This is a genomic window from Gilliamella sp. B2838, from assembly GCF_026536185.1.
Lineage (GTDB): Bacteria > Pseudomonadota > Gammaproteobacteria > Enterobacterales > Orbaceae > Gilliamella.
The window spans coordinates 1-57,671 of sequence record NZ_JAFNOO010000008.1 but is presented as its reverse complement, the minus strand read 5'-3'; the positions used below and the strand labels follow the sequence as shown (position 1 = coordinate 57,671).

50 protein-coding genes and 1 pseudogene are annotated in these 57,671 nt (G+C 35.8%); 30 read left to right on the top strand and 21 right to left on the bottom strand.

Features of this window, described 5'->3' with window-relative positions:
* Window positions 1-1,091: 1,091 nt before the first annotated feature.
* Window positions 1,092-2,570 carry a ketol-acid reductoisomerase gene (gene ilvC / locus J3U63_RS09360; protein ID WP_267371370.1) on the bottom strand — a complete coding sequence of 493 codons (1,479 nt, stop codon included), beginning with the start codon at window positions 2,568-2,570 and terminating at the stop codon, window positions 1,092-1,094.
* 178 nt (window positions 2,571-2,748) lie between these two features.
* On the opposite strand from ilvC, the gene J3U63_RS13425 reads away from it, so the two are divergent.
* Genes J3U63_RS13425 through fis form a run of 5 tightly spaced genes read left to right on the top strand, consistent with a single transcriptional unit; the run spans window position 2,749 to window position 6,633 of the window.
* Window positions 2,749-2,985: a YhdT family protein gene (locus J3U63_RS13425; protein ID WP_267333437.1), complete on the top strand. Its 237-nt coding sequence runs from the start codon at window positions 2,749-2,751 to the stop codon at window positions 2,983-2,985.
* An 8-nt stretch (window positions 2,986-2,993) separates the two neighbouring features.
* Window positions 2,994-4,445 carry a sodium/pantothenate symporter gene (gene panF / locus J3U63_RS09350; protein ID WP_416379578.1) on the top strand — a complete coding sequence of 484 codons (1,452 nt, stop codon included), beginning with the start codon at window positions 2,994-2,996 and terminating at the stop codon, window positions 4,443-4,445.
* Window positions 4,420-5,286 carry a 50S ribosomal protein L11 methyltransferase gene (gene prmA / locus J3U63_RS09345; protein WP_267333435.1) on the top strand — a complete coding sequence of 289 codons (867 nt, stop codon included), beginning with the start codon at window positions 4,420-4,422 and terminating at the stop codon, window positions 5,284-5,286. Before panF ends, prmA begins: the two co-directional genes overlap by 26 nt.
* Window positions 5,287-5,321: 35 nt before the next feature.
* On the top strand, window positions 5,322-6,329 hold the full coding sequence (gene dusB / locus J3U63_RS09340) for a tRNA dihydrouridine synthase DusB (protein WP_267333434.1): 1,008 nt from the start codon (window positions 5,322-5,324) through the stop codon (window positions 6,327-6,329).
* Between the two features lie 7 nt (window positions 6,330-6,336).
* The gene (fis, locus tag J3U63_RS09335; RefSeq protein ID WP_034883623.1) at window positions 6,337-6,633 is read left to right on the top strand and encodes a DNA-binding transcriptional regulator Fis; all 297 of its coding nucleotides are present in this window, start codon (window positions 6,337-6,339) and stop codon (window positions 6,631-6,633) included.
* A gap of 125 nt (window positions 6,634-6,758) precedes the next feature.
* Here the strand turns inward: fis and rbsR are convergent, their stop codons facing one another.
* Genes rbsR through rbsD form a run of 6 tightly spaced genes read right to left on the bottom strand, consistent with a single transcriptional unit; the run spans window position 6,759 to window position 12,579 of the window.
* Window positions 6,759-7,751, bottom strand: coding sequence for a ribose operon transcriptional repressor RbsR (gene rbsR, locus J3U63_RS09330; protein WP_416379630.1), 993 nt, complete (start codon window positions 7,749-7,751; stop codon window positions 6,759-6,761).
* Window positions 7,752-7,754: 3 nt separating this feature from the next.
* Entirely contained in the window at window positions 7,755-8,696 is a 942-nt protein-coding gene (gene rbsK / locus J3U63_RS09325) for a ribokinase (RefSeq protein ID WP_267333432.1), read from the bottom strand.
* A 55-nt stretch (window positions 8,697-8,751) separates the two neighbouring features.
* The gene (gene rbsB / locus J3U63_RS09320) at window positions 8,752-9,639 is read right to left on the bottom strand and encodes a ribose ABC transporter substrate-binding protein RbsB (protein WP_267333431.1); all 888 of its coding nucleotides are present in this window, start codon (window positions 9,637-9,639) and stop codon (window positions 8,752-8,754) included.
* A 36-nt stretch (window positions 9,640-9,675) separates the two neighbouring features.
* The gene (rbsC, locus tag J3U63_RS09315) at window positions 9,676-10,626 is read right to left on the bottom strand and encodes a ribose ABC transporter permease (protein ID WP_267333430.1); all 951 of its coding nucleotides are present in this window, start codon (window positions 10,624-10,626) and stop codon (window positions 9,676-9,678) included.
* Entirely contained in the window at window positions 10,613-12,127 is a 1,515-nt protein-coding gene (gene rbsA, locus J3U63_RS09310) for a ribose ABC transporter ATP-binding protein RbsA (protein WP_267367570.1), read from the bottom strand. Before rbsA ends, rbsC begins: the two co-directional genes overlap by 14 nt.
* A 32-nt stretch (window positions 12,128-12,159) precedes the next feature.
* Complete coding sequence (gene rbsD / locus J3U63_RS09305) at window positions 12,160-12,579, bottom strand: D-ribose pyranase (RefSeq protein ID WP_267333428.1); 420 nt, start codon at window positions 12,577-12,579, stop codon at window positions 12,160-12,162.
* A 341-nt stretch (window positions 12,580-12,920) separates the two neighbouring features.
* Here rbsD and J3U63_RS09300 point away from each other — a divergent pair, with 341 nt between their 5' ends.
* The gene (locus J3U63_RS09300) at window positions 12,921-13,664 is read left to right on the top strand and encodes a YebC/PmpR family DNA-binding transcriptional regulator (protein ID WP_267333427.1); all 744 of its coding nucleotides are present in this window, start codon (window positions 12,921-12,923) and stop codon (window positions 13,662-13,664) included.
* Window positions 13,664-14,152 (top strand): crossover junction endodeoxyribonuclease RuvC, encoded by a 489-nt coding sequence (ruvC, locus tag J3U63_RS09295; protein WP_267371369.1) that lies wholly within the window; start codon window positions 13,664-13,666, stop codon window positions 14,150-14,152. The genes J3U63_RS09300 and ruvC overlap by 1 nt, the downstream gene beginning before the upstream one ends.
* Window positions 14,153-14,420: 268 nt before the next feature.
* Here ruvC and J3U63_RS09290 read toward each other — a convergent pair whose 3' ends face one another.
* Window positions 14,421-17,624 carry an efflux RND transporter permease subunit gene (locus tag J3U63_RS09290; RefSeq protein ID WP_267371367.1) on the bottom strand — a complete coding sequence of 1,068 codons (3,204 nt, stop codon included), beginning with the start codon at window positions 17,622-17,624 and terminating at the stop codon, window positions 14,421-14,423.
* Between the two features lie 19 nt (window positions 17,625-17,643).
* Window positions 17,644-18,840 carry an efflux RND transporter periplasmic adaptor subunit gene (locus J3U63_RS09285; RefSeq protein ID WP_267371366.1) on the bottom strand — a complete coding sequence of 399 codons (1,197 nt, stop codon included), beginning with the start codon at window positions 18,838-18,840 and terminating at the stop codon, window positions 17,644-17,646.
* A 418-nt stretch (window positions 18,841-19,258) separates the two neighbouring features.
* Between J3U63_RS09285 and zipA the strand changes: the two genes are divergently transcribed.
* The 4 genes from zipA (at window position 19,259) to J3U63_RS09265 (ending at window position 23,235) form a co-directional block, all read left to right on the top strand.
* Window positions 19,259-20,182, top strand: a complete 924-nt coding sequence (zipA, locus tag J3U63_RS09280; RefSeq protein WP_416379740.1) for a cell division protein ZipA — start codon at window positions 19,259-19,261, stop codon at window positions 20,180-20,182.
* A gap of 188 nt (window positions 20,183-20,370) precedes the next feature.
* Window positions 20,371-22,449 (top strand): NAD-dependent DNA ligase LigA, encoded by a 2,079-nt coding sequence (ligA, locus tag J3U63_RS09275; protein ID WP_267371364.1) that lies wholly within the window; start codon window positions 20,371-20,373, stop codon window positions 22,447-22,449.
* A 72-nt stretch (window positions 22,450-22,521) separates the two neighbouring features.
* A complete protein-coding gene (gene luxS / locus J3U63_RS09270; protein ID WP_267333421.1) occupies window positions 22,522-23,037 on the top strand; it encodes an S-ribosylhomocysteine lyase in 516 nt (171 codons plus the stop codon).
* Between the two features lie 9 nt (window positions 23,038-23,046).
* Window positions 23,047-23,235, top strand: coding sequence for a 2-hydroxymuconate tautomerase (locus tag J3U63_RS09265; protein ID WP_065634899.1), 189 nt, complete (start codon window positions 23,047-23,049; stop codon window positions 23,233-23,235).
* A gap of 169 nt (window positions 23,236-23,404) precedes the next feature.
* Here J3U63_RS09265 and ribA read toward each other — a convergent pair whose 3' ends face one another.
* Window positions 23,405-24,007, bottom strand: a complete 603-nt coding sequence (gene ribA / locus J3U63_RS09260) for a GTP cyclohydrolase II (RefSeq protein ID WP_267333465.1) — start codon at window positions 24,005-24,007, stop codon at window positions 23,405-23,407.
* 346 nt (window positions 24,008-24,353) lie between these two features.
* On the opposite strand from ribA, the gene J3U63_RS09255 reads away from it, so the two are divergent.
* The 6 genes from J3U63_RS09255 to J3U63_RS09230 all read left to right on the top strand — a co-directional run bounded on the left by J3U63_RS09255 (window position 24,354) and on the right by J3U63_RS09230 (window position 29,833).
* The gene (locus J3U63_RS09255) at window positions 24,354-24,824 is read left to right on the top strand and encodes a phosphatase PAP2 family protein (protein WP_267367576.1); all 471 of its coding nucleotides are present in this window, start codon (window positions 24,354-24,356) and stop codon (window positions 24,822-24,824) included.
* Between the two features lie 83 nt (window positions 24,825-24,907).
* Window positions 24,908-25,219: a LapA family protein gene (locus J3U63_RS09250; protein ID WP_267333419.1), complete on the top strand. Its 312-nt coding sequence runs from the start codon at window positions 24,908-24,910 to the stop codon at window positions 25,217-25,219.
* Window positions 25,220-25,225: 6 nt separating this feature from the next.
* Window positions 25,226-26,404, top strand: coding sequence for a lipopolysaccharide assembly protein LapB (gene lapB / locus J3U63_RS09245; RefSeq protein WP_267371361.1), 1,179 nt, complete (start codon window positions 25,226-25,228; stop codon window positions 26,402-26,404).
* A gap of 10 nt (window positions 26,405-26,414) precedes the next feature.
* Window positions 26,415-27,200 (top strand): YchF/TatD family DNA exonuclease, encoded by a 786-nt coding sequence (locus J3U63_RS09240; RefSeq protein WP_267371360.1) that lies wholly within the window; start codon window positions 26,415-26,417, stop codon window positions 27,198-27,200.
* Window positions 27,190-28,302: a cupin domain-containing protein gene (locus J3U63_RS09235; protein ID WP_267333416.1), complete on the top strand. Its 1,113-nt coding sequence runs from the start codon at window positions 27,190-27,192 to the stop codon at window positions 28,300-28,302. The genes J3U63_RS09240 and J3U63_RS09235 overlap by 11 nt, the downstream gene beginning before the upstream one ends.
* Window positions 28,303-28,591: 289 nt before the next feature.
* Entirely contained in the window at window positions 28,592-29,833 is a 1,242-nt protein-coding gene (locus J3U63_RS09230; RefSeq protein WP_267371359.1) for an MFS transporter, read from the top strand.
* A gap of 59 nt (window positions 29,834-29,892) precedes the next feature.
* Here J3U63_RS09230 and J3U63_RS09225 read toward each other — a convergent pair whose 3' ends face one another.
* From J3U63_RS09225 to J3U63_RS09210, 4 genes are all read right to left on the bottom strand, one after another.
* The gene (locus J3U63_RS09225; RefSeq protein ID WP_267333414.1) at window positions 29,893-30,315 is read right to left on the bottom strand and encodes a hypothetical protein; all 423 of its coding nucleotides are present in this window, start codon (window positions 30,313-30,315) and stop codon (window positions 29,893-29,895) included.
* 401 nt (window positions 30,316-30,716) lie between these two features.
* The gene (locus J3U63_RS09220) at window positions 30,717-31,244 is read right to left on the bottom strand and encodes a hypothetical protein (RefSeq protein WP_267333413.1); all 528 of its coding nucleotides are present in this window, start codon (window positions 31,242-31,244) and stop codon (window positions 30,717-30,719) included.
* A 151-nt stretch (window positions 31,245-31,395) separates the two neighbouring features.
* Window positions 31,396-32,283, bottom strand: coding sequence for an SDR family oxidoreductase (locus J3U63_RS09215; protein WP_267371357.1), 888 nt, complete (start codon window positions 32,281-32,283; stop codon window positions 31,396-31,398).
* 424 nt (window positions 32,284-32,707) lie between these two features.
* Window positions 32,708-33,157, bottom strand: coding sequence for a hypothetical protein (locus J3U63_RS09210; protein ID WP_267333411.1), 450 nt, complete (start codon window positions 33,155-33,157; stop codon window positions 32,708-32,710).
* A 715-nt stretch (window positions 33,158-33,872) separates the two neighbouring features.
* On the opposite strand from J3U63_RS09210, the gene ilvG reads away from it, so the two are divergent.
* The 8 genes from ilvG to J3U63_RS09170 all read left to right on the top strand — a co-directional run bounded on the left by ilvG (window position 33,873) and on the right by J3U63_RS09170 (window position 44,933).
* On the top strand, window positions 33,873-35,552 hold the full coding sequence (gene ilvG / locus J3U63_RS09205; protein ID WP_267348949.1) for an acetolactate synthase 2 catalytic subunit: 1,680 nt from the start codon (window positions 33,873-33,875) through the stop codon (window positions 35,550-35,552).
* Window positions 35,549-35,785, top strand: a complete 237-nt coding sequence (ilvM, locus tag J3U63_RS09200; protein ID WP_267333409.1) for an acetolactate synthase 2 small subunit — start codon at window positions 35,549-35,551, stop codon at window positions 35,783-35,785. The genes ilvG and ilvM overlap by 4 nt, the downstream gene beginning before the upstream one ends.
* A 160-nt stretch (window positions 35,786-35,945) precedes the next feature.
* The gene (locus J3U63_RS09195) at window positions 35,946-36,875 is read left to right on the top strand and encodes a branched-chain amino acid transaminase (RefSeq protein WP_267333408.1); all 930 of its coding nucleotides are present in this window, start codon (window positions 35,946-35,948) and stop codon (window positions 36,873-36,875) included.
* Between the two features lie 114 nt (window positions 36,876-36,989).
* Window positions 36,990-38,840, top strand: a complete 1,851-nt coding sequence (gene ilvD, locus J3U63_RS09190) for a dihydroxy-acid dehydratase (RefSeq protein ID WP_267333407.1) — start codon at window positions 36,990-36,992, stop codon at window positions 38,838-38,840.
* Between the two features lies 1 nt (window position 38,841).
* On the top strand, window positions 38,842-40,383 hold the full coding sequence (gene ilvA / locus J3U63_RS09185) for a threonine ammonia-lyase, biosynthetic (RefSeq protein WP_267333406.1): 1,542 nt from the start codon (window positions 38,842-38,844) through the stop codon (window positions 40,381-40,383).
* A gap of 389 nt (window positions 40,384-40,772) precedes the next feature.
* Entirely contained in the window at window positions 40,773-43,142 is a 2,370-nt protein-coding gene (locus J3U63_RS09180) for a membrane-bound PQQ-dependent dehydrogenase, glucose/quinate/shikimate family (protein ID WP_065634917.1), read from the top strand.
* 415 nt (window positions 43,143-43,557) lie between these two features.
* On the top strand, window positions 43,558-44,430 hold the full coding sequence (locus J3U63_RS09175; protein WP_267348950.1) for a hypothetical protein: 873 nt from the start codon (window positions 43,558-43,560) through the stop codon (window positions 44,428-44,430).
* A 2-nt stretch (window positions 44,431-44,432) separates the two neighbouring features.
* Window positions 44,433-44,933 carry a CbrC family protein gene (locus tag J3U63_RS09170; protein ID WP_267371355.1) on the top strand — a complete coding sequence of 167 codons (501 nt, stop codon included), beginning with the start codon at window positions 44,433-44,435 and terminating at the stop codon, window positions 44,931-44,933.
* Between the two features lie 170 nt (window positions 44,934-45,103).
* On the opposite strand, the gene J3U63_RS09165 is transcribed toward J3U63_RS09170, so the two are convergent.
* On the bottom strand, window positions 45,104-46,024 hold the full coding sequence (locus tag J3U63_RS09165) for an L-lactate dehydrogenase (protein WP_267371354.1): 921 nt from the start codon (window positions 46,022-46,024) through the stop codon (window positions 45,104-45,106).
* A gap of 190 nt (window positions 46,025-46,214) precedes the next feature.
* Between J3U63_RS09165 and J3U63_RS09160 the strand changes: the two genes are divergently transcribed.
* The 5 genes from J3U63_RS09160 (at window position 46,215) to J3U63_RS09140 (ending at window position 52,147) form a co-directional block, all read left to right on the top strand.
* Complete coding sequence (locus J3U63_RS09160; protein WP_267371353.1) at window positions 46,215-48,248, top strand: autotransporter outer membrane beta-barrel domain-containing protein; 2,034 nt, start codon at window positions 46,215-46,217, stop codon at window positions 48,246-48,248.
* Between the two features lie 379 nt (window positions 48,249-48,627).
* Window positions 48,628-49,551, top strand: a complete 924-nt coding sequence (locus J3U63_RS09155; RefSeq protein WP_267343507.1) for a metal ABC transporter substrate-binding protein — start codon at window positions 48,628-48,630, stop codon at window positions 49,549-49,551.
* On the top strand, window positions 49,551-50,447 hold the full coding sequence (locus J3U63_RS09150) for a manganese/iron ABC transporter ATP-binding protein (RefSeq protein WP_267348953.1): 897 nt from the start codon (window positions 49,551-49,553) through the stop codon (window positions 50,445-50,447). The genes J3U63_RS09155 and J3U63_RS09150 overlap by 1 nt, the downstream gene beginning before the upstream one ends.
* Window positions 50,448-51,314, top strand: a complete 867-nt coding sequence (locus J3U63_RS09145) for a metal ABC transporter permease (protein ID WP_267333397.1) — start codon at window positions 50,448-50,450, stop codon at window positions 51,312-51,314.
* Window positions 51,311-52,147 carry a metal ABC transporter permease gene (locus J3U63_RS09140; protein WP_267366481.1) on the top strand — a complete coding sequence of 279 codons (837 nt, stop codon included), beginning with the start codon at window positions 51,311-51,313 and terminating at the stop codon, window positions 52,145-52,147. Before J3U63_RS09145 ends, J3U63_RS09140 begins: the two co-directional genes overlap by 4 nt.
* A 63-nt stretch (window positions 52,148-52,210) precedes the next feature.
* Here J3U63_RS09140 and dnaB read toward each other — a convergent pair whose 3' ends face one another.
* The 6 genes and pseudogenes from dnaB to J3U63_RS09110 all read right to left on the bottom strand — a co-directional run.
* Entirely contained in the window at window positions 52,211-53,635 is a 1,425-nt protein-coding gene (gene dnaB / locus J3U63_RS09135) for a replicative DNA helicase (protein ID WP_065798771.1), read from the bottom strand.
* A 47-nt stretch (window positions 53,636-53,682) separates the two neighbouring features.
* Window positions 53,683-54,474 (bottom strand): tRNA pseudouridine(38-40) synthase TruA, encoded by a 792-nt coding sequence (gene truA, locus J3U63_RS09130; RefSeq protein WP_267371351.1) that lies wholly within the window; start codon window positions 54,472-54,474, stop codon window positions 53,683-53,685.
* Window positions 54,461-55,483: an aspartate-semialdehyde dehydrogenase gene (locus tag J3U63_RS09125; RefSeq protein ID WP_267366477.1), complete on the bottom strand. Its 1,023-nt coding sequence runs from the start codon at window positions 55,481-55,483 to the stop codon at window positions 54,461-54,463. Before J3U63_RS09125 ends, truA begins: the two co-directional genes overlap by 14 nt.
* A 429-nt stretch (window positions 55,484-55,912) precedes the next feature.
* Complete coding sequence (locus J3U63_RS09120; protein WP_267371348.1) at window positions 55,913-56,875, bottom strand: putative type VI secretion system effector; 963 nt, start codon at window positions 56,873-56,875, stop codon at window positions 55,913-55,915.
* A gap of 25 nt (window positions 56,876-56,900) precedes the next feature.
* Complete coding sequence (locus J3U63_RS09115; RefSeq protein WP_267371346.1) at window positions 56,901-57,395, bottom strand: hypothetical protein; 495 nt, start codon at window positions 57,393-57,395, stop codon at window positions 56,901-56,903.
* A gap of 20 nt (window positions 57,396-57,415) precedes the next feature.
* Window positions 57,416-57,671 (bottom strand): annotated as a pseudogene (locus J3U63_RS09110) (hypothetical protein); the annotation flags it as partial.

Sequence of the window (57,671 nt, the reverse complement as noted above, 5' to 3'; positions counted from 1 at the left end):
GATAAAGGTAAATGATATTTTTACTTTTAAAAACCCTTTTTTTGTAGCTATTTTTAATCTATTGATTTTATTAGTTTTTAAAATAAGCTAAAAAAAAGGGTTAAAACAAGGGTAATTTTTTGGTTTATTTATTCAGCTGTAATAAAGCTAAAATTTATTTATAACCTTATAACCCTTAGCAGCAAATTAATCAATTAATCAGGTTACAGTAAGAAAATAAAATTAATAATATCAATATATTGCCGATAACTTGTGACTAACGTAATAAATAATTTTCACTTTTTAACATTGAATTTATTCACACTCAAGATAGGACAATTCATTAAAACCAAGTAATTTTTACTATTAGTCAGTATTTTTATTCACTACTCTGTAGGGGGCAAAAAAGAAGCGGAGGAGCTTAGTTGTAGATTAACGTGTATAGGTAGTTTAGAAAGATTCGACGATTGGGATTTGCTAACCAAGTTCACTGCCGTATAGGTAGTTTATAAAGCCTGTAAATAGCGCCGAGCCTTTGCCATCGAGTTCACTAACATATATAGTGTAGATAAATATAGCTCAGTTGAGTAAAAATAGTTTGAATTCACAACGATGTCAGCAGTTATGGGTAACGCGATCAATGCATTGTTTAACTGTAGGGCGGGGTGTTGATAAAATCATTATGCTTTTTTATTTGCATAGCGTTCGACAAACTTTTAAATAGCTTTCTAACTCACTACAGCGTCTTGCAAAAACTTAAACGTTTTTTTAAATAAAAAGAGTATTAAGACTCAGATTTCAGTAAGAAATGCGCTATGCCATAGCGTTATTAACTGCCAAAAAATTCTAAAACATGCCTATAACCAAGTAAGTTAAGTCACTATTATCCAATCAAATGTTACCGCATATTAACGAGCGTTTGTTAAAGTTGAAGTTAGTTGTAAGTAAAAATTCGTATTACTTATTACTGTTATCATCAATCCTGTAACAGGATTTTGATATACACGATTAATATTAGTCGATATAACGACGTTTATTCAAACAATAGAGGATACTTACTTCAAAATAATAAAAGGTGTCATCAGACACCTTCTATTAGTTGGGATAGCTAATTAACTTGCTACATTTATACGCTTCATGTCAGTCATATAGCTACGTAATTTACGACCAATAATTTCAATTGGATGATTACGAATTTCTTCGTTTACATCACGTAATTGTGCATTGTCAACACTACCTTCTGGAATAGCTTTGCCAAGATCGCCCGATTGTAACATTGGCATAAATTTTTCTTTTAATAAAGGTATTGCGGCATTAGCAAATAAGTAGTTACCATATTCTGCTGTATCTGAAATAACCACATTCATTTCATACAGGCGTTTACGCGCAATAGTATTAGCTATAAGTGGTAATTCGTGCAATGACTCATAATAAGCTGATTCAGCTAAAATACCTGATTCGAGCATGGTTTCAAATGCAAGTTCAACGCCTGCTTTGACCATTGCAATCATGACAACACCTTGATCAAAGTAAGCCTGTTCATCAATCTTTCCTTGATATTCAGCCGCTTTTTCAAATGCTGTTTCGCCGGTTTCTTTACGCCATTTTAATAAGTTAGCATCATCATTTGCCCAGTCTTTCATCATCGTTGCAGAAAATTCACCAGAAATAATATCATCCATGTGTTTACGATAAAGATCAGTCATGATAGCTTTTAACTCTTTTGCTAGAGCATTAGCGCGTAATTTAGCTGGGTTAGATAAACGATCCATCATTAACGTTATGCCACCTTGTTTTAACGCTTCTGTAATGGTTTCCCAACCGAATTGCAATAATTTACAAGCATAAGCAGGATCAACGCCATCAGCAACAAGTTTATCAAAGCAAAGTAGTGATCCCGTTTGTAACATACCACAAAGAATTGTTTGTTCACCCATTAAGTCTGATTTTACTTCGGCTACAAATGAAGATTGTAAAACACCAGCACGATGACCACCAGTTGCAGCAGCCCACGCTTTAGCAATGGCTAAACCTTCACCTTTTGGATCGTTTTCTGGATGAACAGCGATAAGCGTTGGCACGCCAAAGCCACGTTTATACTCTTCACGTACTTCGGTACCTGGGCATTTAGGGGCAACCATAACAACAGTAATATCCGAACGAATCTTTTCGCCCACTTCAACAATGTTAAACCCATGAGAATAACCCAGTGCAGCGCCTTGTTTCATCAGTGGTTGCACAGCTTTGACAACAGCTGAATGTTGTTTGTCTGGCGTTAAATTAATAACAAGATCAGCTGTCGGAATTAAGTCTTCGTAAGTGCCGACTTTAAAACCATTTTCAGTCGCTTTTTTCCAAGATGCGCGTTTTTCAGCAATCGCCTCTTTACGAAGAGCGTAGGCAATATCTAAACCAGAATCGCGCATATTAAGACCTTGGTTAAGACCTTGCGCACCACAACCAACTATAACAATTTTTTTACCTTTCAAAAAATTGGCTTCAGATGCAAACTCGTCACGCGCCATAAAGCGACATTGACCAAGTTGATGTAACTTTTCACGTAAATTTAGAGTATTGAAGTAATTTGACATTGTTCTCTCCATGAGTTGAGTAATTCATAATTGATATGCCCTACACTATATAGTAAATTTTTTATTGCTAAAATTGATATATTTAAAATATTATATTGCATAAATTGCAATATACTTGCTAAGTTTTACGGTTTCTTTTACTCTAAGCCACCTTTTATTTATCGGCAATTTGTATAATATGGATACTCGCTTTAAGCAAGCTAAAAAAGAAGCTAAGTTATCATTGCTGTTAACGGCTATTTACCTCATTGCTTGGATTATTTGCGCTTATTGCGTGGGCAACAAAATAGGCTTTTGGGGTTTACCATTGTGGTTTGAACTATCTTGCATAATGACACCTTTAGCTTTTCTTTTGTTATGTATTATTGTTGTAAAATCTCAATTCAAAGATATCTCTTTAGAACAGACTAAGTGATTCAAACCATGCATTTCGATATTATTTTACCACTGGTTATCTACCTGATTTTTGTATTTGCATTATCGCTTTATGCTTATATAAAGCGAAAAAAGGTCAATCAATTTACCGATTATTTTATTGGTAATCGAACGATGGGTGGCTTTTTACTCGCCATGACACTTGCAGCAACTTATATTAGCGCAAGTTCGTTTATTGGTGGACCTGGCGCTGCTTATAAATATGGTTTAGGTTGGGTGTTGTTATCCATGATTCAAGTTCCTACCGTATTGTTATCATTAGGAATATTAGGTAAAAAATTTGCTATTTTAGCACGTCAATATAATGCTATTACCTTAAGCGATATGCTTTATGCACATTACAAAAGTAAAACCATCGTTTGGTTTGCAAGTATCGCGTTAATAGTGGCTTTTATTGGTGCTATGACTGTCCAATTTGTTGGCGGCGCTCGTCTGCTTGAATCATCAGTAGGTATTCCCTACCATAGCGGATTACTAATATTTGGTATTGGTACCGTTATTTATACGGCTTTTGGTGGTTTTAGAGCGAGTATATTAAATGATGCATTCCAAGGTTTAGTTATGATCATTGGTGCCGTTTTATTGCTTGGCGCGATTATCTATGCTGGTGGCGGCATGACAACCATTATTCATCGACTACAAGAAATCGATCCAGCACTGCTTACACCACAAGGCCCAAACCATTTTATGGATTTTCCGTTTATGGCTTCATTTTGGGTGTTAGTCTGTTTTGGCGTGGTGGGGTTACCTCATACCGCGGTGCGTTGCATGGCGTATAAAGATAGTAAAGCAGTGCATCAGGGAATTATTATTGGTACAATTGTTGTCACAATCATAATGTTAACGATGCACTTATCTGGTAGCTTGGGCCGAGCAATCATTGATGATTTAACAATACCAGATCAAATTGTACCAACATTAATTATTAATGTATTACCGCCTTTTGCTGCGGGGATCTTTTTAGCTGCACCATTAGCTGCGATCATGTCAACAATCAATGCGCAGTTATTGCAAGTATCATCCGTTCTGATTAAAGATCTTTTTTTAAGTATTAAAAGCAATAGCAATTTAAGTGATAAATTATTAACGCGTATTTCAGTTACCATTACCTTTATTTTTGGTGGTTTACTCATTTTTGCCGCTTGGAATCCACCTAATATGATAATTTGGCTAAATTTACTTGCTTTTGGTGGGCTTGAAGCGGTGTTTTTATGGCCTTTAGTACTCGGATTATATTGGAAAAAAGCCAATGCCACAGGGGCACTTTGCTCAATGCTGGCTGGTGCAATAAGTTATACACTATTAGCCAGTTATGATATTAAGTTATTGTCATTCCACCCAATTGTGCCTTCTTTAATTATTGGATTAGTGGTTTTTATTATAGCCAATATGTTTGGCAACAAAGGAAAAAATTATGCCTTGGATTCAACTCAGAATTAATACGACTAATGAATTAGCTGAACAAATCAGCGAACAACTAGAAGAATCGGGAGCTGTATCAGTCACTTTTCAAGATACTTATGACAATCCTGTTTTTGAACCTTTACCTGGTGAAACTAAACTTTGGGGAAACACCGATGTAATCGGGCTTTATGATGCTCAAACAGAGATTAATGAGTTAAAATCGATACTAAATTTAGACCAATATTCTTATAAAATTGAACAATTAGAAGACAAAGATTGGGAACGAGAATGGATGGATAACTTTCATCCTATGCAGTTTGGAAAAAGACTTTGGATCTGCCCAAGTTGGCGAGACGTGCCCGATCCTAATGCGGTTAATGTGATGTTAGATCCCGGTCTAGCATTTGGAACCGGAACCCACCCAACTACAGCATTATGCTTAACTTGGTTAGACGGTCTAGATCTCAACAATAAAATTGTGATTGATTACGGTTGTGGTTCTGGTATTTTGGCCATTGCCGCATTAAAATTAGGCGCAAAACAGGTTATTGGTATCGATATCGATCCACAAGCTATCGAAGCTAGTCGTGACAATGCTGAGCGTAATAATGTTAGCAATAATTTACAGCTTTATCTTGCCAACGATATACCCAATAATTTACAGGCAGATGTTATTGTTGCCAATATTTTAGCCGGACCATTAAAAGAACTCGAACCAAACATAAATAAGCTGGTTAAACCAAGTGGACTATTGGGATTATCCGGTATTTTGGCATCGCAGGCACAAAGTGTTTGCTTAGCTTATCAAGCACATTTTGAGTTAGATCCAGTTATTGAGCAAGATGAATGGTGCCGTATAACTGGCAAAAAAAAGTAAAAATTTGACATTACCCCTTTTAACTTCGAGAAAAAATGCGTAATATAGCCGGCCTCAATTTGCTTAGCATTGGTGAGGTCAAATTAAAAAACAATTTAATTGCTGCACCAATGGCTGGAATTAGCGATAAACCATTTCGTCATCTATGCTATCAATATGGCGCTGGAATGACAGTATCAGAAATGTTCTTAGCAAATTCAGATGTTTGGCATACAGATAAATCGGCATTACGTATGGTGTCAACAGATGATATTGGTGTGCGAGCTGTTCAAATCGTGGGGTCAGATCCCGACGAAATGGCAAAAGCAGCCGAATTTAATGTCAAACATGGCGCTGAGTTAATCGATATTAATATGGGGTGTCCAGCAAAAAAAGTGAATAAAAAATTAGCGGGATCGGCTTTAATGCAGCATCCGGAGCTAATTAGAAAGATTTTGCAAAAAGTTGTTGGTGCTGTTGATGTACCAGTAACTTTGAAAACGCGGACTGGATGGGATAAAAATCATAGAAATTGCATTGAAATCGCACAAATTGCACAGGATTGTGGTATTAAGGCAATAACCATACACGGAAGAACACGTGCTTGCTTATTCAAAGGTGAAGCTGAATATGAGTCGATTAGAGCAGTAAAACAAAATGTGACAATTCCTGTCATTGCTAATGGCGATATTTGTACACCGGAACAAGCAAAAGATGTTTTTCAATATACGCAAGCTGATGCTATAATGATCGGCCGAGCGGCACAAGGGCAACCTTGGATATTTGAAGAAATTGCATTCTATTTAACACATGGACAGTTAAAAAAAAGAAAAACAATTGATGAAGTGGAGCAAATCGTGTTAACACACCTTGATGACCTTTATCAATTTTATGGAGAATACAAAGGATTACGGATTGCCAGAAAGCATGTAAATTGGTATACCAACTATTATGCTGATAGCGATCAATTTAGGCGCTTATTTAGTGTACTTAGCAATACAAGTGAGCAAGTTAAAACACTAAAAGCATTTTTTAGTCAAATTAGAAACAACCAAAAGAGTTAAAAATACTATGTCAGAACAACGCGTTACAGCTGCAGCACTTAAATTTACAACTGTAAACTCACAAGACCAAATAACACAAAAACCATTGCGAGATTCAGTAAAGCAGGCTTTAAAAAACTATTTATCACAACTAAATGGTGAAGATCCTACTGATTTATATGAATTAGTGTTAGCTGAAGTTGAACACCCATTCCTTGATATGGTTATGCAATACACCCGTGGCAATCAAACCAGAGCTGCCAATATGCTTGGTATTAATCGTGGTACTTTACGCAAAAAATTAAAACAATATGGAATGAGTTAATCAACTCTTTATTGATATCTTGTTTTACAATCCAAAAGCGCCGAATTAGGCGCTTTTTTACTATCATGTATCAATCATGATTCAATTGAACTTAACGTTTTTAGAACAACTCGCTTAAATAAAAATTAGGCAGATAAACGCTTAACTAACGTTGGTGTTAACGTTAAAGTATGCAGTTTATCATTAGGATGATGTAATCGATTTAATAAAGTTTCAACTGCTAATTGTCCTAACTCTTCTTTGGGTTGATGGATTGTTGTCAACGGTGGGGCAATATATTGTGCAATTTCTATATCATCATAACCCATAATAGCAATATCTTCTCCCACCTTTAAACCATTACGATATAGAGCCTGATAAGCACCAATAGCCATAGCATCATTAGAGCAAAAAACCGCTTGTGGCGGAATTGGCAACTGTAATAAATGCTGCATTGCCACAATGCCGGAAGCGAATCGAAAATCGCCCTGCGCTTCGTAATCTGGCAAAATGGTTAATTGCGCGTCCTGCATCGTTTGACGATACCCTTGAAGGCGCGATTGCGCCTGAGTATTGTTCAATGGTCCAGTAATACAAGCAATACGTTGATAATTCTGTTCAATCAGATACTGGGTCGCTAATGTTGCGCCATAAAATGAATTATCTTGAATCGTATCACACACGCCTTTAAAAGGTGTCCAGTCCATCATGACCATAGGTAACTTAGGATAACGGTCAAAAATTTGTTCCGGAAAAGAGTACGTTTCCGTGCACATAGCTAATAGACCATCAACACGTTTTTGTAACAAATGTTCAATATTGTTGAGCATTCGTTGCTGATCGCCCTCAGTATTACATAAAATTAAATTATAACCGAGTTCATAACAGCTACGCTCGACACCTTGCACTACCTCAGCGTAAAAAGGGTTATTACTTGTGGTGACTAACATGCCAATAGTAAAGGTTTTATTACTTTTTAAACTACGTGCAATTGCTGATGGCGTGTAGTTTAGCTGTTTTATTGCAGACTCAACCTTACTGCGAATAGCTGGACTTACATAGCGATCGTTATTAATAACATGAGAAACGGTTGAAGTAGATACTTTCGCATAATTTGCGATATCTTTCATGGTAGCCAAGTGTTAATTTCTCATTGATAAATGTTGTGATTGAATAAAATTATCGACGTCTTTTCGTGTTGGTACGGATGTTTGTGCACCTGCTTTAGTCACAGATAGTGCCCCAGCTGCATGTGCATAATAAACAGCTTGTTTTAGATCTTTGCCCTCTAGCAACGCGGTAACCAACATTCCATTAAAGGTATCACCAGCACCAATTGTATCAACAGCGTTAACACGAAACCCTGGTACTATTACGCCGTTTTGTGCATGACTCACCCAAGCGCCTTTACTTCCCAAAGTGATAATCACAGTATGGATCCCTTTATCATGTAATAATTGTGCTGCTTGCTGTGCATCTTGCTCGGTAATAATTTTTATACCAGTTAAAAACTCTGCTTCTGTTTCATTTGGCGTAATGATATCAACATGGGCGAGTAATTCATCAGATAATTTTTGTGCGGGCGCAGGATTTAAAATGACTTGTGTATTATTTTGTTTAGCCAACTTGGCAGCTTGCTCAACGGTTGCTAATGGCGTTTCAAGTTGCATTAAAATTGCATCAGCTTTTGTGATATCGTCAGCAAATTGATCTAAATACTCTGGTGTGACAGCAGCATTCGCTCCAGCATATATTGCAATTTGGTTTTCACCTTCTTGATTGACCAAAATAAGCGCAACACCAGTATTTTCTTGGTCGATTACGGCAACAGAACGGGTATCAATATGATCGCTTTGTAGCTGCTTTTTAAAGTTTTTGCCTAAATCATCGTTACCAACAGCCGCAATAAATTGCACATTCGCACCGAGGCGTCCAGCGGCTACGGCTTGATTGGCTCCTTTGCCGCCATACGCGATCTTATAATGTGTACCTGTTAATGTTTCACCTGGTTTGGGAAACTCATTGACATTTAAGATATGATCGATATTGACACTACCAAGTACAATTAATTTTTTACTATTCATATATTTTGTTCCTAATCAACTAGAAATTGGACGCACTCATGCGTCCTTGATAATTTTATTGAGTTATCAGTTTTAATTCTACAGGAATTTTTGCATCAACCTTTTCACCTTTTATTACTTTATCAGCAATTTCAATACCTATTGAGCCGATTTTGTCGGGTTGCTGAGCGACAGTTGCGGCCATTTTTCCGCGTTGTACTGATTTAACACCATCATCAGTACCATCAAAACCAACTACGATAATATCATTACGACCTGCAGTTTGTATGGCGCGCACAGCACCTAATGCCATTTCGTCATTTTCTGCAAATACGGCTTGCACAGCCGGATAAGCAGTTAAAAGATTTTGCATTACGTTCATCCCTTTAGCGCGATCAAAGTCTGCCGGTTGTGCTGTTAAAATAGCCAATTGATTTGCTTGCACAGATTTGACAAAACCCTCACCTCGTTCACGAGAAGCAGATGTCCCAACAATACCTTGCAATTGTATCACTTTGGCATTAGCCCCCAATTTTTCAAAAATAAAGTCACCGGCCATTTTGCCACCAGCAACATTGTCAGAGGCAACATGACTCACTACATCGCCTTTGACTGAAGCACGATCAAGTGTAATAACCGCAATACCGGCTTTATTAGCCGCCAGTACGGCGTTACCAACCGCTTCAGAATCAGTAGGGTTAATCAAAATGATTTTAGCGCCTTTAACAATGGTGTCTTCAACGTTAGCTAGCTCTTTAGCAGGGTTATTTTGTGAATCTAAGACTACTAAGTCGTAACCCAATTCTTTCGCTTTATTTACGGCACCATCTTTTAAGGTAACAAAAAAAGGATTATTCAACGTTGAAACAACTAAAGCGATGCGCTCTTTCGCTGAGGCTTGAAAAGCAATACAAACACTTAGTGCAGAAGCAATCACAGCTGCCATCATTTTTCTAAATTTCATAACTTTCTCCCAAAATAAAATCTCGATTTAATACCCTTATTTATTGGTTTTTTTATCAACTAATACGGCTAATAAAATAACCACTCCTTTTACGATCATTTGGTAGTAGGCATCAACGCCTAGCATATTTAATCCATTATTTAAAAACCCTAAAATTAAAGCCCCCACCAAAGTACCTAAAATTTTTCCTCGTCCACCTGACATACTAGTACCACCAAGTACCACTGCTGCGATTGCATCCATTTCATAACCTGTCCCTGCTGTAGGTTGTGCTGAAGACAATCGAGCAACCTCAATAGTGCTAGCTAATGCACAAAGTAAACCACTAATTGCATAAACAAGGATTTTAACGCGATCAACATTAATACCTGATAGACGGGTTGCCGCTTCATTCCCACCTAATGCATAAATGTAACGACCCAGACGTGTGTATTTAAGTAAGTACCAAGCTACGATAAAAACAACTGCCATGATAAAAATTGGTACAGGAATCCCCAGTACACGCCCAAATGCAAACCATTCAAATAATTCCGAATTATCATTGGTACCTGTCGAAATTGGGCTACCTTTAGTATAAACTTGCGTTACACCACGTAAAATAAGCATCATAACTAAGGTTGCAATAAATGCTTGTAATTTACCTTTGGCGATAATAAATCCTGAAAAGGTTCCCAATATCCACCCTAAAACTAAGGAAGCAAAAATCGCAATAAATGGCGATATATCCGCCCCAATCAACGAAGCAGTAATGGCGCCAGATAATGCAAAGATTGACCCCACACTCAGATCAATACCCGAAGTTAAAATGACCAAGGTCATGCCCACTGCAATAATGGCATTGATTGAAGTTTGTTGTAAGATGTTAAAAAAGTTGTTTAAGGTAAAAAAGTTATCGCTTAAACAAGAAACAATAATGATTAAAACCAATAAAGTAATTAAGGATTTTTGTTCAATTAATAAATTTTTAAGTTTTTTATTTTGCAACATCAGCGCTCTCCTCTGCTTTGCCAACGGCTGCTGCCATAAGTTTTTCTTGTGTTGCCTGGTTAATTGAAAAATCCCCAGTCACTTTTCCTTCATAGATAACTAAAATACGATCACTCATGCCGAGTACTTCTGGCATATCAGATGAGACTAAAATGACACTTAACCCCTGTTGCTTAAACTGATTAATAAGTTGATAAATCTCTTTTTTAGCGCCAACATCAACGCCACGAGTGGGTTCATCTAAAATTAATATCATCGGTTTAGTCATTAATCCTTTGGCTATAGCAACTTTCTGTTGATTACCGCCCGATAAAAAACCAATGATCTGATTGATAGAAGGGGTTTTTATATTAAACAAGCCGACAAAATCCTCAACGGCTTGTTGTTCTTCGGCTAACTGTAGCTTTCTGAACTTATTGGTAAAATAATTGAGTGCGTTCAGTGACATATTATCTTTAACTGACATGCCTAAAATCAGGCCATCTTTTTTGCGATCTTCCGAAATATAGACAATTCCCTGATTCAAACCATCACGCGGGGAAGCAATTTTTACCGATTTTCCTTGTAATAGTATTTTTCCTGATTCGGCCGGATTAGCACCATAAATCATTTTCATTAATTCTGTTCGTCCCGCCCCCATTAAACCTGAAATTCCCAGTATTTCACCTTCGTGAAGAGCAAAGCTGACATCATTAACGCCTGGACCAATCAAGTTTTTTACTTCTAAAGTAACATTACCTTTAGCGACATTGATTCTGGGATATTGCTCTTCAAGCTTACGACCGACCATCATCTCAATGAGTGTATCTTCATTTAATTCATCTATTTTTTTTTCACCAACAAATTGACCATCACGTAAAACAGTTACTTCATCACAAATTTCAAAAATTTCTTGTAAACGATGTGAGATATAAACAACACCACAATTTTGTTGCTTAAGTTTTTTGATTACGGTAAAAAGAGAAGTTGTTTCGGTATCGGTTAAAGCATCGGTTGGTTCATCCATAATAATGACTTTAGAATTAAAACTTAGCACTTTAGCAATCTCTACCATTTGCTGTTCACCAATGGATAGATCACTAATTAACCGTCGACTATCATAATCAAGATGAAGTTCGGCTAATAACTTGTCAGCTTCGCTATACGTTTTATGCCAATCTATGCAACCCAATTTATTAGTAAATTCACGACCTAAAAATATATTTTCGGCGATACTCAGTTGTGGTATTAAATTCAATTCTTGGTGAACAATTCCTATGCCCGCTTCTTGTGAGGATTTTGGTCCATGAAAGTTTACTTTGCTACCTAAATAAATAATTTCGCCTTCATCTTTTTGGTATATACCCGTCAACACTTTCATTAAAGTAGATTTACCCGCACCATTTTCTCCAATCAATGCCATGACTTGACCTGCACGCACATTTAAATTAACGCCAGCAAGTGCTTTTACGCCTGGGAAGGATTTATGGATGTTGATAAGCTGTAAAAGATTTTCATTCATAAATTACTCTTTTGTTTGTTTTACAAACGAAGTTAAAAAATCACGCCTGACTGTAAAATGATATTGGCAAAAGGTGTACATTCACCTGTTCGAATAACAGCTTTACAATGATGAGTTTGTTGTTTTAACTGCGCATGACTGACATATAAAATGTCGATACAGTTATGTTGAACCTGCTCTATTTCTTTTATTTGTTCGATGATTTGTTGATGGATGTGGGGATTATGAGCAAGGATTTCTTCCGCTAATATCACCCTTTCGATTTGCATATCATGTGAAACGGTTTGAAAAACTTGCATAAACGTTGGCACACCATAAGTCAATGCTAAATCAATGCGTGGGGTTTCATTAGCAATTGGCAAGCCTGCATCACCTATTGCAATTTGATCGGTATGCCCCATTCTAGCTAAAATTTTAACAATTTCAGAATTAAATAATTGACCTTTACGCATAGTTAAATCCCTGTATTAGTTTAATTATGACGACTATCGAAACGTTTCGATAATGCATCATCTACTTAATAAATGCTGCTGGCAATAGCTAAAATGCAAAGTTGTGATCTTGATCAATGTGAAATGATTCAGCTTTTAATATAGTTTTTTAAATAGTTATAAAAAAGGGAGGAATATGGCCACTTTAACAATAATGGGTTTTGCACTTCATCGAATAGCTTTTTCACTCTTACAATAATAAATCCAACACAGGACAAAACTTATCAATATATAGGTAATGAATTTTTGATAAAAGTTTGCTAGAATAGTGCGATTTTTAAATTATTAATCTGGAGAATTTTATGGCAGGTCATAGTAAATGGGCCAATACCAAACACCGTAAAGCAGCGCAAGATGCGAAACGCGGAAAAATCTTTACCAAAATTATTCGTGAACTCGTAACAGCAGCAAAACTTGGTGGTGGCGATCCAGCGTCTAACCCACGTCTACGTGCTGCTATGGACAAAGCATTATCGAATAATATGACACGTGATACCATGAACAGAGCAATTGCCCGTGGTGTTGGTGGTGAAGATGATACTAATATGGAAACTATCATCTATGAAGGTTATGGGCCTGCTGGTACTGCGGTAATGGTAGAATGCTTAAGTGATAATCGTAACCGTACTGTATCAGAAGTTCGCCACGCTTTTACTAAAACTGGCGGCAACCTAGGTACTGATGGTTCAGTTTCTTACTTATTTACCAAAAAAGGCGTAATTTCATACCCGACTGGAACTGATGAAGATCAAGTCATGGATGCCGCACTTGAAGCGGGTGCTGATGATGTGGTGACTTATGATGATGGTGCAATTGATGTATTTACAACACCTGAATCATTTGGTGAAGTTAAAGATGCACTTGATGCGGCTGGCTTAGTTGCCGAATCGGCTGAAGTTTCAATGATTCCAGCGACAAAAGTTGATCTTGATATTGAATCTGCACCTAAATTATTACGCCTTATCGATATGCTTGAAGATTGCGACGATGTGCAAGAAGTTTATCATAATGGTGAAGTTTCTGACGAGGTTGCAGCAACACTCTAATGGCCATCATTCTTGGCATCGATCCTGGTTCTCGTTTGACGGGTTACGGCGTAATCCAACAAACGGGACGCCAATTAACCTATCTTGGTAGCGGTTGTATTCGAACAGCAGTTGAAGATTTACCTACTCGTCTAAAACGTATTTATGCTGGCGTGAGTGAAATCATACTGCAATTTCAACCTGATATGTTTGCAATAGAACAGGTTTTTATGGCTCGTAACGCCGATTCTGCTTTAAAATTAGGCCAAGCAAGAGGTGCCGCTATTGTTGCGGCTGTTAATAATGATTTACCCGTTTTTGAATACGCTGCGCGTTTAGTTAAACAAAGTGTCGTTGGGACTGGTGCAGCCGACAAAAAACAAGTTCAACATATGGTGAAGTTATTATTAAAGTTACCTGCCAGCCCGCAAGCTGATGCTGCCGATGCGTTAGCTATTGCAATCACGCATGCTCATATAACCAGATACGCACCACAATGCAAAAAGTAATTGTAGCCCATTTATCACTACCTTAAATCTAACCATTATTTTATAGATCTTATTATTTATTATTACATTAAATCATTCAATGAATCTTAACTAAACTTTATTTGATTGGACAAATGTTATCTTTAAAACAATTGCTAGCTTATCAATAAAATGAATGATTATTTACCATTCATCATTGAATATCTAAATCGTAATAATTATAAATTGAAGACAAAAAAGCGCCGATAGTAATTCGACGCTTTTTCATGACTAGTAATAATAATCATTATTATGATTTAACTGAATTAGCTTTCCATTTAGCTACTTTAGCTTTGGCAAATTCTACTATTTTAGTCAAATATAGGAAGAAAAATGGTATATAAAAGACTGCTAAAAATGTTGCTGTCAACATACCGCCTATTACTCCGGTACCTACTGCATTTTGACTAGCCGAACCAGCACCGGTATTTTTAGCTAGTGGCAATACGCCAAGAATAAAGGCAAAAGATGTCATCAAAATAGGGCGTAAACGCAAGCGACATGCTTCAAGCGTTGCATCTATCAATGATTTTCCTTCTTTCTCTATAGCATCTTTTGCAAATTCAACAATCAAAATTGCATTTTTGGCTGACAGCCCCATAGTGGTTAAGAGACCAACGACAAAGTAAATATCATTATCTAAACCTCTAAACATGGTTGCAAATACAGTACCAATAATACCAAGCGGAATAACAAATAAAATAGAAATTGGGATTGTCCAACTCTCATACAAAGCAGCCAATGATAGGAAAACCACAATAATTGAAATTATGCAGAGCGTCATAACTTGTGATCCAGTTTGACGTTCTTGATAAGAAATAGCTGTCCAATCGAAAGTAAAGCCTTTCGGGAGATTTTTAGACAGCTCTTCCATTGTCGCCATCGCTTGTCCAGAGCTTTGTCCCGATGCTGGAGTACCACTAATCTCAAGAGCAGCCACACCATCATAACGAACAAGTGATGGTGAACCATAACTTTTAGTGGTAGTGGCAATAGCATCATATGGCACCATTTCGCCCTTCTGGTTTTTTACATGCCAGTAACTGAAATTATCCGGTAACATCCGATAAGGTGCATCTGATTGCAAATATACTTTTTTCACTCGGTTATTGTAGACAAAGTCGTCAATATAAGCTGAACCTAACGCGGTGGATAAAACAGTATTAACACTACCAATTGAAACTCCTAAAGCTTGTGCAGTTTCAAAATCGACATTAATTTTGTATTGTGGTACATCAAGCATACTACCAGGATGAACTTGCTGTAAAGTTGGATTTTGAGAAGCTTGACGTAATAATCCAAAGAAAGCTTGCATTAAGGCACCATGCCCTTGTGCAGCTGAATCTTTTAGTACGTAAGAGAAACCATTTGTCATACCTAAAGCTGACACAGCAGGTAAATTGGTTACAATAACACGCCCTTCAGTGATTGTTTTAGCAAATTCATTAGCACTGTCAGCTAAAGCTTTGACCTTTTGATCTGAACGCGTTCGTTCATCCCAATCTTTTAATCGAATAAAACCCAGCCCCATATTTTGACCACGGCCAATCATGCTGAAGCCTGAAATAGTAAACACCTCTTTTACTGAATCTGCTTTTTTCGTCGTGAAGTAATCAGTGGTTTTGTTCAGAACACCCATAGTTTGGTCTAAGGTCGCCCCAGGTGGTAATTCCACCATAACAATTAGCACACCTTGGTCTTCACTTGGTAAAAATCCTGTCGGCAAACGAACAAATCCCATAACTAATGCAACTACAATTAAGATATAGCCTCCAATAGATATCAATGGATAGCGAATAAATTTAATTACCCCTTTTTCATAAATACGCAAATTTTTATTGTAGAAATTATTAAAAATATAGAAAAACTTCTCTACCATTGAGGCATACCAACTAAACGCAGGTATTTTTACCAGTTTTTCTCCAAAAGATGTTTTAGTATTTTGATTTTTATGTGGTTCTTTTAAAATTTGCACGCAAAGTGCTGGTGTTAACACAATTGCCATCAAAACAGATAAGCCCATTGCAGTAACAATAGTAATTGAGAATTGTCGATAAATTCCCCCTGCTGCTCCACCATAGAATGCCATTGGCACAAATACTGCCGAAAGTACTACGGCAATCCCCACTAACGCTGAGGTTATTTGTTCCATTGACTTGACTGTTGCTTGATAAGGCGACAACCCTTCGTCATGCATAATACGCTCAACATTTTCAATAACCACGATAGCATCGTCGACCAATAGACCGATTGCCAATACCATCGCGAACATTGATAAAGTATTGATAGTAAAGCCACATATATATAACACCGCAAAGGTACCCAATAATACAACCGGTACGGTAATTGTCGGAATTAGAGTTGAACGAAGATTTTGTAAAAACACATACATTACGATAACGACTAAAACGATCGCTTCAATTAAAGTATCAACAACATTATTAATCGACAATTTGACAAATGGTGTTGTATCGTAAGGATAAGCAAATTTGATATCTTCGGGAAAAATTTTAGATAATTCCTGAATTTTTTTATCAACTTGTTCTGAAGTATTTAATTGGTTAGCACCCGTTGCTAAATAGATCCCCAAACCTGCTGATGCCTTGCCATTGTAACGAGAAATAAAATTATAATCGGCTGCACCAATTTCAACATTAGCAATATCTTTTAATAAGACATTTGAACCATCGGTATTTACGCGAACCAAGATATTCTGAAATTGCTCAGGCGTTTTTAAACGAGATTGTGCTGTAATTGTAGCGTTAAGTTCTTGGCCTTCAGTTGAAGGTAATGCACCTAATTGACCTGCGGTAACCTGAGCATTTTGTGCTTGAATTGCGGCAGTAACTTCTTCAATTGATAAGTTAAAATAGGTCAATTTATTAGGATCTAACCAAATACGCATAGCATATTCAGAACCAAACAGCTGTGTATCCCCTACACCTTGAACACGACGAATAGGATCTTGTACGGTAGAATAAACAAAGTCAGCAATATCTGCTTGTGTTTTCTGTGGGTTTGTCGAATAAAAACCAATAACCTTTAAAAAGTTAGTGTTATTTTTAGCAACTGACACCCCATTTTTTTGCACACTGTCAGGTAAGCGTGATTTAATACTTTCTACTTTGTTTAATACTTGTACTTGCGCAAAATCAGGATTTGTTCCAGGTGCAAAGGTTAATGTAGTTTGAACCACACCTTGTGCACTACTGGTTGATTTCATATAAATCAAGTTATCTAAACCTGTTAAATTTTGTTCAATCAACTGAGTTACTGTATTTTCGATTGTTTGCGCATCAGCACCTGGATAAGTTGCCGTTACTGTAACCGCAGGCGGTGCAATATCAGGATATTGTTCGACAGCTAGCAACTTTATACATAAGGCACCGCCTAACATCATCATGATAGCAATAACCCATGCAAAAACAGGTCTATCAATAAAAAACTTAGCCATAATTAAATCTACCCCTGTTTTATTTCACACTGTTTTTGATGATACTGTCTAACTGCTTTTGTGATAGAGTAGCAGCATCGCCAACTTTTTCAGCTTTCATTATTTCATCCTGTTTAACAGCAGTTAGATTAAGTAGCCCTGTAGTAATAACTTGTTCACCGGCTTCAATTCCTTTGGTTACTACCCAATAACCAGTAATACCGGTATAAACCTCAATACCTTGGCGGTATTCAACCGTATTATCTGGTTTTAAAATCTTAGCTGTGTATTGCCCTATATCGTTACTGGTTATACCTTGCTGTGGAACCAATATGGCATTTTTTATATAACCTAATGTCAATTGCGGTTTAACAAACATACCAGGTAAAATTTTGCCTTCAGTATTGGCAAATTGAGATCGCAATGTAACCGTTCCAGTCGTTTCATTAACAGTCATATCAGAAAACTTGATATTGCCAGGTAACGCATATTTAGACCCATCATTAAAGTATAATTCTACATTATCCCCTTTTGCTGGTTCATAAATAACGTTTTCTTCTTGAAGATATTTATTATATCGGGTTGCAGCTTCGGTCATATCAACATAAATCGGATCAAGCTGTTGAACTAATGCTAGCGGGTTTGCTTGCCCAGCTGACACTAACGCGCCTTCAGTTACACTTGATTTACCAATGTAACCATCAATAGGCGAATACACTTTCGTATAATCTAAATTAACTTTGGCTGTATGTTCTGCTGCTTGAGCAACTAATACACTTGCTTCCGCCTGTTTTGCATCAGCGGCAGCCTTATCATAATCTTGTTGGCTGATCGATTTGGTTGTCAATAATCCTGCATAACGTTTTAAAGTCAGCTGCGCAATATTGGCATTCGCTTTGGCACTGGCAACACTAGCAACGGCACTATCATAATTAGCCTGATAAATTGCTGGATCGATTTGATAAAGTGATTGGCCTGCTTTGACATTCGAACTTTCTTCAAATTCGCGTTTTAGCACAATACCGCCAACCTGAGGTCTAATTTCAGCAATTTGAGACGCAACCACGCGACCAGGTAAACTGATTTTTAAGGTGAAGTCCAAAGGTTCAACTTTAAAAACGGTTACTTTTGGTATTTGATTATTACCGCCCTGTGATTTGCTATTATCACAACTAGTTAATAAAAGTAGACTGCTTAATGCTACTGGTACGGTTAATAATAGTTTGTTAAATCTCATATCAAAATGACCTCAGTAAACTTAATAATTATTTTTTTTAATAACATTGAATGTAATTCAAAAGTAACCGAGGATTTTACAAAAAATATGCATAAATTGTAAGTATCTTTACAGCTTAATAGCACAGAGTTCTAAAAAATGCCAAACTAAGTGATGATAGTAAAAAAATGATATTGGTTATTATGCTTTTTTAAAGAAATAAAGTACTATGTGTTAATTGATTTTTTGTGCTATAAAATAGTTTAGATAAAATGTTATACTAATAAGTAAAACGGTAAACCTAGCTTTTCAAGTGATATTAATTTGTATTTACTAAGAATAACTAAAAAATTTACAGGTGTTATACTCCGTAATCATTTTTATTCAAAAATAGTTTTGAATAATTTGAGTCTATATTTAATTTAATTCTGAGATGGTTATTATGGATAATTTACGTATTGTTCTAATTGTTGTTGCGTCCTTGGTCATTATTGCATTATTGATTCATGGATTTTGGATCAATAAAAAGGAACGCTCTTCTTTATTTAATTCTGATAAAAGGAAGAAAAACCAGCAAAATGCTCAACAGTATGAAAATAGCTATATCGATGATATAGAAGAAGATGATGTGATATTAATCACACCTAAAAACAAAAAAAATAGTGAAAGTGTAGATAAAAACACACCGGATGAACTCGTTCAAGAAACCATGCCTAAGCAAGAGGATCTATTTGTTAACAATCATCATCAAGAACCAACAACACAAGATCCAGCTCCAAAAGAGCCAAACATAAGCATGAACCATGATCTATTTGACGATGAACCCTTAAAAACTGAAGCTAATGTATCGATAGAAAAAGCTGATGCTAAACGTGACGATAAAATTCAACCAGCTACCCAAAAAACAAAACCAGAAAAACTTAACATCAATAAAAATGATGAAGATAAAACCGAAATTATTATCTTAAACATAAAAGGCATCAACGGTAAGTTATTACAAGGCGATGTATTATTAGGCAGTATTATGCAATCAGGGTTTCAATTTGGTGATATGCGAATTTTCCATCGGCATGTTGACCCTGCCGGTAATGGCCCAATACTTTTTAGTTTGGCAAATATGGTTAATCCAGGCTATCTCGATCCTGAAACCATGCACGAATTTACAACGCCGGGCGTTTCAATTTTTATGGTTGCACCGACTCAAGGTAACAATCAACAAAACTTTAAACTGATGTTACAAACTGCCCAACGTATTGCTGATGATGTTAATGGTGTTGTGTTAGATGATGAACATCATATGCTGACACCACAAAAAATTGATAGTTACAAAGAACGCATCAAAAAAGCGTGTAACGAAATTTAACCCCAACGTCTTTTCAGTAATCATTCTTCACTACCACCGTCAATGTAATTTGATGGTGGTAATTAAAACTTCGAACAGCTTATAAAATTGGCTGTTTGGAAATAATAATTATCTTGTCTGACAAAATCAGAGTACTAGGAATGTGATAATCTTTTAACGCTCATGTATTAATTTAAGAGTCGAACACTATGCCATTATCAAATAAACCCGAAAATACTGCACACCAAACTATACCGAATGAAGACATCAAACAACAAATAGTATCATTACGTGCTTTAATTAGACATCACGAATACTGCTACTATGTTCTTGATACTCCTGAAATCCCTGATGTGGAGTATGATAAATTATTCAAACAACTTCAGTCATTGGAACAGCAATATCCTTCACTGATTACGCCTGACTCGCCTACCCAGCGAGTAGGCGGTAGTCCGTTAGCACAATTCTCAACAATTAAGCATCAAATACCAATGTTATCATTAGATAATGTATTTGATGAATCGAGTTTTCTTGCCTTCAATAAACGAATTAAAGATCGATTGAATTTACCAGAAAACCAGTCTGTTGAATATTGCTGTGAATTAAAACTTGATGGATTAGCAGTAAGTTTACTCTATGAAAAGGGTAAATTTGTACAAGCGGCAACACGCGGTGATGGTACTACAGGAGAAGATATCACAGCTAATGTTAAAACAATTAAAACGATTCCTTTAGTGTTAATTGGTGACAATATCCCTGAACGTTTAGAAGTTCGAGGTGAAGTGTTTATGACACATAAAGGATTTGAAAAACTCAATGCAGATTCGCAAAAACAGAATGAAAAACTATTTGCAAATCCTCGTAATGCCGCAGCTGGATCACTGCGACAATTAGATCCTAAAATTACCGCTAAAAGACCTTTAACCTTTTTTTGTTATGGAGTTGGTATTGTTGAAGGCGCGAGTTTACCCGATACCCATTATCAACGTTTGATGCAATTTAAGGCATGGGGATTACCGGTTAGTAATAAAGTTGAAATTCGCCAAGGTGCACAAGCCGCGCTAAATTATTTTAATCAAGTTGGTCAAGAAAGAATGTCACTTGGGTTTGACATCGATGGCGTTGTGATTAAGGTTAATAGTATTTCATTACAAAATGAGCTTGGCTTTGTAGCTAGAGCACCGCGTTGGGCAACAGCATTTAAGTTTCCGGCACAAGAAGAAGTGACGCAATTAAAAAAAGTTGACTTCCAAGTTGGAAGAACTGGTGCGATAACGCCAGTTGCAAGACTTGAACCAGTCTCGGTTGCCGGCGTTATTGTCAGTAATGCTACCCTTCACAACAACGATGAAATAATCAGATTAGACATTCGTGAAGGCGATTATGTTACAGTACGTAGAGCCGGAGATGTTATTCCCAAAATTGTCTCGGTAATACTAGATCGTAGACCAGCTGATAGTAAAGCAATTACCTTTCCAACCCATTGCCCAATTTGTGGCTCGTTAATTGTTCGAGATGAAGGACAAGCGATATCACGCTGTGCGGGTGGATTAATTTGTCCAGCTCAACGAAAAGAAGCGCTTAAACATTTTGTTTCACGCCGAGCGATGAACGTTGATGGTATGGGCGATCGACTCATTGAACAGCTTGTCGATAAAGATTATGTTAAAACACCTGTTGATCTCTATAAATTAACACTGCCAATGTTATGCTCTTTAGATAAAGTAGGCGAAAAATTGGCTAATAACTTATTAAATGCATTAGCCACATCTAAAAATACGACATTAAACCGTTTTATTTTTGCATTGGGCATTCCTAATGTGGGTGAAGTAACAGCTGAAAATTTAGTTAATCAATTAGGTGATTTAAAAGCGATTGAAAGTGCTTCACTCGAACAATTACAAACCGTCAATGATATTGGTGCAGTGATTGCCGAAAGTATTATTGATTTCTTTCAAGAACCGCATAATCGTGATGTAATAACGCAATTAACGAGCGATGAAATCGATATTCATTGGCCTGCGGTTTCCCCACAATCTCCAATTAGTAACATCAATTCACCGTTTTTAGGTAAAACTGTGGTGCTAACAGGTACATTATCGAGTTTAACCCGTGATGAAGCAAAAGATAGATTAAAACAATTAGGCGCTAAAGTGGCGGGTAGCGTCTCTAAAAATACCGATATGGTTGTTGCTGGTGAATCTGCCGGTTCAAAATTAGACAAAGCCCAACAGCTGGGTATAACAATCATTGATGAGCAAGAGTTTATCAATTTACTTAATGAATAAATAACAAATATACTGGCATCTATTTCACTATTTATTGAAAATAGTGAAATAGCGAAAACTAAGGAGAATGTCATGCCATTATTAGATAGTTTTAAAGTCGATCATACTAAAATGAACGCACCTTTTGTCCGTATTGCTAAAACAATGAAAACCCCTAAAGGTGATGATATTAGTGTATTTGATCTTCGTTTTACTGTTCCCAATAAAGAGTTATTGCCAGAAAAAGGCATTCATACATTAGAACATCTATTTGCAGGATTTATGCGCGATCATCTTAATAGTGATAAAGTCGAAATTATTGATATCTCGCCAATGGGATGTCGAACCGGATTTTACATGAGCCTGATAGGTAAACCTGAAGAATCACGAGTGGTAGATGCATGGCTACAATCTATGCAAGATGTATTAAATGTTGAATCACAAAAACAGATTCCCGAATTGAATGAATATCAGTGTGGGACTTACAAAATGCACTCACTAGATGAAGCAAAAGCAATTGCACGTAAAATTATTCAGTCAGGAATTGGAATTTGCAATAATCATGATATTGCATTAACTGAAGAACAACTCGTAACAATCAATCAATAAGGAAATAATATGCCAAACGTTGTTATTGACTTTTTAGAAGGTCGCACTATAGAACAAAAAAGAGAAATGGCAAAACGTGTAACCAATGCTATCGCCGAAACACTAAATTGTAAGCCTGAAGCAGTACAAATTATTATGCACGAAATTTCAAAAGACCAAATTGCGAATGGTGGTGTTTTGCGGTGTGATAAAGATTAATTAAACTCAAGACTCAATTTATACTCAATCAAAAAATAAAAAGCGTTTGTCATAATTTATGGCATATCATGCACATTTCATTTAAAACCTTAAAAATCATTCTGTTTTTAAGGTTTATCTATTTTAAATCTTGGGCAACGTTTGTAATATTGAACATGATATAAAATACTTAGTGATTGCAATGAAGGTGAAGTAAATGCCCCATTTTACTGACTTTGGTTGCCAAATAGTGCTCATTATTAGGATTTTCACCCACTTCTAACGGCACCCTTTCAGTAATTTTTATGCCTGCTTGTTCAAGCACTCTTATTTTTTCTGGATTATTGGTTAATAGTCTAATATCAGATACACCAAGTAATGTTAGCATGTCTGCGCAGAGCGTAAAGTCACGTTCGTCAGCAGCAAACCCCAGCTGCTCATTCGCTTCTACTGTATCTAGTCCTTGATCTTGCAGAGCGTAAGCGCGAATTTTATTAAGCAAACCAATATTGCGACCTTCTTGACGATGATAAAGTAAAATTCCCCGTCCTGCTTGTGCTATCTGTTTTAAAGCCGCCTCTAGCTGAAAACCACAATCACAACGTAAACTAAATAGCGCATCGCCAGTTAGGCACTCTGAATGAATTCTTGTTAATACCGGCTCTTTATTTGCAATATCACCCAAAACTAACGCCACATGATCCTTACCAGTTGCAATTTCTTCAAATCCCACAATAGTGAAACATTCCCATGGGGTTGGCAGTTTTGCTTGTGCAACAAGTTTTAATTGCATCATTATCTCCGTATTGAATAAAACTTAAATAGAATTTTTTAAAAAACTCTCTTCCATGCTAAAATATATAGCAATTTGTGCTTAATTGAGTTTTTAAATGGGGTTAATAATAAAAAAAACAATAGCCACGCTGGCTATTTTCTTAGTTATACCTTTAGTAATTATAGCTATAAATTGGCATTGGCAACCAGAATCATTAAATAATACATCCAAATTTTTTTTCGTCATAACAGAAACGGCAAGTTTTCCTTGGGCAATAATAACATCATTCGTTTTGTTTATCCTGTTTTGCTTATTATTAAACATTAAAACGACAAAAAAAATAGTATTAATAGGAATACTTCTTGTGGGTGCAATACTAACGGGGCAAATGATTAAAGCTGTTATCAAATCTCAAACGGCAGAATCTCGACCCTATGTATTATGGATGAATAAACAATATCAGTTAAGTGATGATAAATTCTATTCGTTGGCTAAATTAGAAAAAAAACAACTCATTGATCAGTTATTGACTAATTCCAACATGATCCCAACTTGGTTACGTCAACATTGGCAAAACGAAACAGGTTATTCATTTCCATCAGGACATACTTTATTTGCAGTAACATGGGCTTTTTTAGCAGTAACATTATTAGGCTTTAAACGCCATTATATTGTGGTCTATATGTTGATTATTTGGGCATTATTAATTGAAATTAGTCGATTATGTTTGGGTATGCACAGCCCAGTTGATCTGTTGTGTGGTGTTTTAGTTGCTTGGATCATTTCATTAATTTGCTATTTTTATGCACAAAAATATCATATAGTAGATAACTGATAATTAGCGTAAACCGTGTTGAAATAATATTTGAGAATAACGCTCATTTTAAATAACGTTAAAATAATAAAAAGGTTATTATTATGAAATTTATTATATCCATTCTATTGATAATTATTATTTTTGCCCTATCTATTTCGGTAGGCGCATTCAATGATGAAGTGGTAACATTTAACTATTTATTTGCTAAAACCGAATTAAGATTATCAGTTCTATTGGCGCTATTTTTTGGCTCTGGCTTTATTATTGGAATGATATTAACAGGAATTTTCTTTATTAAATTAAAACTACAACATTCTTCAACAAAACGTAAATTAAATAAATTACAAAAAAAATATGATGATAGTATAGCTGATCATCAAAAAGATAATTTAATTAAACCTCATCAAGAATAAAATATTATGTTTGAATTGTTATTTCTATTATTACCTATTGCTGCCGCTTACGGTTGGTATATGGGCGATAGAAATGCTAAACAAAAATATACAAATCAATCAAATCGACTATCTCGAGAATATGTAGATGGTCTTAACTTTCTTTTATCTAACCAAAAAGATAAAGCTGTCGATCTGTTCCTTGATATGCTTAAAGAAGATGAAGGCACGTTAGAAGCACATCTGACTTTAGGCAATTTATTTCGTTCTCGTGGCGAAGTAGATAGAGCGATACGAATCCATCAAGCATTAATGGAAAGTTCATCCCTCTCTTTTGAACAACGATTATTAGCCATTCAACAACTTGGACGTGATTATATGGTTGCAGGTCTTTATGACCGCGCTGAAGAGATGTTTTTACAACTCATTGATGAAGAAGATTTTCAACAACATGCGTTACAACAACTTATTTTTATTTATCAATCAACCAGTGAATGGATTAATGCAATTAATACTGCCACCAAGTTGGTTAAACTCGGCAATACAAGATACAAAACAGATATAGCTCAATTTTATTGTGAGTTAGCTTCGCTTGCTATCGCCAATGAAGACCTTGAAAAAGCGTATAGTTTATTACAAAAATCGGCAGCAGCCGATGCTAAGTGTGCTCGAACCTCACTGATGTTAGGACGCGTATTGATTGTGCAAAATAAAATTGAACAAGCAATTGAATCATTCAAACAGATACTTGAACAAGATAAAGCCTTTATCGGTGAAGCTTTACCTTTATTAAAAGAGTGTTATCTTAAATTAAATAAAGAAGACGAATTTCAGCAGTTTTTACAATTATGTGTTGATCAAGATTCAGGCAATGTCGCTGAACTCATGCTTGCCGATATCATTGAAAAAAAGAGAGGTCTTGATGCAGCCCAGAACTATATGTATCGAGAGTTATTAAAACACCCTAATTTAAAAGGGTTTTATCGTTTAATGGATTACCATGTTGCCGATGCCGAACAAGGTCGAGCAAAAGAGAGCCTATTATTGTTACGTAATATGGTAGGTGAGCAAATAAAAATAGTACCAAATTACCGTTGTCAAAAATGTGGATTTACGGTTAATTCAATTTACTGGTTATGCCCTGGTTGTCGTTCATGGTCTACAATTAAACCTGTTCGTGATTTTGAACAGCATTCTGAAAAATAAAGAGTTTTTTATGTTTTTAATCGATTCGCACTGTCATTTAGATAGTTTAGACTTTAATACTAAGTCAATTGAGCAAGTACTACAAAAAGCAACTGAAAATGATGTTAAACACTGCTTAAGCGTAGCAACAACCTTATCTGGTTATGAATCAATGAAGCGCTTACTGACACCTTACACTAATCAATGTTCTTTTTCGTGTGGTATTCATCCCCTTAATCTTGATGACGAACCTTATGACGCTGACCGCTTCGAAAATTTGGCTAAAGAAGAGAATGTTGTCGCTTTAGGTGAAACAGGACTTGATTACTATTATCAGCAAGATAATCTAGAGCTTCAACAGCATAATTTTATTGAACATATACGTCTTGGTAGAAAGCTTAGCAAGCCAATCATCGTCCATACACGAAATGCCAGACAAGATACATTAACAATCTTAAAAGAACAGCACGTCCATTCAGGTGTGTTACATTGTTTCACCGAAGATATTGATACGGCAAAAAAACTATTAGACTTAAGTTTTTATATCTCTTTTTCAGGCATTATTACCTTCAAAAATGCCGAAGCGTTAAGAGAAGTGGCAAAATTTGTGCCATTAGATCGTATTTTAATCGAAACTGATTCACCCTATTTAGCTCCAGTACCTTATCGTGGTAAAGAAAACCAACCTGCTTATGTGCGGGAAGTTGCGCAATATTTATCGGTTCTCAAAGGTATTTCTTTAGCGCAACTAGCACAGCAAACCACTTATAATTTTTGTCAATTATTCAATCTTCGAGGAAAGTTAAATGAAGTATAAATTAGCTATTGATTGGGACCATTTTCTAGCAAATTATTGGCAAAAAAAACCCGTTATTTTACGAAAAGCCTTTGCGGAGTTTGTCGATCCAATCACACCCGATGAACTTGCTGGACTCGCGATGGAAGAAGAGCTTGATAGCCGAATTGTGACGAATAAAAATGGAAAATGGGATGCTAAATTTGGTCCTTTTACGCATTACGATGATCTGGGTGAGGATCACTGGAGTTTATTAGTGCAAGCGGTAGATCATTGGCATGAACAGGCAGCAACGTTAGTTGAACCGTTTAAGTGTATTCCTCATTGGCAATTTGAAGATCTTATGATTTCTTATGCAACAAAAGGGGCTGGTGTTGGACCGCATATTGACAACTATGATGTTTTTATCATTCAAGGTATGGGATGTCGACGTTGGCAAGTTGGCGATCGTAATCCTAATTACAAACAGTTTAGTGCTCACAAAGCGCTATTACATGTAGAAGCTTATCAGCCGATTATTGATGAAGAAATCACCGCCGGTGATATTTTATATATTCCAATTGGCTTTCCACATAATGGTGTATCAATTGGCGAATCACTAAGTTATTCAGTTGGCTTTAGAACGCAAACTTCACAAGAATTATTAAGTGGTTTTGCTGATTATGTGATTGATAACTTACCAAATGGGATTTTTTATCAAGATCCAGACTTAAAATTACCAAGCGATCCTTATCGTATCGAGCCCTATGAGCTAGAAAAACTACAAGGGCAAATGATCGACCTCATCAAAAACCCAGACTTATTCAATGACTGGTTTGGTAAACACATCACAATACCTATGCATGATCTTAACATCATCCCAGCAGATCCCGCCTATGAGCTAGATGAATTTGAAGAAATTCTAAAATCTGGTGCCGAACTACATCGTGTACCGAGTATACGTATTGTAAAAATAGAGGATACGGCTTATATCAATGGTGAAAAAATACCCTTACCGATGGAAACCATCGACCTATTATGTGAAACCGATGTACTTTACTACGAACAATTACAAGATGAACAAACCCTAAATGTCATGTTAAAATTGGTCAATCTTGGTTACTGGTATTTTGACGAAGAGTAAATTTTGTTCAAAAACTATTGGCTAAAAAAAGCTACCCGAAAAAACTGCAAAATGGCGAAATTATCGGCTAATTTGTCTAAAAAATTAGATAGTTATAAAATTTAACCAAATAATTTCGCCTCAATAAAAATAAACAAAATAAAACCGACTAATTTCGGCTTTTCATTTGGATTTTTATTACTTTTAAGTATATACTTGCCCCGCTTTAAAATACCCGCCTGTTTAATGATGAATTACATCATAAATGCTTTTTATTAGTGAACGATCTTTTTAACAACTAGAGGTACACATGAATAATGAAACAATCCTAGTCAAGCAAGCCGAAAGTGAAAACCTGAAAATTACCCCATATCAAAAAAAGACGCTTTTCGCATCTACAGTTGGTTATGCTCTAGATGGTCTAGACATGATGATTTTAGGTGTTTGTTTTAGTCTCATCGCTGCGACCTATAATCTGACAAAAGCAGATCTGGGTACTTTAACCTCGGTCACGCTTTTAGGTGCGGTAATCGGTGGTATTTTATTCGGTATACTTGCTGACAAATATGGTCGGGTAAGGGTTTTTTCTTGGACTATTTTAATTTTCTCTTTATTTACTGGACTTTGTGCGCTCTCCCCTAATTACGAATGCTTTTTAATTTTTCGATTTCTAAGTGGGCTCGGTTTAGGTGGCGAATTTGGCATTGGCATGACACTTGTTTCAGAAAGTTGGCCTAAAAGCAAGCGCTCAAGAGCAACTTCTATTGTCGCATTAGGCTTTCAATTAGGTATTATTTTAGCAGCACTAACAGTCAACTTTATTGGTGAAGTTTATGGTTGGCGCTGGGCTTTTGCGATGGGAGTATTGCCTGCTTTATTTGTTGCTTGGACACGTAAAGGACTAAAGGAACCCGAAATTTGGCAAAATTTAAAAGATCAAAATAAAAATAAAATCGCAATTAACAAGTTATTTAAAACACCAAAAACGACAGCCACTACTATTGGTTTAACCATAGCCTGCGCGGTACAGAATTTTGGCTTTTATGGACTGATGGTTTGGATGCCAAACATGATTGCAACTGAATTAAAATTACCGTTCAAAAACACTATGTTTTGGACCATCTCAACAACGATTGGGATGTCATTAGGGATTTTAATCTTTGGTTGGCTATGTGACAAATTTGGTCGGCGCCCTTCTTATATTGTTTTTTTACTGGTTTCTGCTATATCGATTTGGTTTTACTTTCACCAAACAGATATGGTGATTCTTATTATATTTGGTTCTGTAATTGGCTTTTTTGTCAATGGAATGATGGGCGGTTATGGCGCATTGCTTGCTGAACACTACCCAACAGATGCAAGATCAAGTGCCGAAAACATTATTTTCAATGTTGGACGGGGAATTGCTGGCATATCGCAAGTTTTGATTGCTTATTTAGCCACTGTTTATTCCATCAGTTATGCCTTAGCGTTACTTTCGACCGCTTATTTACTGTCTGCGGCTGCATTTATCTTTTTAATCCCCGAAACAAAAGGTAAGACATTAGAATAATACAAAAAAACAGGGCTACTGCCCTGTTTAAATAACTTAGCCGATTAATCAAAAAAATATTAATTAGTGTTACATGAAGCAGGGGTTAATGTTACGCTAAATATCTTTTCATCATTAATATAATAGCTATGAACGGCACCATTAGGAAATGCACCTCTAAACTCTTTAATTTGTTGATTATCCGAACAGTAAACCTTTTTCAAACTTTCAGTTGTCATTTTTTCGGTTTCAGGGATTTGCAATGAATCCTTAGATACATTAATGATATAGCGATAATTAATTACATCATTATCTTTAAAGATATCAACTAAGCTAGTTTTTGAATCAACTTTAGCTGGGAGTACTTTTTTTGCCTCACTAATAATTAAATCTTGTAATTTAGTAAGATCAGCTTTATCAGGCGCCTTTACCTTATTACTATTATCACAACCGAACAAAACAACACACATTAAAGCTATTGAAGTGATTTTTAAGAATTTCATATAATATATTCCTTAGTTATTATTTCGTTGATTATAAATTAGATAGTTTTACAAACGTATATAGCGCATTTTTTATATTATTACCACATAAATTTATGTACAGACAATAAAGTTATAGAATATTCTTCGCCAACACATAAAACTTGTAACACATTAATTGAAAAAAGCGACAAAGAAGGCTAAAACGCTAACAAGCTTTTACTCGTGATAGTTACCCCATCGATTCATCCATAAAAAATATAACTAATTTTTTGCTCATAGCCATTTTTTTAAAAATTAAAGCGTATTTTGTGCTTTTAAGCGATTTCTTCAATTCACTATTTAAATAAAAAGGGCTTTAATTCGCCCTTTTAAAATAAAATTACCCAAAATTTTACAATGGTTGCACCCCATTGAAAGCATTATTTATTATCGCAATCGCTTGGTTTTAACGTTAACGTTAATGCTTTATCGTTATTGATGTAATAATTATGAGTCTCCCCTTGAGTAAAAGCAGTTCTTATTGCGCTAATGCCAATATCTTTACCGCAATAGAAAGTTTTTAATTTAGCTAACATTGCGTTTTGATTAGTCTGAGCTTGTAATGCATCTTTAGTGAGGTTGTTTACCGAATATTTATAACTAATCATATTATCGTCTTTCGCAACATCGACTAAAGTGACATTTTGATCAATACCTGAAGGTAATTTTTGTTTTACTGCTTTAATAATAAGATCTTGAGCAAGATTATAATTACCGTCCTTTATTTGATTGAGAATATTTTCTGTTTCTAACTTCGTTTTATCGTATAAATCTTGGGCTTTGTCACCTACGGCAGAACTCGTGTCTACCACTTGTTGTTTAATATCATCCATCTTAGATTTTGAATCATCACAATTGACTAAAAATAACCCCATTATTGATAGAACGATTACTTTGTATGTTTTCATTGTAAAACCCTTTTAAATGTGGAGAATTGTTGAATATTTCTAATGCCTGAAAATAGCGGCATCTAAATAATTTAATGTATATAAAACTCATTGATTAAAATTCAATTTTTAATGGTTGATAAATCAATCTGCTTATCATGGCAGTTATGGATTAATTAGTGTGATAACCACCTGTTACGCCATAAGTTTCGGCTGTAGTATAACTGGACTCTTCACTTGCTAAATGTACATACACGCCACACAGTTCAACAGGTTGACCAGCGCGTTGTAAAGGTGTTTGTTTACCAAATTCTGGAATCGCTTCACTTGGCTGCCCACCACAAATTTGTAATGGTGTCCAAACAGGGCCTGGGGCTACACAATTCACACGAATGCCTTTACTTGCCAATTGTTTAGCCAGTCCACGAGAAAAGGCAATAATAGCAGACTTGGTTGAAGCATAATCAAGAAGATTTCCACTCGGTTGGAATGCTTGAACTGATGATGTAGTAATGATTGTTGAGCCTGGTTTTAAATAATTTAACGCCGCTTTAACTACCCAAAATAATGAAAATACATTTATTTCAAAGGTTTTTACAATTTGCTCAGTGGTCAATTTAGCAATATCTTCAACTGCAGTTTGTTTGCCAGCAACCAATGTTAAGTTATCTAATCCACCAAGCTTATCATGCGCTTGTTTAACCAGTTTTTTACAAAAAGATTCATCACTTAAATCACCTGGAATCAATACCGCTTTGCGGCCAACAGATTCAATTACTTTAGCAACATCCTCAGCATCCTTTTGTTCAAACGAAAGATAGTTTATTGCTACATCAGCGCCCTCTTTAGCATAAGCGATTGCCGCAGCACGACCTATGCCAGAATCCCCACCGGTTACTAACATTTTTCGACCAGCTAAACGTTGGTGCCCTTGGTAACTTTTTTCACCGCAATCAGGAATGGGTTTCATATCACATTGTAGCGCGGGCGCGGTTTGTTTTTGCTTTTGAAATTTTGTGTGGTGATATTTTGTCGTTGGATTATAAATTTGTTCACTCATCGTTTTTTCTCCTAAGTTAAATACGTTTTTTACAAATCAAAATAACTTTAATAAAATCATTAAGATAAAACAAAATACTATTTCGAAAAATTATGCAGTAAATAAATTAAATATATGTGATGGTAAAACTTACTATTTGTTTTTATATCATCACCCTCATGTAGGAATGGAATATTGGGTGAATTGTTATAGATAGCTATCCTTGGCAGGTTAATAGGACCGTGAATAATATTAAACGTTGAATTATTTATTGGTGAAATATTATTCTATTTTAGTCTAGCAAATAAATTGATATTAAGCCAGATATAACCAATTACATTAGCTTGTTATTATTTGAATTCGTCAGTTTGTTAAAACTAAAAATATTGTCTATAAGCATAAATATACTATCTCTCTTTCTGTGTAGAAATTAGACGTGACCGATTTAATCTTCGTCACAGTCATCAGGTTGTAATTCAACGATGATTATTTCTTGATCATCAATATAATAATGATAATTTGCACCGTTTGGAAAAAAATGTTTTAGCTGTTTCACTTCGTCATTATCACTACAATAAGTTCTAAGTAATTTATCCCGAATCGTATCTTGAGTCGTTGGTAATAAGAGAGCATATTTAGACATATCTTTTACTTCGTATTTATAATTAATAACGTCATCTTCTTTGTAAATATCAACCAAAGTGGTAAGTGCATCAACAAATATGGGTAATTTTTTTTTAACAGGATTAATGACTAAATCATCAACCGTGTTATTTTCCTTTGGTGATGAACTAGCATTATTATTCTTATTTGAAGGTGAATTTTTTTTCTTGTTATCACAATTAATTAACAAAAAACACATTAATAGCAAAGGAATTATCTTAAAATTCGTCATAGTTGTCTTTCCCTTTAAATTACTGAATAACCGATACTTTTGTATATAAATTTTATGCAGTCTTCTTTGAAAAGATAATGAAGAACGTTAGAAAATATTGTTAATAAAACAGCAATGAAACATCGCTAAAATGGCGTATTAATATGATTAAAAAATAATTATTAGAATTACTTAGTTTTGATTCTGAAATAATGTTTAATTAAAAATAACGTTTAACACGCTATCGTTAATCGATAAAATCACTGCTTTATAATTTGTGACTAAGCTAAAAGTTAACTATAAACGACTATTATTGATGTGTGACAAAAAATTTTTTACTGTTTAAGCTAATCTTATATTAATCTATTTTTATTTCATTGAATAGAGACAACAATTCAATTAATTGATCGTACTAGCTGACGTTATTGTTACCACGTTTGAGCAGAATTTTTCATAAGCTATACGCATTGATTAAAAAAAAGTTGCACTTTTTTTAAAAACGAGTATTTTGTTAAAAATAACTTTTTGAAAATGACATAATTTTAATATATAAGCTTATGAACTTTTTACGTAAAAACGTCCTCATTAATATCCTAGTCAGCGTGGTCATTATTCCTGCGCGGGGGCGTTTTTCGATGTAAAAATATGTTCATACATAGAATTAAAACCCCCGCCCCCAAAAGCGGGGGTTTTTTTATGAATAATAAACGAGCAGAATAGAATAAGTGAGGAAGAAATGTTAGGAACACAGTGGATAGTAAAAACCTTAAAAGAAAAAGGCGTAACTACCGTTTTTGGATATCCTGGTGGACAAATTATGCCTCTTTATGACGCGCTTTATGATGGTGGTATTGAACATGTTTTATGCCGCCATGAACAAGGCGCTGCTATGGCAGCCATAGGCTATGCCAGGGCCACCGGTAAAATTGGCGTTTGTATTGCAACATCAGGACCAGGGGCAACCAATATCATTACCGGACTTGCTGATGCGTTGATTGATTCGGTACCGATTGTTGCGATAACAGGACAAGTTCCAAATAAACTAATAGGTACCGATGCATTTCAAGAAGTGGATGTTTTAGGATTATCATTAGCTTGTACTAAACACAGTTATTTAATTGATCAAGCAGAAAACTTACCCAATATTTTAGAAGAGGCTTTTTATTTAGCCAATTCAGGCAGGCCAGGACCAATACTTATTGATGTTCCTAAAGATATTCAGCTTGCAGATCTTAATTATCAAAAATATTTATCGCCAATCACAACTCATCTTAATCTTAATAATACTTCAAAATCCAATATCTCTCCTGCTGACATTGAACTCGCTAAAACCATGATATCCCAAGCTAAAAAACCTATGCTATATATTGGGGGTGGAGTTGGTTTATCTGGCGCGATTGACGAGCTTAGACAGTTTATGAATTTTACTCAAATACCGAGTGTATCAACACTTAAAGGTTTGGGCGCGGCTGATATCAATAATCCTTATTATTTAGGGTTAATTGGTATGCATGGTTCAAAAGCAGCTAATTTAGCTGTGCAAGAGTGTGATCTATTAATTGCTTTAGGCGTAAGATTTGATGACCGGGTCACGGGCAATTTAAATGAATTTGCTCGGCATGCCAAAGTGATTCATATTGATATTGATCAAGCTGAAATTAATAAATTAAAACAAACCCACTTAGGGTTACAAGGTGATATAAAAAGCGTTCTACCATCAATTCATCAAGCTGTTGCAATAGGTGACTGGCATAACAAAATCCAAGAATTGAAAAACCTATATCCCACTCGCTATGATCATCCAGGCGATCCAATTTATGCACCAGCATTATTAAAAACGCTATCTGAGCGAAAGTCGCCAACTACAATTGTAACAACTGATGTCGGTCAACACCAAATGTGGACAGCACAACATATGCAGTTTAATGATCCCAAAAATTTTATTACTTCAAGTGGACTCGGTACCATGGGATTTGGATTACCTGCGGCAATTGGCGCTCAACTAGCCAGACCTAATGACAGTGTAATTTGTATTTCTGGTGATGGTTCTATCATGATGAATATTCAAGAACTCACTACAATTAAACGCAAAAAGTTACCGATAAAAATTGTTTTAATTGATAATCAACGTTTAGGTATGGTAAGGCAATGGCAAGAGTTATTTTTTAACCAACGCTATAGTGAGACTAATTTATCTGATAATCCCGATTTTTTAATGTTAGCCAAAGCATTTGATATAACTGGTGAAAAAATAACAAAAAAATCTGAAATTGAACCAGCAATAACTAACATGCTAAATTCGCCTAATGCTTATTTATTGCATGTTTGCATTGATGAATTAGAAAACGTTTGGCCATTAGTACCACCTGGTGCATCTAATGAAAATATGTTAGATAAAAAGGGAAACAATAAATGATGAGTGAAAGAACGAAACAGCAGCTATGCATTAAAGCTTATGACAATTTAGGGGCACTAGAGCGTATTTTACGTGTCATACGTCATCGTGGTGCGCATATTGAAAACTTAACAATGCAAATTGAAGATCAACATATTTTTGCCTTAGTGTTGACATGCACCACCGAACGCAGCGTTGCAGCTTTATGCAATCAAATTAACAAATTAGTGGATGTTATTTCAGTTGAAATATGAATTTGTTTCATCGATAACTGTCGATGAAATAATAATTAAAAATAATATAGATATATTTAGAAAGTTAAACAAAGTTAATAGTATAATGCTTGACCTTTAAAAGAATAAAGATAAAGCAACATACTTGCTTAACAAAAAGTAAAATTGAGAGGAAAACAAAATGGGTACTACAGCGAAATCTGATTATATTTGGTTGAATGGTGAAATGGTTCCATGGGCTGATGCAAAAATACATGTCATGTCTCATGCTTTGCATTATGGTACCTCTGTTTTTGAAGGTGTGCGTTGCTATAACACACATAAAGGCCCAGTTATCTTTCGTCATAAAGAACATGCTCAACGATTATTAAATTCAGCCAAGATTTATCGTTTTCCTGTCCCTTATACGCTAGAAGAGATCATGGAAGCAACTCGCCAAGTCATCAAAAAAAATAATCTTGAAAGTGCATACATCCGCCCTTTAGTCTTTATTGGTGATGTTGGCATGGGCGTTATTCCACCAGCCGGCTACAAAACCGACGTGATGATCGCGGCGTTTCCATGGGGCGCTTATCTTGGTGAAGATGCCTTAGAACAAGGTATTGATGCAATGGTATCATCATGGAATCGTTTTGCACCAAATACCATCCCAGCAGCGGCTAAAGCGGGGGGTAACTACTTATCATCACTACTTATCGGATCAGAAGCTCGAGCTAATGGCTTCCAAGAAGGGATCGCGTTAGACGTAAACGGTCAGCTTTCTGAAGGTTCAGGCGAAAACTTATTTATCGTCAAAGACGGCATACTATTTACCCCATTACTATCATCATCCGCCCTACCAGGGATCACCCGTGATGCTATCATCAAACTTGCACATGATCTTGGAATTGAAGTACGTGAACAAACGCTTTCACGTGAATCACTATACCTTGCTGACGAAGTATTTATGACAGGTACCGCGGCCGAAATCACACCAGTACGTAGTGTTGATCGAATCCAAGTTGGTATTGGTCGTTGTGGCCCAATCACAAAACAAATCCAACAAACTTTCTTTGGTTTATTTAACGGTAAAACCGAAGATAAATATGGTTGGTTAGATCCAGTTAAATAAACGTCATTTTCTAATCCACTAATTCATTTTAGTGGATTGGCTTTTTAAAGTTACGATACAAAATTATCAACCGATAGGAATCGGTCGCTTACATAAAAAAATTGGGAGCAAGAAATGCCTAAATATCGTTCAGCCACCTCTATAGAAGGTCGCAACATGGCGGGTGCCCGTGCCTTATGGCGTGCAACAGGCGTAAAAAATGAAGACTTTGGTAAACCTATTATTGCGGTGGTTAACTCATTCACACAATTTGTACCGGGGCATGTTCATTTAAAAGATATAGGTCAACTGGTAGCAAAAGAAATTGAAGCATGTGGTGGCATTGCTAAAGAATTTAACACAATTGCTGTCGATGACGGTATCGCCATGGGTCATGGTGGGATGCTTTACTCACTGCCATCACGAGAATTAATTGCTGACTCTGTAGAATACATGGTTAATGCCCATTGTGCTGACGCCATGATCTGTATTTCAAACTGTGACAAAATCACACCAGGCATGTTAATGGCATCACTTCGTTTAAATATTCCAACGGTGTTTGTGTCTGGTGGTCCAATGGAAGCAGGAAAAACTAAACTTTCAGATCAAATTATTAAGTTAGATTTAGTTGATGCCATGATTCAAAGCGCAAATCCAAATGTCAGTGATGCTGATAGTAAAGCCATTGAGGAGTCTGCCTGTCCAACTTGTGGTTCATGCTCGGGCATGTTCACCGCAAATTCTATGAACTGCTTAACTGAAGCTTTAGGACTTTCATTACCGGGTAATGGATCGTTAGTTGCAACGCATAAACAGCGCGAACAGCTATTTTTAAAAGCAGCTAAACGCATAGTTGAAATCACGAAACGTTATTATGAACATGATGATGAATCTTACCTTCCGCGTTCTATTGCAACCAAATCGGCTTATGAAAATGCCATGTCTCTTGATATCGCTATGGGGGGTTCAACCAACACGGTGTTACACTTACTTGCCACTGCGCAAGAAGGTGAAATCGACTTTACTATGTCTGATATTGATAGATTATCTCGTAAAGTCCCGCATTTATGTAAGGTTGCGCCAAGTACAGCGCTGTATCATATGGAAGATGTACATAGAGCCGGCGGTGTTGTCTCTATCTTGTCTGAACTTGATAAAGCTGGATTACTAAATCGTGATGTTCACAATGTATTAGGACTCTCTTTACACGAAACCTTTGCACAATATGATATCACCCAAACCAAAGACGAATCAGTGAAAAAAATGTATCGAAGCGGCCCTGCCGGTATTCGTACAACGAAAGCATTTTCACAAGATTGCTATTGGGATAGTTTAGATGATGACCGTGTAAATGGCTGTATTCGCGACAAAGAACACGCTTATAGCCAAGATGGAGGTCTTGCCACACTTTATGGTAACCTTGCAGAAGATGGCGCAATTGTTAAAACAGCTGGCGTTGCGGCTGAAAACTTAGTATTCCGCGGCCCTGCTAAAGTTTACGAAAGCCAAGAAGATGCGGTTGATGCAATCTTGGGAGGGCGAGTTGTTGAAGGTGATGTAGTTGTAATCATCTATGAAGGACCAAAAGGTGGGCCTGGCATGCAAGAAATGCTTTATCCGACTAGCTATTTAAAATCAATGGGATTAGGCAAAAAATGTGCACTTATTACTGATGGCCGATTTTCTGGCGGTTCTTCAGGTCTATCCATTGGTCATATTTCACCTGAAGCGGCTAATGGTGGGTTAATAGGATTAGTCCGTGATGGAGACATTATCGATATTGATATTCCAAACCGTAAATTAGTGTTAGATGTTCCTGTATCTGAACTTGAAAGACGTCGAGTGGCTGAAATGGAACGTGGCGATAAAGCCTTTACGCCTCATGATCGCGATCGCTATGTATCATTTGCCCTTAAAGCCTATGCGAGTTTAGCAACAAGTGCCGACAAAGGTGCGGTTCGTGATAAAAGTAAATTAGGTGGCTAATGTGAAAAAAGAAGAGAATAAGCTCACTGGTGCAGATTATCTAAAAGCGACACTTTGTTCAGCAGTCTATGATGTTGCACAAGTGACCCCGCTTGAAAAAATGGAAAAGATTTCTTTAAGGTTACATAACCAAATTTTTGTTAAACGGGAAGATCGCCAATTAGTCCACAGTTTCAAAATTCGTGGTGCTCAAGCTATGATAGCAAGCCTGACCGAAGAACAACGTAAACGAGGTGTAATTGCAGCATCTGCTGGTAATCATGCACAAGGCGTTGCGCTATCGGCGAGTAAATTAGGGATAAATTCCCTAATTGTGATGCCATTAACTACCGCTGACATTAAGGTAGAAGCGGTAAAAGGTTTTGGTGGTGAGGTATTACTTTATGGCGCCAATTTTGATGAAGCAAAAGCCAAAGCAATAGAGCTGGTTGAAGAACAAAATCGCGTCTTTATCCCGCCTTTTGATCACCCCTTAGTGATTGCCGGACAAGGAAGTATTGCTATGGAGTTACTACAGCAAAATGCTAAACTCGATCGCATATTTGTCCCTGTTGGAGGCGGTGGACTTGCTGCGGGCATTGCAGTATTAATTAAGCAAATTATGCCTTCAATCAAAGTGATTGCGGTTGAACCAGAAGATGCCGCATGTTTAAAAGCGGCTCTTGATGCAGGTAAACCTGTTGATTTAAATCGAGTAGGCTTATTTGCTGAAGGGGTTGCCGTTAAACGAATAGGCGATGAAACATTTAGACTTTGTCAACAGTACATTGATGATATTATCACTGTCGATAGTGACGAAATTTGTGCAGCGGTAAAAGATTTATTTGACGATGTACGCGCCATTGCCGAACCGTCAGGTGCTGTGGCGCTAGCGGGATTGAAAAAGTATGTTGCCAAGCACAATATTTGTGGCGAAAACCTAGCTCATATTTTATCTGGAGCTAATTTGAACTTTCATAGTTTGCGTTATGTATCAGAGCGCTGTGAACTAGGTGAAAAACGCGAAGTCCTTTTAGCTGTGACGATTCCAGAAAAGAAAGGTAGTTTTTTGAAATTTTGCCAACTGTTAGGTGGACGTTCAGTCACTGAATTTAATTACCGTTATCATGATGAACAATCAGCATGCGTTTTTGTCGGTGTTAAAATTACCAAAAGTGACGAAAAAGATGAAATTATGCAGGAATTAATTTCTGCTGGTTATGCCGTAGTTGACTTAACCGATGATGAAATGGCTAAATTACATGTTCGATATATGATTGGCGGCAAACCATGTAAACATATTGAAGAACAAGTATACAGTTTCGAATTTCCTGAATCACAAGGCGCACTTCTTAAATTCTTGCAAACATTGGGCACAAATTGGAATATTTCAATGTTCCATTATCGCAGTCATGGCACCGATTATGGAAGAGTGCTTGCCGCTTTTGAAATCGATGAAAGTAGCTATAATCAGTTTAATCAACATTTAACCGAATTGGGTTACGATTTTCATAATGAAACGCACAACCCATCACTCAAACTTTTCCTCACAAATCAATCGTAATTTTTACTAAAAATAAGGATTACCCAAAAATTATTGGGTAATCCTATTAAGATAACATTAAAGTATATTTGCTTAAATATAACTTATTTTAACAGTAACAAATAAAAAATTTAGCCAAATTTTAATTGTCTATTTTAAAGTAAAAATATCATCTTTTGCCTATTGATTCCCCTAATTATTCAGTGCATATTAGTAGAATGTTTATACAACAATTTTTCAAGTCTAGTTGGAATGTGAATAGGGATATTTATCTTCTAATTCATTAATATTAATCAATAGGATATAACTCAATTTTGTTAATTATCATAGATGAAAATAGTTATTTTCATCTAATGTTTATGCAAAAAGATGAGTTAAAAAAGTAACACTTAACAACATAAGGATAATTCATGATAAAAATTGCAGGTGCCCGTAAATTTTATTTATGGCTAGTTGCCATTATTTTATTAGCGAGCGGTTTATTTTGTACAATTTATGGATTTAAATTGATCGCACTAGGCGGTAGCTGGTATTTTGCGATTATGGGATTAGTACAAATAATCACTTCGCTTTTATTATTTAGACAAAGTACCAAAGGGGCTTGGCTATATGGTTTAGCTTACGCATTAACCTTAATTTGGGCTTTATATGAGGTTGGCTTACAATTCTGGCCGCTCTTCTCGCGCTTAATGGTATTTACAGGTTTTGCAATGCTTATTGCATTTGCCTATCCAATGCTTGAGAAAAAAGAAACTGGCGATACGACTGCTGGTAATGGCGGTTATAAATTGGGGATATTTATTTTAGTCTTAATGGGCATTGCGCTTGGCTTTATGTTCAAAGAACACAATGTTATTACAAATCCCGTCCCTTTAGCCAATAATAAACTCGATCCGAGTGATGCGCCTATAGATTGGAAGCAATATGCTAATACGACTAAAGGCACGCGTTTTTCAGGTGCAGATCAAATCACTAAACAAAATGTTAAAGATCTCCAAGTTGCTTGGACTTATCACACAGGTTATATTCCTTCTAATAGTGGATCAGGTCCAGAAGACCAAGAGACACCTTTACAAATTGGCGATAATGTCTATTTATGTACACCAACAAATGTTGTTATCGCATTAGATGCTGATAGTGGCGAACAAAAATGGCGTTATGATCCTAAAGCGACTTCACCTAACTGGCAACGTTGTCGTGGATTAGCCTACTATGAAGACCAAAAAACGTTAGACGATGCCAGTAATAATGCAAAAGCGTGTTCGGCACGTATTATCATGAACACAATTGATGCTAGGTTGATGGCGATTGATGCAAATACCGGTAAATTGTGTGAAGATTTTGGTGAACAAGGCGTTGTTGATCTGAAAAAAGATATGGGCGATATTCCTCCGGGTTATTATGAGCCAACAGCGGCCCCTTTAGTAGCGAAAGATGTGATTGTTGTTGGTGGCCGCGTTGCTGATAACTTCTCAGTTAATGAGCCAGGTGGCGTTGTTCGTGCTTTTGATGTCCATTCAGGCAAATTAGTTTGGGCATGGGATCCAGGCAATCCAAATATTACTGATGTTCCGCCAGCTAATGAAACCTATACACGCGGCACAGTAAACGTCTGGGCGACGACAGCTTATGATCCAGAACTTGATCTTGTTTATGCACCAACAGGGAATGCAACACCTGACTTCTTCGGTGGCTATAGAACAAAATACGATGATGAATATAACTCATCAATTGTTGCGCTAGACCGTAAAACGGGACAAATTCGCTGGAAATTTAGAACAGCACATCATGATTTATGGGACTATGACTTACCATCACAACCTTTACTCTACGATATTCCTGATGGAAAAGGTGGCGTTACAAAAGTTATTGTCCAAACAACAAAATCAGGTCAGATCTTCATGTTAGATCGTCAGACCGGTAAACCTGTTGCTGAAGTTCAAGAAAAACCTGTAGCAAAAGGTGATGTAGCAGGTGAATATTACTCCCCTACTCAGCCATTCTCAGTAGGTATGCCATCAATTGGTAACGAAACCTTGACTGAATTTGATATGTGGGGTGCGACACCTTATGATCAATTACTCTGCCGAATTGACTTTGCCGGTTCTGTCTATCATGGTTTATTTACACCACCGAATATGACCAAAACGCTGCAATATCCAGGATCTTTAGGTGGCATGAACTGGGGCAGTGTCGCGGTTGATCCACAAACCAACTTAATGTTTGTTAATGATATGCGAATTGGTTTAACTAACTGGATGATCCCTCAAGATAATATCCCTAAAAATGCTAGCGGTATTGAAATGGGTATTGTGCCACAAAAAGGAACGCCATTTGGTGCGATGCGTTTAAGATTTACCTCTGCCTTAGGTGTTCCATGCCAAAAACCACCTTACGGAACCATGACAGCCATCGATCTTAAATCTCGACAAATTGTATGGCAAAAACCTTTAGGTACAGTCATGGATACAGGTATTTTAGGCATCCCAATGCATTTACCTGCGCCAATTGGCATGCCAACCATCGGTGGACCAATGGCAACTAAATCGGGTCTATTATTCTTTGCTGCAACGCAAGACTTCTATCTTCGAGCATTTGATTCTGTGACCGGGGAAGAAATTTGGAAAGCACGTTTACCCGTCGGTAGCCAAGGTACACCAATGACCTATGTATCACCTAAAACAGGTAAACAATATATTGTCATCTCAGCAAGTGGAGCAAGACAATCACCAGTTCGTGGCGATTATGTTATTGCTTATGCTTTACCTGATAAAAAATAGTTGTTAGCTAAAATAGTTTTAGCCTCATAATAACTGCCATTATATCGTATAGTTTTATCGATATAATGGCAGATAAAATAAACTATCAGCGAATTTATTAAATCTAAACAGTTTAATTCAACTATGGTATTTAACTAAAACACAGACCTTTTTTAAACTGATTGGCGAAATAGCCGCTATCACAAAATCTATTTTCGATTATTTCTATAATTTTAAACAATTCTCCTATTGCTAACTACTTCAATATCGATCAATAAAATAAATATGAATTTTTTGTTAAAAGTCATGTCCTAATTTGAATGAATAGTAATTCGAATAAATCATTGCAGAAATGATAAACTTATCACCTTATAATGACATAGTCTTTACTGCACAAATTGTGAATCTTTAGTGATAAAAATGGATTTTATAGGAAATGAAAAAAATAGTTTCAAGCTTATGTATAGCGGTATTTTGTTGTTTTACTCTGTGTAATACGCATATGGTGTTTGCCAATAATAACGCTTTAAATTATAACCAACGTGAGCATTTTGATTCCTTTGCTGACTTCTATCAAAGTTTACCGATATTATCCATGCCTATTGATAGCAAAAATATCAGCACCGGAAAATATGTTGATAGTAAATTTTTTCATTTCGATGATGATGATTATCGCTATTATGATAAACCAACTGTTCAAACCGACAATTATTTTACGCTAACAGATCTAAAAGCGATTGGTCGCTTTGAAATGGATGATATCAAATTTATACTCTATGATTTAACTTTTGATAGTATAGGCGAAGGTATCAACGAAGATATCAAATTAATTAATGCTTTTGACAAAAATGGAAAATTTCTAGATGAATTAATGATAGCGGGAAAAACTGGACATGAAGATCACTTGTTTTTCTTTTCATCCACGATTAAAGATCAACTATTTCATATTAAACTAGACGCAGTTTATGAACTTGGTTATGTAGCAGAAGTTAAAGACAATATCTATCAATATAAACAAACGATTAATTTAACTTATCAATTTCATGACAATCAATTTTACTTACAAGCCCCTCCTGTTAACTGTCAAACTAAAAATTTAAAGCAATATTTGAATAAACTTACCAAACAACAGTTTGCCGATGTTGCTGATATCGTGGCTTTTAGCAACTATATTGATTGTTATCCGGTATCCGAAAATTTGCAAACATATAAACAAATAGCTAATTATATTAAAAATTCTATTCATTATTTTCTAAGTTCTGCTGAATTGAAAACATTACAAAAAAAAATTGGTATTATTGAGGATTAAGTATGTGTTTACCTACTTTTAAATATCATCCCAACGCTTATCAGCTAGATATTTTTAGTCAAAAAGATGGGATTTGCTCGGTTTGTCATAAAATTCGTTCAATAAAATATGACTTACCGCTTTACAGCCAAGAAAAGCCTGAATATATCTGTCCATGGTGTATTGCTGACGGTTCTGCGGCAAAAAAATATCACGGTCAATTCAATGATGATAACAGTATAGATGAGCTGCCGCCTGAAAAGCTTGACGAGCTCATATTAAAAACACCCAGTTATTCATCATGGCAGCAAGAAGTATGGTTAACGCATTGTAATGAGCCTTGTGCATTTATCGGTTATGTCGGATTTGCAGAAATTATTCCCTATTTTGATGAGATTAAAGATGATATTGATTACCCAGAGGAGTTATTAAGAACGTCATTATCCAAAGATGGCTCACTGACTGGTTATCTATTTGAGTGTGTTCAATGTGGTAAGAAAAGATTGCATATTGATTGCAACTAAATAGCTATACACCATTTTCATGAAGTTAATTTACCCAATCATCAAAAATCAAATTGTACAAAACGATGAAGCCGATTTATCAATCGGCTTAAAATAGAATCAGACAACACGCTTATTGATATCGCTCTGTTGCTGATAAAGGTATGGCATAAAATAGAAACCTAATAAGATTAATTAATATGTCGAATATAACCTTTCACAATATTAATGCTTTTATCAAACAGCTGTTTCTCGATTTCGTTAAAGTCAAGTTGAATCACTTTTTTAATCCCATGTTGATCCAAAATTGCCGGTACCCCTATAGCGACATCTTTATAGCCATACTCCCCATCTAAAACACAGCTAAGCGCTAAGGCTCGATGGCTATTAGTAAAAATATGCTGACAAATTTCAGTAATGGTACTAGCGATACCATATTCAGTACAATGCTTATATTTAACGATTTCAAAACCTTTATTTTTTGCTTTAGTCCCAATATCAACAAAATCAATTTTATTTTTTTCAAGTTGATTAAGATTAATACCATAAACCGAAGAATGCGACCAAACCGGAAATTGCGAATCACCATGCTCACCAACTATAAAGGCATCGATGCTTTGTGGTCCTATATCCATTTGCTCACCTAGTAAGCGACGTAATCGCACGGTATCAAGCCAAACTCCTGTACCAATAACTCGATGACGAGGTAAACCTGATAGTTTCCAGACTTGATAAGTAATTGCATCACAAGGATTGGTTGCTATCAAAAAAATACCCTTGAAGCCATTTTTCATCATATTCGGCACAATACTTTCCACAATTTTAGATGTGCCTGCAAGCTCCTCATCACGGCTTTTTTGTGCTAATCCTGAAGTTACTGTAATAATCGCAATATCAATATCAGCACAATCGGTCGATTCACGCAAACTCACTTTGATCATATTTTGCCGATAAGCTGCTGCATCCAAAAGATCTTGAGCATGACCATAGGCTAAATCTTTATTAAGATCGACCAGCGCTATCTCTTCACATATGCCACGATTAACAAAAGTATAAGCGGTTGTTGAACCCACATTGCCAACACCAATAATCATCACTTTACGAAGTTTCATCTTTAACCTACCTAATTTTAGTTTAAAAATTTCACAATTAGATTTAGTTATACTCCTGTTTTTTTAAGATTCAAGATGTTACAAGTAAGATTTAATGTTAGTTGATTGTAAAAATAAATGATGACTAATTCTTGAACAACTTTTTTTTCATTGCTAAAATCATCGACAATCTTAAAAGGAAGGAAAAACAATGAAAAAAAAAATCATTATAGGATTTGGTGTTAGTTTAGTTACACCTTTAACCGCAATGGCAATAAATTTATCAGGTAATCAAACTTTTACTGAAGAAGTCAATATACCATCAACCCATAATTATAATGAACTTGAAGGTGAACTTAATTCAGGCATTGATATATTGAAAAATAGTCAAACTATTTTTGAGAAAAACGTTAACATCAATTTACAACGGAATAATGATTCAAACTCAGATTCAAATATTTCCGGTATTTCAACCAGCTTTGATGGTAATTCCACAACAGTATTTAATGGTGATTTAAACATAGATGTAAAAGGTTTTAAATTTGATGCAATAAGTATATTCAATAATTCAGTTATTGAAGTTAATGGAAAAACAACATTAAATATAGATCACAAAGACAATTCAAATGCAATTTCAATGATTGATGGGATTTTAACACTAAATGGAGAATCAATAATAAATGGTGATCTTAACGTTCAAGAATCAGGAAAATTAATCATTAAAAATAAATCGCAAATAATTGGTCAAGTAGAGGCTTATGATGGTGGAATAGTCGAATTATATTTAGCTGATGGTTCTAAATTTTTAGGATCCGCATATAGTAACGCTGAGATTGATCCAATTGATGGCGTTGATTCTCTAGCTGGTAAGATTATCATTGATCTTGCTAAAAATGCAAATTGGGAAATTGATGAGGATGGTTCCTATATCACGCAATTATCAGGTGCGGGGTCGGTTACATTTGATCACAATACTCAGGCTCGATCGCCTTCTTTCAAAAATTTAACTGTTGAAAACCTAAAAGGTGCATTAAATTTCACAATGAGTACCGATATCGCTGCTGAAAAAAGTGATAAACTCATTATCAAAAACTCAGCTGAAGGCCATCACACTCTTAATTTGATTAATAATGGCTCTTCAAAAACCACAGGACAAGAAAAATTAACATTGGTAGACATTGATGAAAATGCAACCAGCACCGCTGAATTTAAAACCGATCATCAAGTTGAGTTAGGTGGATACAAATACCATTTAACTAAAGATGGAAATAATTGGGTATTAGTGAGTAATGGCACTGTTACTAATACAGATAAAAATGATAATAACACAAGCTCAAAACCACAAATTACAACAACAGCAAATGCCAGTGCTGGATTCCTTAATGCCAACTATTTAATGAGTTATGTTGAAACACAAACATTACTGAAACGATTAGGTGATATGCGGAATAGTGGTACGTTTGGCGATGTTTGGTTAAGGGGCTTTTCTGGAAAATTAGATTCATTTTCGAGCGGAAAATTAAGTAAGTTTGACATGAATTATCATGGATTCCAGTTCGGTGCCGATAAACAGTTATCAGAAAACACACCGTTTGTTATTGGTGCCTTTGTTGGCCAAACTTATGGTGATCCTGACTACCGTAAAGGCGACGGCTCTTTAAGATCATTTAATACAGGGTTTTATACAACGTATTTAGATGAAAGTGGTTTCTACCTAGATGGTGTAGCAAAATATGCACGTCAAAAAAATCATTTCAAAGTGAAAGATACTGCTGATAATCGCGTTCAAGGTACCGGTCATACCAATGGACTTGGCGTATCATTAGAGCTAGGTAAAAAATATCAAATTAACAATTTTTATATTGAACCACAAACGCAAATCGCTTATAGCCACCAAAATGGTACATCAATTAATGCAACCAACGGGCTTAACGTCAAATTAGGTAACTATAACTCATTAATTGGTCGTGCTTCTGCATTGTTTGGTTATCAAGTCAATACTGAAAATAGCAACATTAATCTTTATGCTAAAACAGGCATTGTTCGGGAATTTGATGGCGATACTTACTACAAACTAAATGGAAATAAAGAGAGCCATTCATTTGAAGGAAACTGGTGGAATAACAGCATAGGTGTAAGTGCTCAAGTTAATAAAGCACATACTATTTACCTTGATGTTGAAAGCTCTACGGGTAATCGATTTAATTTACTACAAGTGAATGGTGGTTACCGTTATTCTTTTTAATCTAACCAGACCATAAAGCCGCATTATAATATGAAAACTAAAAATCACATTCTAAATCATATGAATGTGATTTTTATCTCAATAAATCAGCAAGTTTCTTACCGTATCATCTATTGCTCAAATAGAGAACATAGTCTGCTATTTTACAACGTTTTTATTTAGAATGAATTCATATAGATAAATGGGGAAATATTTATTCCCGCTAAGTAAAAATAATTTGACATTTATTATTTAAATGATAATAATTCTCATTAACATTTAAATAATAATATTTATGTAAAAAAAGATAACTATTTCTAATGATTATATCAGATATAACAACTCACGACTTTGTTACTATTTAATTGATTTCTAGTATGTTATACAACAGGAGCTGATAATGGAATTTAATTTATTCAATAACAATAATAAAACAGTATTTAGGACGATACTGTCATCGTTAATTATAATTGCTGGACTATTTTGTTCAGCCCAAGCAGCCGAAAAAAAATTTAAAGTCGTGACAACTTTTACCGTGATCCAAGATATGGCTAAAAACGTCGCCGGTGATGCCGCTGATGTTGAATCGATTACAAAAGTGGGAGCCGAAATCCACGAATACGATCCGACACCACAAGATATTACTAAAGCCCTTTCTGCTGATTTAGTATTATGGAATGGTCTTAACTTAGAATTATGGTTTAAACGTTTTTTTGAAGATATTAAAGATGTGCCCTCTGTTGTAGTTACTGAAGGGATTGAACCGATGCCAATTCAAGAAGGTAGTTATAAAGGTAACCCAAATCCTCATGCTTGGATGTCTCCGACACTTGCTTTAACTTATATAGAAAATATTCGCGCAGCGTTTGTTAAATATGATCCTAAACATGCTGATATTTATAACCAAAATGCAGCTGACTATATTGCCAAGATAAAAGCGCTTGATGCTCCACTGCGTGAACGTTTAACTAAAATTCCTGATGCTCAACGTTGGTTAGTAACCAGTGAAGGGGCTTTTAGCTATCTAGCTCGAGATTATAATCTAAAAGAAGCTTACTTATGGCCCATTAATGCAGAACAACAAGGAACACCAAAACAAGTTAAAAATCTTATCGACTTAGTCAAAGCAAAAAACATTCCTGTATTATTTAGCGAAAGTACCATTTCAGATAAACCAGCAAAACAAGTAAGCAAGGAAACCGGTGCCAAATATGGAGGCGTTTTATACGTCGATTCTTTATCAACAAAAGATGGGCCTGTACCTACATATATTGATTTATTAAAAGTTACTGTTGAAACAATAGCTAAAGGATTTGAAAAATAATGACTCAAATTTGCCTAAATGTTGATGATATTACCGTGACTTATAATAATGGTCATACCGCAATTCATGATGCCAGTTTTAAGCTCAATGGCGGCACTATATGTGCCCTTGTTGGCGTAAATGGAAGCGGTAAATCGACTTTGTTTAAAAGTATTATGGGAATAATCAAACCAACTCAAGGACGCGTAACATTTAATAATATTCCAGTAAGGCAGGCATTAAAGCAAAATATCATTGCTTACGTTCCACAGACTGAAGAAGTTGATTGGGACTTCCCCGTTTTAGTTTCTGATGTTGTGATGATGGGACGATACGGGCATATGTCTTTTTTTCGTATTCCGAGTCAGGAAGATAAAAAACAAGTTGATATTGCACTTGAACGCGTCAATATGCTTGATTTTAAACATCGACAGATTGGTGAACTTTCCGGTGGGCAAAAAAAACGTGTTTTTTTAGCTCGAGCATTGGCTCAGCAAGGAAAAGTATTGCTATTAGATGAACCCTTTACCGGTGTTGATGTTAAAACAGAAAATGCAATCATTGATTTGCTTAAAGCGCTACGTAAAGAAGGGCATTTAATTTTAGTTTCAACCCATAATTTAGGCAGTGTGCCTGAATTTTGTGATCAGGTGGTGTTGATTAATCAAACTGTTCTGGCATTTGGTCCAACTAAAACCACATTTACTCCTCAGAATTTAATGACAACCTTTGGTGGTGCATTACGTTATTTAAGTCTATCTGGTGCTCAATTACATGAAGACGAAGATCCGCGTAAAGTATCGATACTAACCGATGACGAACGTGCAGCGATTTTTTATGGTGAAGGTAAGGATGATTCACCTCATCAAAATTTACTTGTTGAACAGCAAGGTAATGAACCAAAAGGACAACAATAAATGGAATTCCTACTTGAACCTTTTACTTATAGCTTTATGTTTAAAGCCATTTGGGTAAGTAGCATTGTAGGGGCCGCCTGTGCGTTTTTATCGGCTTTTTTAATGCTAAAAGGCTGGTCACTAATGGGGGATGCACTTTCCCACTCAGTAGTACCAGGTGTTGCCGGTGCCTATGCTCTTGGGCTACCCTATTCTGTCGGCGCTTTTTTTACAGGATTACTTGCCGCACTGGCCATTATTATTGTGCGCACCATTACTCGATTAAAAGAAGATGCAATTATTGGTTTTATCTTTTCTACTTTTTTTGCTGTCGGCCTGTTAATTATTTCACTCAATCCAACTTCCGTTAATGTGCAAACTATCATTTTTGGTAATATTCTTGGCATTGACGATAGTGATATGTGGCAAGTACAAATTATCATCTTAGTGTCATTTATACTATTACTGTTGTTTTGGAAAGATTTGTTAGTTGTTTTCTTTGATGAAACTCATGCCAGATCAATTGGTTTAAAACCCTTACAATTAAAAATTCTTTTTTTCACTATTTTAAGTGCTTGCACAGTAGCCGCTTTGCAAACGGTGGGCGCAATTTTAGTTATCGCAATGGTCGTCACCCCTGGCGCAACGGCTTACCTATTAACGAATCGTTTTTCACATCTATTAATTATTTCGGTCGTGATTGGTGCATCAACCAGTGCAATAGGTGCTTGGATTAGCTATTTTCTCAATGGTGAAACCGGTGGTGTAATTGTTACACTACAAACCTTAGTTTTTATGACTGCATTTTTATTTGCACCTAGACAAGGCTTAATTTCTAATAAGCGAAAAATAAAACAATCAAAGTTAAAGAAAGGGGCAAATGTATGACAGAATTATGGGATTTTATCTATTATCCATTAACCTTGCCCCTTATCCAGCGTGCTATTTTAGCCGCCATGGCAACAGGTATAGTTTGTGCACTACTTTCTTGCTTTTTGGTTTTAAAAGGTTGGTCATTAATGGGCGATGCCATCTCGCATGCTGTATTACCTGGGATTGTGTTAGCTTATTTAGCAGGCATTCCAATTATCATTGGTGCATTTGTTTCTGGCTTATGTTGCTCTGTGGCAACTGGCTACATTAAAGAACATAGCCGAATTAAAGAAGATACGGTAATGGGCATTGTCTTTTCAGGCATGTTTGCTTTTGGCTTAGTGCTTTTTTCAAAAGTCGACACATCACAACATCTAAATCATATTTTATTTGGCAGTGTGCTTGGGACAAGTTACGATGAATTAAAACAAATCATCTTAATTGCTGCCACAGTTTCAATTTTAATCATTATAAAACGTCGAGATCTTATGCTATATTGCTTTGATGCAATACAGGCTCAAGTGATCGGATTACCCGTTCGCTTATTACATTATGGTTTGCTCAGTGTGCTTGCTTTAACCATAGTCGGTTCACTCAAAGCTGCTGGGGTGATTTTAGTGATTGCCATGTTAATTTCCCCTGGCATTACTGCATTTTTACTTACTAAACGTTTTGATCTAATGTTGATTATTGCTGTTATCGTTTCGGTATTTTCAACATTGACAGGCACATTGATTAGCTACTATTCAGACGCATCCACCAGTGCCTGCATTGTTATTTTACAAGCAATTATTTTTGTTATAGCACAGGTTTATCGATATGTCGTTAATAAAAGAACACAAAACTAACTGAACTTGCGCAAATGTTTAAAATCAACCATTTGCGCATCTATATTAGCAATATAAAAGTAATTACTCGTCATCCAAATATTTACTTGAATCGGCGTAATTATCAAAGCGCGAAAACTGGCCTTGGAACTTTAATCTAACTTTACCAATAGGACCATTACGTTGCTTACCTAAAATAATTTCGGCAATACCTTTATGCTCTGAAGCCTCATTATAAACTTCATCACGATAGATAAACATAATCACATCGGCATCTTGTTCAATGGAACCTGACTCACGTAAGTCCGAGTTAACCGGTCTTTTGTCTGCTCGCTGTTCCAAACTACGATTAAGTTGTGATAAAGCAACAACAGGAATCTGTAATTCTTTCGCTAATGCTTTTAAAGAACGTGAAATTTCAGCGATTTCTAAGGTTCGATTTTCAGACATATTAGGAACACGCATAAGCTGTAAATAGTCGACCATAATCATACTCAAACCTTTATGTTCACGATAAATACGTCTTGCTCTTGAGCGTAATTCCATAGGGGTAAGTCCCGATGAATCATCAATATAGATATTTTTTTTCTCTAAAAGCAATCCCATCGTACTCGATATTCTGGCCCAATCATCATCTTTCAGCTGACCTGTTCGAATACGTGTTTGATCAACCCGAGAGAGCGATGCCAACATACGCATCATAATCTGTTCTGAGGGCATTTCTAAACTGAAAATCAGCACAGGCTTTTCTTGCATCATTGCTGCATTTTCACACAAATTCATAGCAAAAGTCGTTTTACCCATCGATGGTCTTGCTGCAATAATAATAAGATCTGAACGTTGTAAACCAGCTGTTTTCTTATCTAAATCAATAAATCCGGTTGAAACACCTGTCACTCCGTCGTGTGGACGCTGAAAGAGCTCTTCAATTTTGGCAACCGTTGCCTCGAGCACATCAGTAATACTCTTTGGTCCTTCACCCTGTTTTGTTCGGCTTTCCGCTATTTGGAATATTTTACTTTCGGCTAGATCTAAAATTTCGCTACTATCTCGCCCTTCAGTTGCATAACAGTTATCAGCAATATCATTTGATGCGCTAATCAGTTCACGTAAAATCGCTTGCTGACGAATAATATCACTGTAAGCAACGACATTAATTGCACTTGGGGTATTTTTTGAAAGTTCAGCCAAATAGGCAAATCCGCCAACATCAGCAAGAATATCCTTACTTTCTAAACTTTCCGATAGTGTAATTAAATCAATCGGCGTACCTTTACCGACCAAAGTATGCATTTCTGAAAAAATTAATTGATGATGACGAGAATAAAAATCGCGCTCAGTAATCATTTCAGCCACAACATCCCATCGTTGATTATCAAGCATTAAACTGCCAAGCACGGCTTGTTCTGCTTCAATAGAGTGTGGTGGCAATTTGATATTATGCAGTTTTGATTTTTTTGTTTCTTTATTTTTATCATCTTTACTGGAATTGATATCATCAGTATTCATTGCATTCATCTTTTTAGTTAAATTGGATTAGTTATAAGCAATTATGCTTAATGTAAAAATAATGGACCTAAAAAAGAATTGGGGATCTGATATTCCGATGGATAGTCCACTTGAACCAAATACAACCCTTCCGGTTTTGCTGTTGCAGCAGCGAGTGTTCGATCTTTAGCTTTGAGCAAATCAAGAATCCATTGTGGCTGCTGATTGCCTGCACCGACCTCGATTAAACTGCCTACAATATTACGTACCATATGATGCACAAAAGCATTCGCTTTGATATCCACAATAATATATTCAGCTTGCCTTGTCACTTCAATATGATGAATATTACGCCAAGGGGTTAATGACTGACACTGAGCCGCTCTAAATGATGTAAAATCATTTTCACCTAATAAATATTGCGCAGCTTGATGCATTAATGTTTCATTCAATGGCAAATAATAATGAGAAACACCTTTAGCTAAAATTGCCGGTCGATAACGATGATTATAAATCACATAACGATACCGCCTTGCCGTTGCACTAAATCGTGCATGAAAACTATCATCGACAGCGTGCGACCACCGCACAGCAATATTAGTTGGTAAATGCGAATTCACCCCCATCGTCCAGGCACCGTGTGAACGTTGGGCTTGGGTTTCAAAATGAACCACCTGCCCTGTAGCATGCACACCGGCATCGGTTCTGCCCGCGCAAAAAACGGTAATGGGTTCATTAGCGACAATCGATAAGGCCGTTTCTAACCTTTCTTGAACAGAGTCGTGCGACTGCTGCTTTTGCCAACCAAAATAGTCACTACCATCGTACTCAATACCCAGTGCAATTTTACAGATAGTCATTAATGAGTATCTCGAGGGTCTCTATCAGCATCAATGCGCCTAAATAACGAATATTATCTGCAACTGACCAATATTGAATTTGCTCATAATTACCATAGCTGTGTCTTAGATTAGCTAATTTTATGGTTAATTTATCTTCAGATTCAGTATTGACCTCGGTAACAGGGGTAGGCAAATCATCATTTTGCACTTCGACGCCATAGTCATTAAAACGTGTCATATCTAATTCAATGGGTAAACTACTTGACACATTGACTGATTGCGCAAGCCCATAAAAAACTGGAACAATGATCGATTCAATTGATACCGGCAATTGATAATTATTCATTACTTTGCGAATTTGATTTACTTGTGATTTTTCGCTGAGTGTCAAATGCTCAGTTTGATGAGAAATCGGTAACAAATTAAAGGCTAATTGATTATCAAATATGGCATTTTCAACTGGCATTCCATTTAACAACCGAGCACTCTGCCCCGCTAATTCATCAACCCCTGATTTACCATATAAAGAGGATGGAATGAAATTAGTAACATGCAAATTGGTAAGTAATTCAATATCTGTCAAAGGTGCAATACAACGTAATAATTGGCAGACTGTTGCACTAGCAACAGCAATGATATTTTCATTACGATACTCAGTTAAAACATTATTATTTACCTTAGGAACGACTAAAGGAATATGATCCTCATCGACAAAATAACCACTTGCATCAATCACAATGCAGCCCGATTGCGCTGCTATCTGCGCATACGTTTCACTGGTTTTAACGCCCGCAACAAAAAAAGCAAAATGGCATTGTCCCCAATCCATTTGATTACTATCAACAACCGTTAAATTTTTACCCGAAAAACGTACAATTTCGCCTTCACTATTATCACTGCCAACTAAATAAAGATTTTCAATTTCGAATCGATTAGCTTGTGCTAAGTTATCTTGTTGTAACAATTCAACTAATGCAGAACCAACTTGCCCTGTCGCACCAACAATCGCAATATTCCATGCAGACATATCTTAAACCTAATTAAAAAAAGTATAGGCTATTATACCATTATCTTATCTAAGATAGCGCAAAAGATCATAACAAACATCATGTAGTATTTCTAACCCATTTATGTTTAACCAAAATAGTCTATATAAACTATAGGGTAATGTAATTGTTATTCGCCAACATTGATTAAAATTAATAGTTTTTAATTCTAAAATAGAATTTTAGAATTGATTATTTTTTTATTACTATTACCTTATTTTTATAAATTATTCGGAAAAACGCCTATTAGTAAACGTCATATATCTTTTTAAAAAAGTTAAAACTTTTTATGTTTTCAAAATTGATAGGAAATCATTAATTGTTACCCTATTTTTTGCATAGAGCATATTAGTCCTTCTTCCTTATTACTATTTCAACACCCTAAAAACCACCGACTCATTTTTAAACCATTATTGACCATCTTCATGTTGTGTCTTTTTATTATCCTCTGATAAAGGGTTACCTTCTTCCTTACAAAGCACTTCAGGATCATAATAAAAAAAGTACCACCCATTACCACTTAGGGAAGGTTTTATATATGGATCTGTATCTTGCTGCCAATCAGTTAAAACTTTCCCTTGAGTAATTGATTTATCGATATATTGTTTACTTACAGTAATTAAATTAATATTTTTGACATTTTTCCATCCTAAAAGAGTGAAAATTCTTTCCGCAAGTTTTATATGAGTAGCAATTGAATTTCTCTTAACAATTACTGAAGCCGGTCCGATGAGTAAACCAAGCGAACTAAATCCGATTAAAAGATTTTCGAAAGAAAAGTCTAAAACAAAATAATTCATTAATAATACACAAATGATATAACATATAAATACTATCCAAAACCAAGCTTTAAAAGCTTGATTGCGACCAGCATAACAGAGGGGGATAATAGAAATAATTTGCTCGCTGGGTTTTAACATGGCATAGACTTCATAATAATCATCACGTTTCTCGGCTATCACTTCAACTTGATCACCCTCATTAAATTTATAATAACCCAGCCAACCTTTGAGGGTAATATTATTATTAAGTTGGGCAGTAATGTATTGTGCTCGAAAATAATTACTGCGGTCACCACCATTAGCATGTCCCAATGCTGCAAGTCCCGCTGCAGTATTGCCATTTAACGTAGCAAGTAAAGCACCTTTTTGAAGTTTGGCTTTCTGTTTTTCTTTTTGTGCTTCACTTAAATAAGCGCCATCACCAAGTTGAGCAAAACAAAAAAGCCCTTTAAAATCAGATAGTGTACCTGTTAATTTTACTAAATTTTTAGGTGGCAATGTTGGATCTTCTATTTTGAGTCCTGTTTTTTTTAACACCTGATCTTTATCTTTATAAGTGATATCTTTGCCGTCATATTTTGCATAGCACATATAACACCTCTTATTTTATTTAAATTTATCTAGGGAAAGGTGGATTGATTAAAATTTGCCACTCTGAAGCAGACAAACTGTACTGCCCCTCTCTTTCATATCTTTCTCTTTCTTGTTCAGCATAGTAGTCTTGTAATTGTTGTTTAAATTTTTCAAATATTGCTTTAAGGGCTGTGACTTCATCTTCTAATGTTTTGTAACGTTCAAAATGACCACTTTCTCCATAAATCTGTGATTGACCAAAACGACTTAGGTTCATCCACTCTTCGATCTCATCCGGTTTATTTAATTCATAGTATAATTGGAATAAAAATAAACCTATAGAAATCCAAGGATTTAAGGCAACTGCTAGTATTGATAATAACGCCCTGCCTCCATAAACTACAATAGATCTTATAAGTATTTGTGTTGTTAATTGATTTATTAAAAATACAATACCCCTATCCAATACTTGAATTAAACTACTTTTACCTAACTGAAAAAACAGATCAAAAGTAGATACAGCACCTGTAAATAGCATGGAATAATAAAAGAATTTATCTAATCCTTTTTTACATGGTAAAAAAATCTATATTTTTGTTCATAACCAATTAAGATTTCATGTGGTATATGCTTCTCTATTTTTCCATTCTGATAGATATGATAAGTCACAATGCCTGCTTTAAATTTAAAGTAATTCATAAGGGCAACTGGGTGCATAAACCAAACCTTACCATTTTGGCTTAACGTGGCAGGCGTTGATGATGTTTCGGTTTGTTGCTTTGAGCTGTCTTCTGTTTTATCTTTTTCTGTTTCA

Excerpts from the sequence above, each read along its gene's own strand:
- ilvM (WP_267333409.1), top strand. The coding sequence starts at position 35,549 with ATGATGAGTGAAAGAACGAAACAGCAGCTATGCATTAAAGCTTATGAC.
- J3U63_RS09140 (WP_267366481.1), top strand. The coding sequence starts at position 51,311 with ATGACAGAATTATGGGATTTTATCTATTATCCATTAACCTTGCCCCTT.
- J3U63_RS09240 (WP_267371360.1), top strand. The coding sequence starts at position 26,415 with ATGTTTTTAATCGATTCGCACTGTCATTTAGATAGTTTAGACTTTAAT.
- J3U63_RS09265 (WP_065634899.1), top strand. The coding sequence starts at position 23,047 with ATGCCAAACGTTGTTATTGACTTTTTAGAAGGTCGCACTATAGAACAA.
- truA (WP_267371351.1), bottom strand. The coding sequence starts at position 54,474 with ATGACTATCTGTAAAATTGCACTGGGTATTGAGTACGATGGTAGTGAC.
- J3U63_RS09120 (WP_267371348.1), bottom strand. The coding sequence starts at position 56,875 with ATGTGCTATGCAAAATATGACGGCAAAGATATCACTTATAAAGATAAA.
- J3U63_RS09160 (WP_267371353.1), top strand. The coding sequence starts at position 46,215 with ATGAAAAAAAAAATCATTATAGGATTTGGTGTTAGTTTAGTTACACCT.
- J3U63_RS09215 (WP_267371357.1), bottom strand. The coding sequence starts at position 32,283 with ATGAGTGAACAAATTTATAATCCAACGACAAAATATCACCACACAAAA.
- J3U63_RS09125 (WP_267366477.1), bottom strand. The coding sequence starts at position 55,483 with ATGTCTGCATGGAATATTGCGATTGTTGGTGCGACAGGGCAAGTTGGT.
- J3U63_RS09115 (WP_267371346.1), bottom strand. The coding sequence starts at position 57,395 with ATGCTATTTACAGGTGCTGTATCTACTTTTGATCTGTTTTTTCAGTTA.
- J3U63_RS09150 (WP_267348953.1), top strand. The coding sequence starts at position 49,551 with ATGACTCAAATTTGCCTAAATGTTGATGATATTACCGTGACTTATAAT.
- ilvG (WP_267348949.1), top strand. The coding sequence starts at position 33,873 with ATGTTAGGAACACAGTGGATAGTAAAAACCTTAAAAGAAAAAGGCGTA.
- J3U63_RS09210 (WP_267333411.1), bottom strand. The coding sequence starts at position 33,157 with ATGACGAATTTTAAGATAATTCCTTTGCTATTAATGTGTTTTTTGTTA.
- ribA (WP_267333465.1), bottom strand. The coding sequence starts at position 24,007 with ATGCAATTAAAACTTGTTGCACAAGCAAAACTGCCAACCCCATGGGAA.
- rbsD (WP_267333428.1), bottom strand. The coding sequence starts at position 12,579 with ATGCGTAAAGGTCAATTATTTAATTCTGAAATTGTTAAAATTTTAGCT.
- ruvC (WP_267371369.1), top strand. The coding sequence starts at position 13,664 with ATGGCCATCATTCTTGGCATCGATCCTGGTTCTCGTTTGACGGGTTAC.
- prmA (WP_267333435.1), top strand. The coding sequence starts at position 4,420 with ATGCCTTGGATTCAACTCAGAATTAATACGACTAATGAATTAGCTGAA.
- J3U63_RS09230 (WP_267371359.1), top strand. The coding sequence starts at position 28,592 with ATGAATAATGAAACAATCCTAGTCAAGCAAGCCGAAAGTGAAAACCTG.
- ilvC (WP_267371370.1), bottom strand. The coding sequence starts at position 2,570 with ATGTCAAATTACTTCAATACTCTAAATTTACGTGAAAAGTTACATCAA.
- dusB (WP_267333434.1), top strand. The coding sequence starts at position 5,322 with ATGCGTAATATAGCCGGCCTCAATTTGCTTAGCATTGGTGAGGTCAAA.
- J3U63_RS09250 (WP_267333419.1), top strand. The coding sequence starts at position 24,908 with ATGAAATTTATTATATCCATTCTATTGATAATTATTATTTTTGCCCTA.
- J3U63_RS09145 (WP_267333397.1), top strand. The coding sequence starts at position 50,448 with ATGGAATTCCTACTTGAACCTTTTACTTATAGCTTTATGTTTAAAGCC.
- J3U63_RS09170 (WP_267371355.1), top strand. The coding sequence starts at position 44,433 with ATGTGTTTACCTACTTTTAAATATCATCCCAACGCTTATCAGCTAGAT.
- lapB (WP_267371361.1), top strand. The coding sequence starts at position 25,226 with ATGTTTGAATTGTTATTTCTATTATTACCTATTGCTGCCGCTTACGGT.
- J3U63_RS09180 (WP_065634917.1), top strand. The coding sequence starts at position 40,773 with ATGATAAAAATTGCAGGTGCCCGTAAATTTTATTTATGGCTAGTTGCC.
- J3U63_RS09300 (WP_267333427.1), top strand. The coding sequence starts at position 12,921 with ATGGCAGGTCATAGTAAATGGGCCAATACCAAACACCGTAAAGCAGCG.
- J3U63_RS13425 (WP_267333437.1), top strand. The coding sequence starts at position 2,749 with ATGGATACTCGCTTTAAGCAAGCTAAAAAAGAAGCTAAGTTATCATTG.
- dnaB (WP_065798771.1), bottom strand. The coding sequence starts at position 53,635 with ATGAATACTGATGATATCAATTCCAGTAAAGATGATAAAAATAAAGAA.
- J3U63_RS09165 (WP_267371354.1), bottom strand. The coding sequence starts at position 46,024 with ATGAAACTTCGTAAAGTGATGATTATTGGTGTTGGCAATGTGGGTTCA.
- rbsC (WP_267333430.1), bottom strand. The coding sequence starts at position 10,626 with ATGTTGCAAAATAAAAAACTTAAAAATTTATTAATTGAACAAAAATCC.
- luxS (WP_267333421.1), top strand. The coding sequence starts at position 22,522 with ATGCCATTATTAGATAGTTTTAAAGTCGATCATACTAAAATGAACGCA.
- fis (WP_034883623.1), top strand. The coding sequence starts at position 6,337 with ATGTCAGAACAACGCGTTACAGCTGCAGCACTTAAATTTACAACTGTA.
- J3U63_RS09195 (WP_267333408.1), top strand. The coding sequence starts at position 35,946 with ATGGGTACTACAGCGAAATCTGATTATATTTGGTTGAATGGTGAAATG.
- panF (WP_416379578.1), top strand. The coding sequence starts at position 2,994 with ATGCATTTCGATATTATTTTACCACTGGTTATCTACCTGATTTTTGTA.
- J3U63_RS09235 (WP_267333416.1), top strand. The coding sequence starts at position 27,190 with ATGAAGTATAAATTAGCTATTGATTGGGACCATTTTCTAGCAAATTAT.
- ilvD (WP_267333407.1), top strand. The coding sequence starts at position 36,990 with ATGCCTAAATATCGTTCAGCCACCTCTATAGAAGGTCGCAACATGGCG.
- J3U63_RS09285 (WP_267371366.1), bottom strand. The coding sequence starts at position 18,840 with ATGAGATTTAACAAACTATTATTAACCGTACCAGTAGCATTAAGCAGT.
- rbsK (WP_267333432.1), bottom strand. The coding sequence starts at position 8,696 with ATGAATAGTAAAAAATTAATTGTACTTGGTAGTGTCAATATCGATCAT.
- J3U63_RS09220 (WP_267333413.1), bottom strand. The coding sequence starts at position 31,244 with ATGAAAACATACAAAGTAATCGTTCTATCAATAATGGGGTTATTTTTA.
- rbsB (WP_267333431.1), bottom strand. The coding sequence starts at position 9,639 with ATGAAATTTAGAAAAATGATGGCAGCTGTGATTGCTTCTGCACTAAGT.
- J3U63_RS09155 (WP_267343507.1), top strand. The coding sequence starts at position 48,628 with ATGGAATTTAATTTATTCAATAACAATAATAAAACAGTATTTAGGACG.
- J3U63_RS09175 (WP_267348950.1), top strand. The coding sequence starts at position 43,558 with ATGAAAAAAATAGTTTCAAGCTTATGTATAGCGGTATTTTGTTGTTTT.
- J3U63_RS09290 (WP_267371367.1), bottom strand. The coding sequence starts at position 17,624 with ATGGCTAAGTTTTTTATTGATAGACCTGTTTTTGCATGGGTTATTGCT.
- ligA (WP_267371364.1), top strand. The coding sequence starts at position 20,371 with ATGCCATTATCAAATAAACCCGAAAATACTGCACACCAAACTATACCG.
- rbsA (WP_267367570.1), bottom strand. The coding sequence starts at position 12,127 with ATGAATGAAAATCTTTTACAGCTTATCAACATCCATAAATCCTTCCCA.
- J3U63_RS09225 (WP_267333414.1), bottom strand. The coding sequence starts at position 30,315 with ATGAAATTCTTAAAAATCACTTCAATAGCTTTAATGTGTGTTGTTTTG.